We start from the raw sequence: 57671 nt of genomic DNA on the forward strand, positions 1-57671 counted from the left end.
ATCCACCTCTGAACTCCGTTAATCCACCTCTGAACTCCGTTAATCCACCTCTGAACTCCGTTAATCCACCTCGGAACTCCGTTAATCCACCTCAAATACTCATTAACGGAGTTCAAAGACTCATTCATCTAGCTCAAAGACTCAAAATCCCGATTCCCCACTCGCCAACTTATGCAAACAAAAGGTCGTTCTCGCCATTTTATCTACACAGACTGGATATTAATCGAAACCCAGTTTGACCCTGAGCAATTGCACTCCAAAGAAACCGTCTTTACAATCGGCAATGGATACCTGGGAACAAGAGGCAGTTTCGAGGAAGGTTATCCTCATGCATTGCCAGCTACTTTTATTCACGGTGTCTACGATGATGTGCCTGTAGTATACACCGAACTGGTAAATTGCCCTGACTGGCTACCCTTGATAGTAATTGTAAATGGCGATCGCTTCCGTCTCGATCGAGGTGAGATATTGCGCTACGAGCGCCAGCTTGATTTACGCCAAGGACTACTTTTGCGTGCCTTGCGTTGGCGCTCTCCCAGTGGGAACACCATAGACATCAGCTTTGAACGCTTTGCTAGTCTTGCAGATCCGCACGTGTTGGCGTTACGCTGCCATTTAACACCAATAGATTTTGAGGGGTTAATCGAAGTTCAAGCTAGCATCAATGGCTATCCAGAAAATCAGGGTTTCAATCACTGGGAAGAATTAGATCAGGGCAAGACTAACCAAGGAATCTGGTTGCAACGCCGCACGCGCAACTCTCGAATTGAACTCGGTATGGCAGCTAAGTTGACAATATTAGGCACTGAAGCATCTTTGCAAGTCAATACCGCACCTGGTTATCCTACCTTGAGTACAACCTTCTTGGCGAAAGCGCAGCAGACCGTAACGGTGGAAAAACTCGTGACCGTTTTTACCTCGCGGGAGATTGAAGCACCAGTTCCAGCAGCTCGAGAAAAACTCGCACAGCTGCCAGATTATGCAACATTACTAAAAGCTAATGAGCAGGCATGGAATGAGGTTTGGCAGCAAAGTGACATCCTGATTGAGGGGGATAGTACAGCTACTTTTGCTGTTCGCTACAATCTGTTTCAACTGCTGATTGCTGCCCCACGGGATGATGACAGGGTGAGCATTCCCGCTAAAACCCTTTCGGGGTTTGGCTATCGCGGTCATATTTTTTGGGATACAGAAATTTTTATGCAGCCTTTGTTTCTGTTTACCCAACCAGCGATCGCCCGCAACTTACTCAGTTACCGTTGGCACACCTTACCAGGAGCTAGACGCAAGGCAGGCCATTACAGTTATAAAGGGGCAATGTTTGCCTGGGAAAGTGCTGATACCGGAGATGAAGTGACACCACGTTGGGCTATTGGTAGTGATTTTTATGGGGAAGACGTGCGGATTTGGTGCCGCGATCGCGAAATTCATATCAATGCAGATATCCCCTACGCAGTCTGGAACTACTGGCAAGCCACTGGCGATGATGACTGGATGCAAAAGTGCGGCGCAGAGATTATTTTAGATGCCGCGCTCTTTTGGGGTAGTCGAGTCGAATTCAATTCTGAGCGATCGCGGTATGAAATTCAGGGAGTAATCGGAGCGGATGAATACCATGAATTAGTCCACAACAACGCCTTTACAAACCGGATGGCGCAATGGCATCTAGAGAAAGCGATCGCCGTCTATAATTGGTTGGCTGATAAATTCCCCGAACGAGCTATCGAACTAGAACAAAAATTAAAGCTGACCCCAGAGGAGCGATCGCACTGGCAAGATATCGTCACCAAAATATTGTTTTTCTATGACCCATCAACAGGACTAATCGAGCAGTGCGAGGGATTTTTCCAATTGGAAGATATCAACTTAGCAGATTATGAACCACGCGATCGCTCCATGCAACCGATCTTAGGTATTGATAAAACCAACAAATCTCAAGTACTCAAACAGCCAGACGTATTAATGCTCCTATATTTAATGCGGGAATCAGCAGATTTTCCCTATAACGAAAAAGCATTGCAGACAAACTGGGACTACTACGCACCCCGCACTGATATTACTTATGGTTCGTCCCTTGGCCCAGCAGTTCAAGCCATTTTAGCTTCCGATTTGGGCAAATCAACTGAAGCTTACGAACAATTTATGCGGGCGTTAATGGTGGATCTTGAAGATAACCGAGGTAATACCAACGACGGAATTCACGGTGCTAGTGCTGGTGGAATTTGGCAAGCTGTAATTTTTGGATTCGGCGGCATCCAATTAACTGAAAATGGCCCTGTAGCCAACCCCCACCTTCCCCCTGGCTGGACGCGCTTAAAGTTTAAACTGCACTGGCGCGGGAAATGGCACGACTTTGATTTGCATTGGGAATTGAGCATGGAGCATGGGGCATTGGGCATGGGGCATGGGGCATGGGGCATTGGGCATGAGGAGAAGGGAACAAGGAGACAAGGAAACAACGCAGATAACGCAGACAACCAATTCTCAATGCCCAATACTTCTCTGCGAGACGCTACGCGAACGACTTCGCTCAGTACAAGTGCCCAATCCCCAATGCCCAACATCCAAGGATTCATCTTCGATTTAGATGGTGTGCTAACAGATACAGCAGAACTTCACTATCTCGCTTGGCAAAAGCTAGCTGATGAAGAGGGTATACCGTTTAATCGAGAAGCTAACGAAGCTTTGCGGGGCGTATCCCGTCGTGCTTCTCTGATGGTGATTCTTGGGAATAGAGCGTATTCGGAAGCACAAATCGAGGAGATGATGGAGCGTAAAAATCGCTACTATGTGGAATTGATCCAAAACATGACATCCCACGATTTGTTACCAGGTGCGATCGCCTTGTTGGATGAACTGCGGCAAGCTGGTATTAAGATCGGTATTGGTTCAGCAAGCAAAAATGCCCAGACTGTGATTGAGCGATTGGGCATTGCTGATAAAGTAGATGCGATCGCTGATGGTTATAGCGTACAAGAACCCAAGCCAGCACCCGACCTCTTTCTGTACGCAGCCAAGCAGCTAGGAATCGAACCAGCGCAATCTGTGGTTGTAGAAGATGCCGCAGCCGGTGTTGAAGCCGCTCTCGCTGCTGGGATGTGGGCAATAGGACTTGGCCCTGTTGAGCGAGTTGGAGCCGCTCATATTGTTTTACCCAGTCTAGAAGGTATTAAATGGGCAGACCTTCGAGAGCAATTGAGTAATATTTCCAAACGAAAACATTAAATATAGCAAGGGACTGGGGACTGGGGACTGGATGAAAAGCCTTTTTGTGTCTAAGTTGTATCGTGTCTGTTGATGTCCTAACCACCAAGGCTTGTGCTATAAACGAGAGTTGCTTGATTACTTACAGCAGATTTCCAGGAAGATGAAATAGACAAAGATTCGTCTTAAAGCCAGGTATAAAGTATGTTTTACTCCTGAATTCTGCTGTATTCAGTCCTAATCAGCCCAAAGAACTAAAACTACCTAAAACTACATTGAAATTACTGATAGCTGCTAAACTCCAAAAGCTAATATCGTCTAAGTAGGGAATCTAAAACAAACTCCACTTTAGAAATTAGGAGCAAGAGCGTGAATTCGGACGATTTAGCTTTGCAGATAGAGAACATGCGTAAGCGCGTCGCCCTCTTGCAACGCCAGAACGAACAGCAAAAAGCACAAGCAGATATTCAACTCGTTACCGCAGTATTCAAAGAAGTTTACCTGGCTTTGGAAGAACTTCAACTAGTAAATGAAGATTTAAAGCAGCAGAATGAAGAATTATCCAAAACTCAACAGGCTTTGGTAGCAGAAAGTCAACGCTACCAAGAATTATTTGAGGAAGTCCCAGACGCTTATTTTGTGACTGATACAAAAGGGATAATTCAGGAAGCTAACTCAGCCGCTACCACTCTGCTTAACATTTCTAAAAGTTCATTGTTGGGCAAATCCATAGGGATTTTTGTGCTTGAGAAAGAAATAATTGCTTTTCATTTGAAACTAACTCATCTGCGCGATCGCGCTCAATTCCCAGACTGGAAAATGCAAGAATGGGAAGTAAACCTACGACCGCGTGACAAAACACCTATTATTGCTGCGGTTAAGGTGGTTGCTATCCGCGATCGACATAGTGAGTTAGTTAGTCTGCGCTGGATATTGCGGGATATTAGCGAAAGCAAGCGAACGCAAGCCAAGCTGCAATGGGCAGAACAGGCGATGCGACAAGCGCTTGCTAAAGAAAGGGAGTTTAGCGAACTGAAATCCCGCTTGCTCACCATCACTTCCCATGAGTTTCGCACCCCTTTGGCTACCATCCACTCTTCTGCGGAACTACTAGAACATTATCGCCACCTCTGGAGCGAACAGCGACAACAGACTCACCTGCGTCGCATTCAAAAATCAGTTATGCATATAACCCAGTTATTGGATGATGTATTAGTGGTGAGTCAGGATGAAACAAGCAAGTTAGAGTTTAATCCAACACCGATAAATTTAGTGGAATTTTGCCGCGATTTATTAGAAGAATTACAACAGAGCGATCGCTCACAACATGCGATCGTTTTTAGCAGTGAGTGCCAATGCACAGAAGCTAATTTAGACGCGAAACTACTGCGCCAAATCTTGAGTAATTTATTCTCAAATTGTCTAAAATACTCTCCCATTGGAAGTACAGTTAGGTTTTCTGTAACCACTAGCAACGAGCAAGCTATATTTCAGACTCAAGATTCTGGTATTGGCATTCCTGCTTCTGACATTGAACACATCTTTGAACCGTTCCATCGCGCTAGTAATACAGCCAATATCCCAGGAATGGGATTAGGGATGTCCATTGTCAAGCAGGCTGTAGATTTACACGGCGGCGAGATTACAGTTGAAAGTGCGATCGATGTGGGAACTACCTTTACAGTTATTCTGCCATTTTCAAGAAATTTCCATGTATAGCTAATCAATCACTTTTATTTATCGAATTTAAAAACAAAAGTAATTGCTTGTATGCTAGAAGGTCTTTAAAGTGGAGTAAGCCGGTCAACAATAGGTTGATTGTAAAGTTTTTCTTCGCAGTAGCTTAGGGAAACAAACTCAAAGACTTTGTATCTTTAAATATGAGCTTAAAATATTACGCCTGTGGTAATCTCTAACAAATCAGAATACGCACTTCTAGCCCTGTTAGAGTTAGCAACCTGCTACCCTAACGGTGAAGCCCTACAAATTCGAGAGATAGCGGCATTGCAAGACATCCCGAACCGCTATTTAGAACAACTCCTAGCGACATTAAGACGTGGAGGTTTAATTAAGAGTATACGCGGAGCCAAAGGTGGCTATGTTCTGGCACGAGATCCCGGAAAAATTACAGTGTTGGATGCTTTTAGCTGCATGGAAGGGTCAGATATTGTTGTCTCTCCTTCTGAGCCGACTCCTAATACAGTAGAAGGTGAGCTAATTCAGGAAGTTTGGCAAGAAGCACGTCAAGCTGCTAACTCTGTTTTAGCAAAATATACACTCCAAGACCTTTGTGAACGAAGATCGATCCGACAACAGAAGGAACTAATGTATTACATTTAGGAAGTATAATTACTAGTTCGTAATTCGTAATTCGTAATTCGTAATTAAAAGGGGAAGATGAAAGTAAGAACGAGCAATCTGTGACGCTGTTATATGCCTGAAGTCAATTTTCAACAGCCGATAAATAGTGCCGCTACTCTCGTGGAGAGTTATGCAGCAGGAAAACGGAACTTTAGTAAAGCAGAACTGGGTAATGCTGATTTGCAAGGCATTAACTTGAAAGGATCTGACCTAAGTTATGCTGACTTGAGTGAAGCTAACCTGAGTAACGCTAATTTGAGGGGAACTGATTTGAGCTTTGCCGATTTGAGTCAAGCTAATCTGAAGGATGCCGATCTTAGGGGAGCATTATTGATGTCAGCGAATCTCCGCCAAGCCGCTCTTAAAGGAGCGAACCTGGAAAATGGGTGCTGCGATCGCAGCACCCATTTTCCCCAAGATTTCGACCCAGTGAAAGCGGGTATGCAGATTAAATTTGAAGATTAATTAATTTAAGTTGAGCGATCGTACTGGCCTCAAGATAGAAGATATTTCTCTCAAAAGAGTTGTATTTTGGTAAAAAAGCCTATCTATGAGGTTGACAATGGAGGCAAAAAGTGAAACCCTCAACCGACGCGCACCACTAATAACTGCTGGAATTTTTCTTGGTGTGGGTCTTGGAGGGTTTATTGATGGAATTTTACTGCATCAAATCCTCCAGTGGCATCACATGCTCAGTAACATTAGGCCTCTGACAAATAGGGCGAATATAGATTTGAACATGGTGTGGGATGGATTATTTCATACCTTGGATTGGGTATTCACCGTGGCAGGACTTGTGTTACTATGGCGTGCCGGAAGACGTGATGATGTTCCTTGGTCATCACAAACCTTTATTGGATCGATACTGATTGGGACTGGGTTGTTCGACTTTATTGAAGGTTTAATTGACCACCAAATTCTCGGTGTCCATCATGTGAAACCAGGCCCAAATGAGTTAGCTTGGGATCTAGGATTTCTGGCATTCGGTGCGCTACTTGTTCTCATCGGCTGGCTAATGATAAAAAAAGAGTCAAGAGTCATTAGTCATTAGTCATTGGTCATTGGTCATTGGTCATTGGGTATTGGGCATTGGGCATTGGGCGTTAGAGTGCTGAGTTAGGAGTTAGGAGTTAAGAGTTAAGAGTTTTGTTTATCTCCTTGTCCCCTGCTCCTCTGCCCCCTGCCCCTCTGCTTCCCTGCTCCAACTCATTACTCATTACTCATCCGCTCCCCCACTCCCCACTCCCTCCTATGACAGATACTTTTGAAAAAACTAGCTGGAGTTGGCATTTGTCTCAATTCCAACAACAAGCGGGTGAATGGTGGGAATACCAGTTTTACCGCTTTGAACGGGCTTTACCAGAATTGCCTACTGGATGGTCAATTAGCCCAAGGCTTAGTGAATTGCTGAAATTCTTGTTTTGGCTGGTACTGGGATTATTTGTAGCGTGGGTGGGTTGGCGATTATGGCGAGAATTCAGTCCCTATATATATTCTTGGCTAAATAGAAGTGGCAATCTCACTGATTTTCGCGTCAAAACTCGCTCCAATGAGTCATCCATAGCCCTTTTGTTGGAGCGATCGCAAGAATTTTACCGTCAAGGTAACTACCGTGAGGCTTGCCGTTGTGTTTATTTAGCGATGTTGCAGCAGTTGGATAAAAATGCGATTGCACCCCACAAACTCAGCCGTACTGATGAAGAATATTTGCAATTGCTGCGATCTTCTGTGACTTCCATACAGCCTTATGAAACTTTAATTACTACTCACGAGCAATTATGTTTTGGTAATGCTGAGATTTTGCCAGACAATTATGAGCAGTGTCGGCAAGCTTATCGAGAAATTTCCCCAGAATGAAAAAGAGACGTTGCATTGCAACGTCTCTACACAAAACAAACAATATTTTATATGAAGAATTCAGAACTCAGGAGTCAGAATTCAGTATGAATTCTGTACGAGTGGGTGACGAATATTGGTTAAAAGCGAGTGGAATAGTGGGCGGAAAAAATTAAAATATTCTCGCCTTAAAACTCTATCTCTTTATGGGTTGAGTATTCACCAATTCTGAATTCTGTATTCTGACTCCTGTTTTATTTGGTGAGAATTGCGATCGCCTTGTCCACGGCTTGCAAGGCAGTATTGACTTCCGCCTCTGTAACAATTAACGGTGGCACAAACCGGACTACTTTTGGGCCGGCTGGTACCAACAATACACCCTCCTTGATGGCAGCATTAACGACATCGGCTGCGGTTATCTCGATGTCGGCTCGTAACTCCAAACCGTTGATTAAACCCCAACCCCGAACTTCGCCAATGTGCTGAGGATATTTCGCTGCGATCGCCTTCAATCCAGTTCGCAACTGTTCGCCCCTGTCTTGCACATTCTGCAAAATATTTTCCCGTTCCAATGTCTGGCAAACACTGAGTGCCACACCACACACAAAAGGATTTCCGCCAAAAGTGCTGGCGTGTTCCCCTGGTTGAAAAACATCGCAAAATTTCTTGCTCATCATTGCACCGATGGGGACACCTCCACCTAAGCCTTTGGCACTGGTGAAAATATCCGGTTCAACGCCGAGATGCTCGTAAGCCCATAATTTGCCGCTACGTCCCATACCAACTTGCACTTCGTCGAAAATCAACAAAACGCCAGTTTCATCGCAAATTTGCCGGAGCTTTTTGAAATAGGCAACGTCTCCTGGACGTACACCGCCTTCTCCCTGCAATGGCTCGATCAGAATTGCTGCTACCCGATAATCGCCTTCATCCAACTCGCTAATCGCTACTTCCACAGCGTTAATATCGTTGTAATTTACGTAGTGGAACCCAGGAACCAAGGGATCGAAGTATTTTTGATACTTCGGTTGTGCTGTAGCGGTAATGGTTGCCAAAGTCCGTCCGTGGAAACTGGCATTGGCGGTTAAAATAATCGGTTTTTCAATGTCTAATACTGTGTGAGCGTATTTCCGCGCCAGTTTAATTGCGGCTTCGTTAGCTTCAGCACCAGAGTTGCAGAAAAATACGCGATCGGCACAGGAACGATCGACAAGCCATTTTGCCAATTCACCTTGCTCAGGAATGTAATACAAATTAGAGACATGGTGCAGCTTTTGGATTTGGCGTGTTACCGCTTCTACCATCGCTGGGTGGGCATGTCCTAAAGTACAAGTAGCAATTCCCGCTACAAAGTCCAGATATTCCCGTCCCTGCGTATCCCAAACTTGGCATCCAGCACCCCGTTCTAGGGCTAAGGGAAACCGGGCGTAGGTAGACATGACAGCTTCATTAAAGCTATCTGTATCAAAGGGACTAGATGCTGACCCTGAATCTGGGGGGATGGTGGCTTGGTCAACGAGAGTTTGTAGGCTCACTACCGCTCCTCCTGAAAGTTTTTCATTATATAGTTATTTACTAGTTTCCTAGAAATCCCTAAAAAATACTTTTTATTTAGCACAACTCGTACTTCTTCTTAAACTAACGTTTATATGACCTCAAAGGCCTGGTGGTGGTGAAAAAAACTTTGTACTCAACACTTGAGCAATTTAAAGCCACAGATCCCCGACTTTTTAAAGAAGTCGGGGATCTTCTCGATCGCGATTGACCCAGTAGCCCAACAACCATTTCAAGGTGCATCTTAGCTTTGTGCAAATTCAGCTAGGTTCTCTTGGTCAAACCTATCGGGGTAAGCCATTCTCGTACCTTCCAAGGTTATTTTGATGAGTGCTGCTTGCTCATCTGTGGGTGAATTCATTTCATCTCATCCCTTCAAAAAATTGAATGGCGCTAAGTCCAGGAGATTTTAATCCCCTTCCTTCTCTTAGCTGCCCAAGTGCTAGCTGAGGGAATGCCATCAGAGAAGTAAGGTAGCTGACTTTGTATGCCGCACTGCCTGTAGGTTTAACACCGTATCGACGGCATAAGTCACGTAATTCTGGGATGGTTTTGATTTCTAACTCGGAACGCGTGAACATAAAATAGAGTTACCTCTTGTAAAAGTGGTATCGGTAGGTAACAACTTTTCCAGGGATGATACCTACCGATTTAAACTCTATTTCCTTGTATACATCAAATCAAGCCTTATTTATATCTCTCAACAATGCCTAACCCCAAGGGTAACCCTCAAAATTTTGAATCATCTCAACCAAGTAGAGAGTTAACCGATAATCTGAGTTTCCGGGTTACTAAGGAAATGAAGGAAGAGGTGAAAGCACAAGAAGACCCTCCAGAATTCTGTAGACGCGCTATCCAAGAAGCACTAGATAAGAAAAAAGGTAAGTAGTCCTGAGTTATTGGACTATTAGTATAGATAATTTTAAAGTTAGTAGAAAACTAGAAAAAGTAGGCTAAAAATACTATTTTTACCTCATTCTCAACACTTGAGCAAAAATATCAACGTATCCAAAAAGAGTTGATGGCTGGGGCGATCGCTCTTGGTGGTGTTTTCTTGATTGGCACTTTGTGGTACTGGTTAGTGGAGGGCTGGTCATGGGAAGATGCAGCTTACATGACAGTTATCACTTTGGCGACTGTGGGATACGGAGAGACGCAACCACTCGGTAGTCGAGGACGATTGTTTACAATTGCCCTGATTTTGTTAGGTGTAGTCAATATCGGTTACATTGTCAATAGATTTACAGAAGCGATTATTCAAGGGTACTTTCAAGAAGGAATTCGGCTACAACAACAGAGGCGGTTAATGGAATCCCTATCAGAACATTACATCATCTGTGGATTTAGTCGGACTGGTCGGCAAATTGCCAAGGAATTTCGGACAGAAGGTGTAGCTTTTGTAGTAATTGATTCGGAGACAGAATCAATCCAAAGGGCGCAAGCTGAAGGTTATACAGCATACCAAGGTGACGCTACATTAGATGACACACTCCTAAAAGTTGGTATTGAACGGGCGATGTGTATTGTTGCAGCCCTTCCCTCTGATGCTGAAAATTTATACATCGTCTTGTCAGCAAAAACGCTGAATTCAGGAATTCGGGTGATCGCACGGGCAAGTACAGAAGAAGCTTTGCAGAAGTTACGACGCGGTGGTGCAGATGAAGTGATATCCCCCTATATTACTGGCGGGAAACGCATGGCTGCTGCGGCTCTCAGGCCCCAAGTATTGGATTTTGTAGATGGGATTTTGACTGGTGCAGACCGCCAGTTGTATATGGAAGAATTTTTACTCGACCCTGCTTTTTGTCCTGTTGTGGGTCAAAGTTTGCAAAAGGCGAGATTGCGATCGCAAACTGGAGCATTGGTTCTGGCAATTCACCGTGTTGATGGAACTTTAATCGGTGGCCCCACTGGCGATACGATTTTAATGTCGGGAGACAGACTAATTGGTATGGGTACAGCAGAGCAATTGCGTAGCCTGAATCAAATTCTCGGCCCAATGAATTCCAAGAAACTGCGACGACCGAAAAATAGTTGATTTTATTTAATTACTTTTTTATCCCAATTAGGTATTGGTTGTATAGCACAAGCCTTCGTGGTTAGGACATTAACAGATGATAAAACTTAGACACAACAAGACTTTTCACCCAATCCCCAGCAATGCACTGAGCTTGTCGAAGTGTCACCAGTCCCCAGTCCCTTGCTATATAAATAAGTTGGCACAAGAAAACCAAACTATGTGAAGAAAGATAAACTAGACTAAAACCCTTTTTCCTCCTGCCTGATGCCAACGACAAATTTTTACGCCGACCTACTTAGTCTAATTGCGTAAACAGATTTAGACTTTCCCAAATCGCCGCTCCCGTTGCTGGTAGGCACACAAGGCACGATGAAATTCGGCACGGTCAAAATCGGGCCAGAGAGCATCGGTAATATAAATTTCTCCATAAGCCATTTGCCAGAGAAGAAAATTTGAGAGGCGGATTTCTCCACTGGTGCGAATTAACAAATCTGGGTCAGTAATTCCGGCTGTGTACAAGTGGCTCTCAAACACCTGTTCATTAATTTCATTGGGTTGTAGCACACCTTGCTGGACAAGCTTAGCGATCGCCTGACAAGCTTGTAAAATTTCTTGCCGTCCACCATAATTAGTTGCCACGGAAAACCGGATACCGCGATTATTCTTAGTTTCTTCCATTGAACGAGAAATTTCTTGTTGAAGCGATCGTGGCAGGTCTTGCAAATTCCCTACAAACTTAATTTGAACATTTTCTTCGACCATTTCCCGCAGTTCTTGGCGCAAAACTCTTTGAAATAGAGTCATCAAAAAATCTACTTCTTCCTGCGGTCTTTTCCAGTTCTCTGTTGAAAAAGCATAAGCTGTCAACGCCTGAATTCCCCAATCCTGACAACAGCGAAGTAAATCCTTGAGAGCATCTACTCCTCGCTTATGACCCATAATTCGGGGTAGACCCTGACGTTTAGCCCATCGACCATTACCATCCATAATCACCGCAACGTGCTGCGGCAATAATTCTCGTTTTAAATCGGTAGGTAAATCTTGCAGTTTAGTTTGTTGTAGTGTCATTTTTTATCTCGAGAAGCGGTCGATGGTAATCTGAGTAAACGTGAAACCAGTGCTAGTGTCTTCCCACCTATCCGACGAACAAAACTCAACAGACCAGGAGCAACAGCTTCCCTATCCACGGTTGGAGACAAAACAGCCTCTAATGACTCTTTCAGTTTCCTATTCGTCAGCGGTCTATTTAGGGTTCCCCGTTCCGCTAAGGAAATAGAACCCGTTTCTTCAGAGACAACGACACAAATGCAATTTTCGACCCGCTCAGTAATTCCCATTGCTGCCCGGTGGCGTGTTCCCAGCTGGCGCGAGGCTGTGCGTCCCGAAAGTGGTAAAATTATACCTGATGACACAATCCGTGAGCCACGAATCAATGTCGCTCCATCGTGTAACAAAGTTTTTGGCTGAAAAATTGTCTGGATTAGTTCTTTAGAAACTTCCGCATTTAGCTTTACTCCTGGCACAGAAAAATCTCGCTCATCAATTGGCCCTGTGGTTTCCACAATTAGTAAAGCTCCAATGCGGTTTTTTGACAATTCTTTAACAGCCTCAACAATTTCATCAATTACGCTATCAGATTTGGGGATTGCCAGACGGTCGGGTTGAAACAGCTGGCGGAATTCGCCACGCCCCAATTGCTCCAAAAACCGTCGAAACTCTGACTGTAGAGCAACTGCCATCGCCACAGCACAACCAATCACCAACTTTTCTAGTACAAAACTTAGCAGAGGTAGTCCGAATCTGCCACTGAGTGCTGAGGCTAGCATTAAGATAATGAATCCCCGCACCATCCATAGTGTCCGGCGCTCACTAATAATAACTAGTATCATGTACGTCAGCGCCAGCACTAAGACAATATCCAGAGTCCCAAGTAGCAAGGACTGTGACCACCCCAGGTTTGTCAGCCATTGCTTCCACCAATCTCTCATGACATCTGGATTAAACTTTTGCCTCTAATTTACAGTTGGTCATTTGTCATTTGTCCTTCGTCATTTGCAAATGACTAATGACTAATGACCAAAGACAAATGACTATTTCTTGAGTCTTTCTGGTAGGCGATCTTGTCGAATTAAATCTTCATAAGTTTCACGTTGCAAAATTAAATTTGCTTCGCCATTTGCCACTACGACAGCTGCCGGTCGAGGCAAGCGGTTGTAGTTAGATGCCATACTGTAATTGTACGCACCAGTTCCCATAACTACGAGAATATCCCCTGGTTCAGTCTTTGGGAGTAGAGCATTTTTAATCAGAATATCTCCTGATTCACAATGTTTACCAGCAATTGTGACTGTTTGGGTTAAAGGTGAAGACATTTTATTGGCAACTACTGCCCGATAAACTGATTGGTAAGTAATCGGTCGGGGATTATCAGACATTCCCCCATCGATCGCTACATAGGTACGAATTTCTGGGATAACTTTGGATGAACCAATAGTATAAGCAGTGACGCAAGCTGTGGCAATTAGCGATCGCCCCGGCTCGCTAAGTAATTTCGGCAAAGGCAGATTTTCGGCCGCACAAGCTGCTTGAATTACTTCACAAATTGCCTTCACCCACTCTTCAATGCTAGGGGGATCGTCTGATTCTATATATTTAATCCCTAAACCGCCACCAACATTTAACTCTGTAATATTTAAACCAAACTTAGCAGCATCTCGCAGCCATTGCACCATAACGGCGGCCAAATCTTGATGTGGTTGGCGCTCAAAAATTTGGGAACCAATATGAGCGTGTACCCCTACGCAATTAAGGATAGGTTGTTGACTGACAAAACCAAACACCTCATCTAAATCGTTGGGATCAAAACCGAATTTGCTATCTAAGTGTCCCGTGCGAATATATTCGTGAGTGTGGCACTCAATACCGGGAGTTAACCGTAGCATGATGCGGATTGGTTGAGCAGGTTGGGCTATTTCGACAAGGGTACGCAACTCATACCAATTATCCGCCACAATGGTGACATCAGACTCGATCGCTAAAATTAATTCTTCACGAGATTTATTATTTCCATGAAGGTAGATTTTATTGGGACTAACACCCGCTTGTAGGGCGGTGTAAAGTTCGCCTCCGGAAACTACATCAATTCCCAGTCCTTCAGATGCGGCGATCGCACAAACAGCTAAACAATTCCAAGCTTTTGAGGCGTACAATACTTGAGATTCGCCCTTGTAATATTGCTTGAAAGCATCTCGGTATTGCTGACAAGCCGAACGCAGGGTTTCTTCATCTAAAATATATAAAGGTGAACCAAACTGCTCAACTAGGGTTGTGACATCACACCCACCAATTTCCAAGAGGTCATGATGATGAACTCTGGCAGTCAAGGGTAAAAGTTCTTGATTAGGCGAAGGATTTGCACTGGTGTCGTGTCTTTGAGGTAAATATTGACTTCCAGAATGTTGAACCCCAGTGGGGTGAGTCGATACCATAACTATAAAAGTTTTCCTTGTTCAAATTACGGGCTTTGAGTTCGTCTCCCGATTCCCAGTTTACAAAGGGTTTGTAACGTTATTCAATAAATGTGATCGCATTAGACTTAGAAATTAAATTACTGACATTAGAAAATCTCAGTGCTATCCTGGAACTCGATCGAGCCTGTTTTGGCGGACTTTGGACTCTGGAGGGCTACAAACGAGAATTGGATAGTCCCAACAGCGATTTACTCGGTTTATTTTCTTCCTCCTCCAGCACAAGTTTGCTAGGAATGGGTTGCTTTTGGTCAATTTTAGATGAAGCGCACATTACAATTTTGGCGGTTCATCCTCAATATCACCGTCAAGGTTTGGGTGCGGCTTTATTATATTCACTCATTAAGACAGCTTGCGATCGCAAAATGGAGCGAGCTACCCTCGAAGTCCGAGCTTCCAACTTGGCGGCAATATCTTTATATCAAAAATTTGGCTTCAAAACAGCTGGGCGGCGGCGGCGTTACTACCAAGATAACGATGAGGATGCTTTAATCCTTTGGCTCCCAGATTTACAACACCGCAAATTTAAAGCAACTTTAGACCAATGGTATTCCATTGTCAGCGATCGCCTCGAAAAATCCTCTTGGCACTTGCTTTTTAAGTAAGTCCGCGAGAAGATTTATAACTATATTATTGCGTTCGCCCCTGGCGTTCCCGTTGGCTACGGAGCAAAGAAAAGTGAAGCAATTACATGGGTTTTGAAGGTTTTACATTTTGTTATATAGTTAGCTTTATTTCTGCCTACCTATTTAGTTGGGTATGAGTAATTTTGGATTATTAGGGCTTGCGATCGGCTTCAGCAAAAAAATGTAACTTTGTCGCACCTATTTTTATTTAAATATTTTATCTAAAACGTAAATTATATAAATAAATCGTATATTAATTATTTTTGCTTGATATTAAAAAATACATATGTTAAATATAAATGTTTGGGATTGAGTCAAAAAACCCTTAATTTAAACGGTCAACTATTTGTAATAAATCCCAATAAATCCCAAAAACGCTGGTAAAGTAAAGCTCCTCAGTACACTAGCAAGATAGAAGTAGTCAATAGTTAACAATTAGCCCATCAACCCAAGTCATAGGTTCAGGATGTCTATAATCTGTTATACAGGCATCCAAAAGCTTTGCCTGTGCTAAAATCAGCATACCGGCACGACCGCAGATGATGGGATAAAGCCATGTTTGAGCGCTTCACAGAAAAAGCCATTAAGGTAATCATGCTGGCCCAAGAAGAGGCCCGCCGTTTAGGTCACAACTTTGTCGGAACCGAGCAGATCCTCCTGGGTCTGATTGGCGAAGGCACTGGAGTGGCTGCTAAGGTGCTGAAATCAATGGGCGTCAATCTCAAAGATGCCCGAATTGAAGTTGAAAAAATTATAGGACGGGGATCGGGCTTTGTTGCCGTGGAAATTCCGTTTACGCCACGGGCGAAGCGAGTTTTAGAACTTTCCTTGGAAGAAGCACGCCAACTGGGGCATAACTACATTGGCACCGAGCATCTGCTGTTGGGCCTAATCCGCGAAGGGGAAGGCGTCGCAGCCAGGGTGCTAGAAAACCTCGGTGTGGATCTATCTAAGGTAAGAACCCAAGTTATTCGGATGTTGGGAGAAACTGCCGAAGTTTCACCAGGCGGTTCATCCGGGCGCACAAAAACCCCGACTCTGGATGAATTTGGCTCAAACCTGACCCAAATGGCAATAGACAATAAGCTCGATCCGGTGGTAGGACGCGCCAAGGAAATTGAGCGAGTGATCCAGATATTGGGTCGCCGAACCAAAAATAACCCAGTGCTGATTGGGGAACCAGGGGTTGGTAAGACTGCGATCGCTGAAGGTTTAGCTTCACGCATTGCCACCAAAGATGTCCCTGACATCCTCGAAGATAAACGCGTCGTCACCTTAGATATTGGTTTGCTCGTAGCAGGAACCAAGTATCGAGGTGAATTTGAAGAACGCTTGAAAAAAATCATGGATGAAATCCGCTCGGCGGGTAATGTCATTCTCGTGATTGATGAGGTACACACCTTAATTGGTGCGGGTGCAGCAGAAGGTGCTATAGACGCAGCAAATATCCTCAAGCCAGCTTTGGCCAGAGGTGAGTTGCAGTGCATCGGTGCTACAACCTTGGATGAATACCGGAAGCACATCGAGCGAGATGCAGCGCTAGAGCGACGTTTCCAACCAGTAATGGTTGGCGAACCTACAGTTGATGAAACAATTGAAATTTTATATGGTTTGCGCGAACGCTACGAGCAACACCACAAACTGAAAATCTCCGACGAAGCATTGGTAGCGGCGGCGAAATTGTCAGACCGTTACATTAGCGATCGCTACCTCCCAGATAAAGCCATCGACTTAGTTGATGAAGCTGGTTCTAGGGTGCGCTTGATTAACTCCCAACTGCCACCCGCAGCCAAAGAGTTAGATAAAGAACTGCGTCAGATATTAAAAGAAAAAGATGATGCAGTGCGCTCCCAAGACTTCGATAAAGCTGGAGAACTGCGCGATCGCGAAATGGAAATCAAAGCCGAAATCCGGGCGATCGCTCAAAGCAAGACCAATGCAACTGGCACAGAACATGAAGAACCTGTAGTTACAGAAGAAGACATTGCTCACATTGTCGCTTCCTGGACTGGAGTACCGGTGAACAAACTCACCGAATCTGAATCTGAAAAGCTGTTGCACATGGAAGATACCTTGCATCAGCGTTTAATCGGTCAGGATGAAGCTGTCAAAGCAGTTTCACGAGCAATTCGTCGCGCTCGTGTCGGTTTGAAGAATCCCAATCGACCCATAGCTAGCTTTGTCTTCTCTGGACCTACTGGTGTAGGTAAAACCGAGTTGGCGAAGTCCTTAGCTGCTTACTTCTTCGGTTCCGAAGAAGCGATGATCCGCTTAGATATGTCCGAATACATGGAGCGTCACACCGTCAGCAAGCTGATTGGTTCCCCTCCAGGTTATGTTGGTTATAACGAAGGTGGTCAGCTGACCGAAGCCGTGCGGCGGCGTCCTTACACCGTGGTGTTGTTCGACGAAATCGAAAAAGCGCACCCCGATGTATTCAACATGCTGCTGCAAATTTTGGAAGACGGTCGGTTAACTGATGCCAAAGGTCGCACGGTGGACTTCAAAAACACCTTGCTGATTTTAACTTCCAATATTGGTTCTAAGGTAATTGAAAAAGGCGGTAGCGGTATCGGCTTTGAATTCTCCGAAGATGCCAGCGAGTCAACTTACAACCGGATTCGCTCTTTGGTGAACGAAGAACTCAAGCAGTACTTCCGTCCAGAGTTCCTCAACCGACTCGATGAAATTATCGTCTTCCGTCAGTTGAGCAAGCCAGAAGTGACCCAAATCGCCGAAATTATGCTCAAGGAAGTATTTGGTCGTCTCACTGAAAAGGGTATCACCTTAGAAGTTAGCGATCGCTTCAAGGATCGGTTGATCCAAGAAGGTTACAGTCCCAGCTACGGCGCGAGGCCATTACGTCGGGCAATTATGCGCCTGTTAGAAGATAGCCTAGCAGAAGAAATTCTGTCTGGTCGTATCAAGGATGGCGATACAGCCCTTGTTGATGTGGATGAAAATGGCGTTGTGCAAGTTAGTTCTCAACAGCGTCGGGAATTGTTACCCCAAGGCGTTGAGTAAGATTTAGGGTTTAGGATTTTTTAGATTAGATCCCAAATTAAAAAACGGTAGAGTATTAATTGCTCTACCGTTTTTTGTTTGAATATGTCTAATGCAGACGAAGAATACCGCGTTATTCCCCCACAAGATCCAATGAAGAATAAGTGGGAATTTATGGAAGTATGGATAGATGCAAGTCATTCCCTTCCATATGTTCTTTTATTGCTTTGCGACAGTGAAGATAACTGTCAGATTTATGATCCGGCACAGGGTTATAAAGTTGTATTTTCTACTAATAACTATGATGAAGCCAAGTTATATTTACTAGAAGATGAGTTTGAATCAGTTCAAGGTAGGATGTTAGCTGCGGAATTATAGCGGTTCTTAGTTGGGTGCAATACGCTTGATTATTGGGGAGTCCGAAACCATAATTCAGGAAAACTTTATATTCTGACTCCTGACTCTAAGCTGTGTTAGGTATATTTTGGTTCTTGGCAACTTTTGGCGATCTAGGTTGGGGTAAGGCAGAAGGCAGAGGGCAGAAGGCAGAAGTCGGAAGGGTAGAAGTAATAAATTCAAGCTTTGAGTTTGTTTAAGCTAGCAACTAATATACTTTGCATTTCCTCGACCTCATTCAATAGGGGAGTGAAGTTGTAGTTGCCGCTATTCCAGCGACTGAGGAGGTAATCTTGATAAGAGTTGAGAAGGCTCAGACCTTGGTCGATATTTGAGAGAAGCGATCGTAACGGGACAACTCCCCCCTGCTTTAAAAGCGTATTATCAGCAGCATTTGCACAAGATGATTCCCCCCCAACTCGCCAAGTCTTAAGAGGGAATTAAAATCATCTGTATTGAAGAAGTTAGCACAAGTTTCATCAGTCGTATCAGCAGAAAGCATTGCTAGTACAATTGATGCTGATGAATACGATGTTGAAGAAATTCTAGAAAATTGCCGTGAGTTTTTAACACTCCAGGAAATTGATGGAGAAATCCACTACAGTCTTTATCATTCCAACTTCCGCGATTTTTTAAGCAAGCAAGTAAATTTTGGTTAGACTCTATAATGCTTCGGTATTGAGTCAAATAAAGACCTAACCCCCAACCCCTTCCCTTATAGGGAAGGGGAGTAAGATTCAAAGCCTCTCTCCTAAGAGGCGAGAGGTTTGGAGAGAGGTCAAATTCTACAGCATACAAAGGAGCGATCGCAATCACCAAGCATCTGCCATAGACGAAACATTCGTGAGAGAGTTGACCTGGGGAACATCCTAGCGTCAAGATAAAAGGGTTGGATATCTTGTCAAAGTACTAAGCACATCCGATATCGCCTGATTTTCTTTCATTTCCCTGCTTTTGGGTTAAAGAGAAAGGCTATGGGCGATACTTATTAACGTGGCAAAAAACAGAAAAAAGTACGCGCGGATTGCTAAGACGTGCCTGGACGCAGAGGGTTAAGCCGTTGCACCCCGATGAAGCGTCAAGAAATAGCTGATTAAATCAAATTCTAAGCGATTTAATCATATATTTTGTAGCAGATACTTGTGGAAAAGAAAATGCTAGGTGTAAATGTTGTTATGAAAGTTGGCGATCGCGTCCGCGTTAAAGATTCGGTAGTGGTGTATCATCATCCTGAACATCGGAATCAGCCTTTTGACATCAAAGGTACAGAAGGCGAAGTTACAGCTATTGCCACCCAATGGCGAGACAGACCAGTAAGCGCTAATCTACCGATTGTAGTCCAGTTTAGTAAAAAGTTTAAAGCCCATTTACGTGAAAACGAATTAGAAGTCATCTAAATCACTTATCGGCGGCGAAACCACTGGAAAATATTCAGTTCGCCGCGCATTCTTTTAAGTTCTTGGCGGTTTTGTTCTGCTGTTGTATAATACCAATCACAATAACGCTGAAACTCCGATCGCGACCGAACTTCATGGTAGAACTCATGGGTTGTTTGGTAAGAGGCAAAAGCTTCTTCAACTTGAGGTTGAGCAACTGGAATAATATAAGGTAAATTTTTTGACATAAAATTAAGAGTCGTAGAGACGCGATCGCGTCTGTTTTGAATTGAGATAATTACCGCACTTCTTAATTAATAACTCATAATTCCTGTACAGAGGCGATTAATCGCGTCTCTCCTAACTCCTAACTTTAATTAAAGCCAACCGCGTAAGCGATAAACTAAAGAACCAATATACTCTTTTAAAGCGATGGTAAATTGGTGTAAGTTATCAGTATCAGGTAATAAATTTAGTATGGCGGCTTTGGGAGTACTACCGAGTTCTTGCAACTCACCCTCACTAACTAGAAAGTCAGTAGGTGCAGGAATAGCATTGATTCCTTGACGCTGGAAAATCTGAAGCGATCGCGGCATATGCATTGCCGAAGTAACTAATAATACCTGACGAATGCCACGAGATGACAAAATTTTTTGGACATTTACAGCATTTTGATAAGTATTGAGAGAGTCCGGTTCTTGGACAATCGCCTCAGATGGAATACCAATAGATGTAAGTATTGTTGCCATATCTGCCGACTCTGGCGAACCACTTCCACGCCAATCAATGCGACCGCCGCTCAGAATGATTATAGGCGCTTTTTTCTGACGATACAGTTGTGCGGCGTAGATGACGCGATCGCCTGCTTCACTTAAATCGACAGTAGGTCTTGGGAAAAAAGCTGATTTAGTTGCGCCACCCAAAACCACAATTGCTTCTGCATTAGGTATTTGGGCGGGTGGAAGATTTTGCCATTCTAGCGATCGCACTAATGATTTAGCGATCCAAGCATTGCTAGAAAATAGCAATAAAATTAGGGAAAAAGCAATTGCGATCGCCGCAGTCCGGGGTCGTTTCCACAAAGTCACTAATGCTACTACCAAGCTTACGCAGGCTAATCCTAGTGGATAAAAAAATAGTGGCAGTAATTTGGATAGATATAAAAACATATTATTAGGGCATGGGGCATGGGGAATAGGGCATGGGGCATGGGGAATAGGAGATGAGGAAGTGATGAAGAAAAACTATTGATTATCGATCAATGCCCAATGCCCAATGCCCAATCCCCAATCCCCAATCCCCAATCCCCAAATTATTACCTTTCCCAAAACTTGTAATTGAAACTACTTCCAGGAGTGCGACGGTAACGGCGACCGGCTCTTCTGATTTGCCGTTTGTTGATCCTTTCATTCGTTGGTTCAACTTCAACCTCTTCTGATTCTTCAACTTGCAACTGAGTTCTAGTTTCTTCCTTACTTCCCCACCAAGCAGTAATCCAGCCTCCACCTAAAGCACCTAATCCACCAAGCAAGATACTCATAGGTGCTGGATAGCCTAAATATACAAAACCTAGCATGAAAAATAACCAGTATTTCAATCCTGCATCAACACCATCAGAGGAGGCTACATTTGGTGCTTGGGGGCTATTATCAGTTACATTAGCGATCCAGCTTAAGATGAAACCGCCCATGATTCCTAAGAAGATGCTTAGGGCTGGTGCGGAGCCAGTCATTATTAATATAAATGTTAAAAATGCCCCAAATAATAGTTGAGAAAAGAAGCTGGGAGAAATACTGAATAAGTCGTTCTTTTTGTCTGCCATAAAATAAAAAACTTATTTAACAAATTACTAATGACGCTCGATAGCAAAGCCTTAGCGACGTAGGAGCGTCTGACTCTAACGTAATTCCTAATTTTCGATTCAATTACGAATTACGAATTACGAATTACAAATTATTTTAATTGTGCCTGTTGTGGTTCAGTTGTATCCCAAATCTTTACATAAGGTTGTTCCTCTTCAGTGAAAGGTTCAGCTTGTTTGATTTGTGAAGCTAATAAATCGGCGGTGGCATCAGCAATATCACCAGTGCGATTGTTCAAACGCTCTTTTAGAACTTCAAGTGGTGCTGTGCATTGGATAATCTGAAGGGGAAGTTGATGTTTTGTAGCTTGGGCGATCGCTTCTTGGCGTAACTGCTGTTTATCATACTTGGCATCCAAAATTACCGAAAAACCTTGTTTAGCCAGGATAATTCCCAATTCTAACAGCCGTGTGTAAGTTTTCTCGGTCATCTCTGGTGTATATAAATCGTTGCCACCCCGTTCCCACAACGGAATTCCCCCTAGATGCTTCCGCACCGCATCAGAACGCAGGTGAATCGCTTTCTGTTGAAGGGCTAAATGTCTTGCTGTGGTACTTTTACCAGAACCCGACAACCCCGACATCAAAATTAGTTGTCCCTGCTTGGGTTTAGTGTATTCCCAAGCTTGTTTGTAATAATCAGTGGCGGTTTTTGTCGCTTCTTCCTTCACCGTTGCGGGTACACTCGGATCGTCTAGTAAAAATGATGTCACCTTCGCCCGGACATAAGCCTGACGGCTTAAATACAAGGGCAACACCTCTAAGCCTTCCCAGTCTCCAGTTTGCTCTATATAAACATTCAAAAACGCATTACCCAAGTCTTGACGCTGGCCAGCTTCCAAATCCATCACAGTGAACGCCACATCGTACATCACATCGACAAAGCGAAACGATTCATTAAATTCAATGCAATCGAACAACAAGATTTTATCGTGCCACTGGGCAATATTTCTCAGGTGTAAATCCCCATGACATTCACGAATATAACCGTTGTGAATTCTGCTAGCAAATAATTCTGGACGTTCGGCAAAAAATTTATCTGTATATTGCTTTGTTTCTGTAAATTGCGCCTGAGTCTGGGGGCCACCAATATACTTCTCAGTTTGCTGATAATTCTCATCAAAGGCAGCCCGGATATTTGGCACTTCGCCAAAAGTGCGAATGTAATCATTCGTCTGTGCTTGGGCATGATATTGAGCAACCACTCGTCCCAACTCATTTAGAAGTGTCTCACTTAACTTACCTTCTTCAAAAAGGATACTTAGTAGCGACTCTTGAGGAAACTGACGCATCTTCAGCGCATATTCTACAGCTTTGCTCGTTCCCCCTAACTGGTATTGCTCCCCTACTAAAGTTATGGGCAAAACTTCTAAATATAATTCACCAGCACCGCGTTGATTTAACCGTAACTCTTCCTGACAAAAATGCTGCCGCTTATCTAAGGTAGAAAAATCTAAAAAGCCAAAATTCACAGGTTTTTTCAGTTTATAGGCGTAATCCCCAGTTAACAGCACATAAGAAGCGTGGGTTTGAACTAGTTGAATAGGTTCTGTTACCTTATGGGGATAAAATCCCGGCTGCAACATTTGCTCGATAAAAGCTGGAAGAGTCGCTTCTGTCATCTCTTTGCTCTGCGGGTTCAAATACAAAAAAACCAGGAGTTTCCCCCTGGCTATCATCAAAAATTATTACACAGTTTACCAATTGAGTGCTGATAAGCTAATGCGCTATTTTCTGTGAAGACTGTCATTAGTCATCGGTCATTGGTCAATTGAGAATGGTGCAAGATATCAGCATATCAAGGAGAACTCGTTTTAGAAGCTTCTGGACTGCGAATGATGATATGTCCCTTCTCACTTTCTTGAATAGCTAACACAGATGGAATCTCGCCAGATTTTGCGTTTGAGGGTAATGCTCGAAACAAATAAATCCAGCCGCCACGTTCTAGGAGTAAGCGCCAGACTCGCGGCTGCTGTGGATTGCTGATGTCATTATCTTCTCTGCCTCGCAAGTCGTCGAATAGACCGCGATCGCCAATAATGCGATAACCTTTCAAAGATGGATCTGCAAATATATCATCAAGTTTGCGTCCCACAGCAAACTTTTCTTCAGGTGTAATTAAAGCTACAACAGGTAAGGTGGAGTTTTGACCAGCGTCTCGTCGTGCATCTGCGATGCCTTGCCAACGAGCTAACCAAAATATCACAATTAATACCCAGGATACTATGACTATCTCATTGACTAGCGATCGCAGAAATTCCACTGAGCGCAGTTGTCCAGAACTAAATTCAGCCAGAGATTTTAGCCGTTTAGCTGTCCATGAGCGTTTGTGTTGGGTTGCAGAGATGATGCGACTCAATAGTAGTTGGCTTGCAGAGACTACAGTCTCACTAACGATTTTAATTAACCATAAAGTTGCCTGAATAGCGATCGCAGCGACAAAAAAAGCGATCGCACTTTTGCAGATTGTCCAACCATCTCCGAGAAATATTTGCAGGGGAACTATCAAAAAAGACTGTGCGGGTAAGTCGAGGGTATTGACTTCTAGCTGAAAAAAGTAGAAATATGACCAACGGTAAATCCAGCCTGCAAAGAAAAGCGCCGCACCCAGTAAGCCAAGTACACTTGTGAATTTACCTAAAATATTGGTTTCCTGGTTAGGGGTTTGGGTCATACGAAAAATAGGGGAGATGAGAGAAACAATATAGCGTTTCTCATTTGTGTGCAAATACACTCTGACCTCTCTCCAAACCTCTCTCCTCTTAGGAGAGAGGCTTTGAATTTTACTTCCCAACGCTAGTAGGGAAGCGGGGTGGTTTCATACAAGCAGAGAAAAACTAAAACTGGGTTTCAAAGCCTCTCCCCCCGTGGGGGCTTCTGTGTACACACATCTTGGTAATGAAGCGCAAACCTCGGATTTACCCCCCTTAATCCCCCGATGCATTGGGGGGAGATTAAAGATCCGGTTCCCTCCCCTTTGCAAGGGGAGGGTTAGGGTGGGGTAAAAGTGACGCAAAAACCCAGATGAGTAAGCTATTTCAGACTTGTGTGTACACTGTAGCCCGATGCCTTGGGGGAAATATCCGGTTCCCGGTTCTCCCCCAAGGCATCGGGGAGTTAGAGGGGGTGAGAAGGACTTGTGTATACACGGTAGCCGTGGGGGAGAGGAATAGAAGTGAGGGAAAAAGCCTGGACACTAAACGAGAAATCAAGACTTATGTATTTTTCTTTTTTCGTATGAAACCACCCTGCCCAACGCTAGTAGGGAAGGGGTTAGGGGTTAGGTCTATATTGCACAACTACAAACTGTTACAGGTAAATAATCAGTTTGTTTTAGTGATTTTACGGAAATTTAATATACGCCTCTGAAGTTTAATGAGAAAGTTAAATCTAGTCAAATACACTGTTAAAGCCATGAAAGCTTTTTTCCAAAGATCGGTTGTGGCAATCTTAGTAATGGCAGCAGCACTAGCAGGGAACATCCAAACTGTAATTAGCAAGGATGTCACAACGGAAAATTTCTTTTTAGCACAGACACCAGTCAAAGCAGATGAATTAGAACTTCCAGTGGCCTTACCAGAGTTAGCAGAAGTCATCCTAAAAGCAGGTGGGTCAAACAGTGGTCGAGTAATCGGAATTGATGCACAGACAGAAGCACTATCAATTCAGCGTAGTGGCAAAACTGCCACAATTCCCCTGAGCAAAATTCAAAAAGTAGTCTTCAAGAATGGGGCGTTAGCTTACAGAAGCAATGGGCGGCAAATTATCCGGGGTGAGCGAGACCGTCCCACAGGTCAGCTTGTAACTTGGAATGGTATACCCCTAAATACTTTTACCGTAAAAAATCCTACTCAGGGTCAAGCGGTGGTGAAACTTAAACCACCTGTAGTTTCCACAGCACAGTTGCTGGGTATTCAGTCAGTGGCTAGAAATCGACAATATGTGGTGAATGAAATCCAGTTCAATTCGCAACAAAGAACGATTAACATTCTGGCAAACCCTTATTGATTCGTGAATTATTTTAGCTGTACGCTTCTATAGCATATTTGTGTCTACTCAACGTAAATCCCTAATTTAGGCTTTTGCTGATGTTGATAACAAAAACTTCGATGCTAGCAACAAATGTTTGAACATTTATTGCAAATGCTTTGGTGCTGGCAACAAATGTTCAAGCAGTTGCAACAACTATTCAAATGCTTGCAACAAATGTTCAAGTAGTTGTAACAAGTATTCAAACATCTCTAACAAATGTTCAAGTAGTTGTAACAAGTATTCAAATATCTATAACAAAGGTTCAAGTAGTTGCAACAAATATTCAAGCGTTTGCAACAAACGTTCAAACATTTCCAACAAATGCTTAAACATTTGCAAGAAATGTCCGAACGTTTATAACAAATGCTCCGATGTCGGCAATAAATGTTTCAACCTTTATAGGACTTACGCAAAGTTAAGGTATTTTTGTTCTTGCGATCGCTCCGCTTGCTCTTAGCGTTCCTGTAAAGTAACAATCCCAGACTTGACCAAATACTTTTGATGTTACTAACGACAACTTTTGCTAACACCCAATTAAAAACAGCTACCTCTGCGCTATTCTATGAAAAAAATTCTCACCAGTTTTTTGGCTGTGGGCTTTTATCTAACGCCTTTAACAGTGATGCTGATGGCTCAACCCACCTGGGGACAGACTCAAAACTCGCGATCGCAAGAAGCAGAAAGACTGCTAGAGCAAGCAGCACAACTGACACAGCAACAGGAATATCAACGGGCAATACAAATATTTCAGCAGGGTTTAACCATTGCACGAGAACTGAAAGACCAAAAACGTGAAGCAACTGCACTGGTAGGGCTTGGGTTTAACTACTCCGCTTTAGGAGAAAATCAGAAAGCACTGGAACTTTATAACCAAGCTTTGCCCCTTAGGCGGGCTGTGGGCGATCGCTCTGGTGAAGCCACTACACTCAATAACATCGGTGGAGTCTATGGCGATTTAGGAGAAAAGCAGAAAGCACTGGAATTTTACAACCAAGCTTTGCCCCTTATTCGGGCTGTGGGCGATCGCACTGGTGAAGCTGCTACTCTCAATAACATCGGTGCAGTCTACTCCGCTTTAGGAGAAAATCAGAAAGCACTGGAACTTTATAACCAAGCTTTGCCCCTTAGGCGGGCTGTGGGCGATCGCTCTGGTGAAGCCACTACACTCAATAACATCGGTGGAGTCTATGGCGATTTAGGAGAAAAGCAGAAAGCACTGGAATTTTACAACCAAGCTTTGCCCCTTATTCGGGCTGTGGGCGATCGCACTGGTGAAGCTACTACTCTCTATAACATCGGTCTAGTCTACGGCGATTTTGGAGAAAAGCAGAAAGCACTGGAATTTTACAACCAAGCTTTGCCCCTTATTCGGGCTGTGGGCGATCGCACTGGTGAAGCTGCTACTCTCAATAACATCGGTGCAGTCTACTCCGCTTTAGGAGAAAATCAGAAAGCACTGGAACTTTACAACCAAGCTTTGCCCCTTAGGCGGGCTGTGGGCGATCGCACTGGTGAAGCTACTACTCTCAATGGCATCGGTCTAGTCTACTCCGCTTTAGGAGAAAATCAGAAAGCACTGGAATTTTACAACCAAGCTTTGCCCCTTAAGCGGGCTGTGAGCGATCGCACTGGTGAAGCTACTACTCTCAATAACATCGGTGGAGTCTACTTTGCTTTAGGAGAAAAGCAGAAAGCACTGGAATTTTACAACCAAGCTTTGCCCCTTAAGCGGGCTGTGGGCGATCGCGCAGGTGAAGCTACTATTCTCAGCAACATCGGTGGAGTCTACTCCGCTTTAGGAGAAAATCAGAAAGCACTGGAACTTTACAACCAAGCTTTGCCCCTTAGGCGGGCTGTGGGCGATCGCACTGGTGAAGCTACTACTCTCAATAACATCGGTCTAGTCTACTACGCTTTAGGAGAAAAGCAGAAAGCACTGGAATTTTACAACCAAGCTTTGCCCCTTTGGCGGGCTGTGAGCGATCGCGCTGGTGAAGCTATCACCTTGGGTAATATTGGTAAACTCTTCCAAAGTACAAATCGACCAACTGAAGCCATTACTAATTTAGAGCAATCTCTCCAAATCAGCTTAGAAATGCGCCGGGGTTTACAACGGGAAAATCGCCAAAAGTTTTTACAGCAGAACGGTGGAAGTGCAATTGCTACTGTTTTAGTCGATGTCCTCATTAATCAAAAAAAATACGCTCAAGCTTTTGAATGGGTTAACCTATTCACCACAGCCGACCTTGCTGATTATACTCGCCTCATTAATGCCAAGGTTGCCAACCCAGAAGCACAGAAAGCTCTTGATAACTGGAGTAAAAAAAATCAACAATTGGAATCCTTGCGACAAAAACTGCAAAGCGATCTCTCCCAAAGTCTCCCCGAACAAATTAGGCAATTAGAAGCACAAGTTTACTCAGAAGCCGAAAATATCTCTCGCCGTTTTCCTGAAGTAGCAGAACTATTTGAAACTACACCCGCAGATATTAAAAACCTGACATCCTCCATACCCGCAGGAACGGTTGTAGTTCAACCTGTCTTGTTGACTAATGTCACAGATATGCCTAATAACGTCGCAATTTTTATTTTCACAAAAGGCGAGTTGAGCGTTATAAAAAAATCTATTGACCCTACTGAATTTAATAAACTTCTCACCCAATACTTGAAAGAAATACAAGATGAAAGTAATTCTAACTACCGTGAAACTGGCGGCAAACTTTATGATATTCTTATTCGTCCTATAGAAGACAAAATTAAAGCTTTATCCCCCAAAGAACTAAGTATTATCGCTACTGGTCAACTGCGCCATCTACCTTTTGAAACTCTTTCCGACAGTAAAACCAACCAATTTCTAATCGAGAAATATCCTGTCAACTATCTGACTCGCATTTCCAATAATTCCCTAAAATCTCCAGGTGTGCAAAATGCCGTACCCCCCAAACTACAAGCTGTTTTAGCATTTGGTAATCCAGTACCCAGTGACCCACAAAATCTCCCAGGTGCAGAGGCAGAAGTCAGAAGTATTAAGGAAATACTGCCAGACAGTGAAGTTTATATCCACAATGAAGCTACCCTAGAAAAGTTTAGATCCCAAGCATTGCGCTTTGACTTTTTGCATTTAGCAACTCATGGCTGTTTCAAAACCGAAGATTGCAAAAAAGTCAAGTTAAAAAATAATACATTACTATTTGCTGACAAACCCTTAGACATTGCCAATGCTGCTCTTTTAGGGCTACAAGGCACACAACTGATTACTCTTAGTGCCTGTCAAACTGCTGTAGACACTAATTTGAATGATGCTAGCACAGGACTTGCAGGAGTTGCTTATATATTTGAGCGTGCTGGTGCTAAAGCTGTGATGGCAAGTTTATGGGCGGTTGATGATGAAGCGACTCAGCAATTGATGATTCAATTTTATCAAAACCTCAAGCAAGGTATGACCAAAGGAGAAGCTTTGCAACAAGCTAAGTTGAAGCTAATTAAAGACCATCCTTATTATTGGTCGCCATTTGTCTTGATTGGTGATGCACGTTAAAGTAATTCGTAATTAAGTGCGTTAGAGGATGTTTGAAAAGTTTTCTTCTCGGTAACAAAACCTTCTAGATCCCCCTAAATCCCCCGATAAATTGGGGGACTTTGATTCCGGTTCCCCCCTTAAAAAGGGGGGCTAGGGGGGATCGGTTAGTGCCTAAAATCACAGCCAACCACTTTTCAAACAACCTCTTAGGCTAAAGCCATAAACTGCGTAGATTGGGTTGAATGTTGAATTGGTATTATAGCCGTAGTCACATAGGTTAACGTGAATTCGACGGATCTAAAAAACCCCACTTCCAAACCTCTCCCCTGCAGGGAGAGAGGCTTTGAAACCATAATTTTCTCGTTGTCAACTAAGAATATTTCTGCCCCTTTCCGCGCCGGAGAGGGGTTGGGGAGAGGTTCATCGAACTGACGTTAGGTTAGGACATAATGACAAGCGTGAATGCTAGGAATAATAATAGTTCTACCTCCTGCCTCCAGCAAGACTGCCTTCTGCCTGCTGCTATACTTCTGTCATATCATGTCGTCGAATCGACCATAATAAAAACACCCCACCCCCAACCCCTCCCCGCAAGCCTACGGTGTACACACAAGTCACATTACCCCCCTTAATCCCCCCTTGTAAAGGGGGGAAACAGGAGAATCTAGTTCCCTCCCCTTTACAAGGGGAGGGTTAGGGTGGGGTAAAACCTTGAGTTTTTCAGCTATTTCAGACTTGTGTGTACACCGTAGCCCCGCAAGCGGGGAGGGGAGACAAAGCGTAGCGTTGGCGGGGTGGGGTTCCGAGGGAATTAAGGGTAATTTAGCGGAGATGATATCATCTCTTTGCTCTGCGGGTTCAAATACAAAAAAACCAGGAGTTTCCCCCTGGCTATCATCAAAAATTATTACACACTTACGTAGCTTCAGAGGTTGTTTCACTCCCTGCCTCAGCTTCATCCTCAGCAGCAGCGCTGATTTGCGGCTGCGAGACGCTAACTACAACTCGCTCCGTATCGCCAAGAACTGTAACACCTTGAGGCAAGACTAGCTCATGAATACGCAAGCTGTCTCCGATTTGCAGGTTAGAGACATCAATTTCAATTATTTCCGGGATGTTTTCTGGCGCACAGCTGACTTGCAATTCAGTGATAACAGTGTCTAAAAAACCACCTTCTTGTTTAACACCAACAGCAGTTCCCACAAAACGCAGCGGTACTTCAACAGTGGTGTCGCCGTGACCGGCAACTGCAAAGAAGCTGAGGTGGTAAGGCGTACCTTTTGCGGGGTGAATTTGAAGTTCCCGCAGCAAGGTTTTGCCACGCCAAGGTGCATCAGCAACATTCAACTCAATCAAGGTATTGTTGACGGAAGCTCTTTTGAGCAAACGCTCAACAGTTTTGGCCTCAATGGTCAAAGAAATAGATTCTGTGCCCTTATGACCATACAAATTGGCAGGTATCAATCCAGCGCGGCGCAAAGCTCTTGGCTTGCTGCCTTCTGGACGTTTTTGAGATTCGACTGTAATAGCCATAGAAGTTGTCCTTTGTCAGTTGTCAGTTGTCAGTTGTCCTTTGTCCTTTGTCATTAGTCATTTGCTAATGAACCTTCGGTTTCGCCAGTTGCTCATGGGGGAAACCCCCTTGGCGCTAGCCTCTCCCTTTGGGAGAAGACCGCACTGGCTCACCAATAACAAATGACTAATGACTAAATTTACGCACTAAGTAGGGTAGCAGGTGTACCGTCGGGGTGCAATAAAGCGCGTTTGGGCCCGTGGATCGGGTCTTCTACGATTATGGTTTGATCGCGGCTGGCTCCTAATGAGACGATCGCGATCGGAACTTCCATCAATTCGGCTAAGAATTTCAGATAATCCAATGCTGCTTGTGGTAAGTCTTCTAGGGTGCGGCAGTGAGTTGTTGACACTTTCCACCCCGGTAAGGTTTTGTAGATGGGGCGACATCTAGCAAATTGACGAGAACTGGTGGGGAAGTGTTCGCTGCGTTGGCCATCTATGTCATAAGCGACACAAACTTGGATCTCCTCTAATTCATCGAGCACATCTAGTTTGGTCAGCGCCATACAATCCATACCGTTAATCCGCACGGCATAGCGACCGATAACGGCATCAAACCAGCCACAGCGCCGTTTGCGTCCGGTGGTTGTACCAAATTCGGCACCGCGATCGCACAACAATTCTCCCAATTCTCCATCTAATTCAGTGGGAAATGGCCCCTCTCCGACACGGGTTGTATAGGCTTTTGACACCCCAATTACCCGGTCAATCATTGTCGGCCCTACCCCAGTACCAACGCAAGCCCCACCCGCCACTGGGTTAGAGGAGGTGACATAAGGATAAGTTCCGTGATCTAAGTCTAGGAGCGTACCTTGTGCGCCTTCAAACAAAATATTGCGTCGTCGCCAAATTGCATCGGATATTTTCAACGATGTATCAACAACGTGAGGTCGCAAGCGTTCTGCATACCCCAAATACTGCTCAATTACCTCTTGTGGATCTAGAGGCGGCAAGTTGTAAAGCTTTTCTAAAATGACGTTTTTATAATTAATCGTCCACTCCAGCTGCTCGCGTAGCCCATCCGGGTCCATTAAGTCTAAAACCCGAATCCCTGTACGTTCAGATTTGTCAGCATAAGTCGGCCCAATGCCCCGACCTGTTGTGCCGATCTTATGGCTTCCCCGTCGTTCTTCAGATGCCTGGTCAATCAATCGATGATAAGGCATCGTTACGTGGGCTGTCTCAGATATCAGCAGGTGGTCAGTGGAAATATTTAACTCTTTTAGTTGGTCGAGTTCTGCGATCAAAATCTGTGGATCGATCACTGTTCCACAGCCGATAATGCAATCGGTATTTGGATACAAAATCCCAGAGGGAATCAAATGCAGTTTAAAGGTCTGACCTTTAACTACAATCGTGTGTCCAGCATTGACACCCCCTTGGTAACGCACCACAACATCTGCGGAACGGCTGAGTAAGTCAGTTATTTTACCTTTTCCTTCATCGCCCCATTGGGCACCTATGACAATGACGTTAGCCAAGAGCTTAAATTAAGAAGTAAAGTTTCCACAAACTATTATTATTAACATATTGCGTGAATCATGTCAACCAAAATCTATTTTGAGCGCGAATACTGAGATTACACAACAGAAACAACTAGAAGCTCAACTTCTGCGATCGCAACACTGTTTAAACATTATTTAAGCTGTTCCACACTTTTTAAATCATATATGGTCGTGTTGGCTGTTGAGTGTTAACTCTTGACTGTTAACTGTCAGCAGTCAAAAAACCTCACTCCTTCACTATGCAAGAAATATGTGTTTTAGCTTATCAAAAACGAGAAAGTGATTTTTTCCTTACTTATGGGCATTAGTCGGTAAGCTGGGAAAATCTACACCCCCGAAAGCTTTAGGTAATCCCTACTTTGGAGAAAATAACTACTCAGACTAATTTTAGGAAAAGCAAATGGGCGTTAGCACGCTAGCAAAATCAGCACATAATACAATAGCTAGCGTCCCCCAAAAGTCACTCATGCCGCAAAATAGTCAAACCGCCATCGAATTCCGCGATGTTACTTTTAGCCGCAATCATCGCCCATTGGTGTCAAATCTCAATTTCACTATTCGCCAAGGAGAAGCACTGGTATTACTTGGGCGCAGTGGTAGCGGCAAAACCACGACAATGAAGTTAATTAATCGCCTATTTACACCTACACAAGGCGAAGTTTTATTTGATGGCATTCCCACAACTCAATGGGATGAAATTAAACTGCGGCGAAAAATTGGTTACGTTATTCAAGAAATTGGTTTATTTCCCCATTTCACTGTCGAACGCAATGTTGGTTTAGTCCCATCTTTAGAAGGGTGGCAACCAAAACAAATTAAAATGCGAGTTTATGAACTGTTGCAATTGGTAGGCTTAGAACCAGCACAATTCGCCACACGTTACCCGCACGAACTTTCGGGAGGACAAAGGCAAAGAGTTGGTGTAGCCAGGTCTTTAGCAGCAGATCCGCCAGTGTTGTTGATGGATGAACCCTTTGGCGCACTCGATCCGATTACGCGCCTCGAACTGCAACAAGAGTTTCGGCATTTGCAGCAAGAGTTAGGTAAAACAGTTGTTTTCGTCACCCATGATATTCAAGAAGCCTTTGTGTTGGCATCGAGAATTGGTTTAATGTATGGCGGAGAATTGATAGTATTGGGGACGAAAGATGAATTTATGCGATCGCAACACCCAGAAAGCCTCGCCTTTCTGCAATGTCTGCGTTCCCTGCAAGATACTTTATGAAAAATTTCTTCCTGGTTAAGTATGCCCCAGAAATTCTTCAGCATACTCTAGAACACCTATTTTTAGTAGGCATCGCCATTGGAATTGCCATCATTGTAGGCATTCCATTAGGTATTTTAATTACACGTAAAACCTTTCTTCGTCAACCAATTCTCGGCATAGCAAATATTTTCCAAACTATTCCCAGTTTGGCACTGTTTGGTTTACTCATTCCTGTTCCCATAATTGGCGGCATTGGTGCAGTACCAGCAATTGTTGCCCTGACTGTATATTCCTTGCTGCCGATAATTCGTAACACTTACACAGGTATTACTGGCGTAGATCCAGCGATTCGAGAAGCTGGGAGAGGTATGGGAATGACGGATAGACAATTATTGTTGCAAGTTGAGATTCCTTTAGCACTGGGAGTCATTTTAGCAGGAGTGCGAGTCGCAACAGTTATTGCCATTGGTATTGCAACTATTGCAGCGGCTATTGGTGCAGGTGGTTTAGGAGTATTTATTTTTCGCGGCATATCAGTAGTGAATAATCAGTTAATTTTAGCTGGTGCAGTTCCAGCGGCGGCAATTGCATTACTAGCTGACTTCGCAATTGGTTTGATGGAGAATAAATTGAAAATTAAAAGTTAAGTAATGAAAAGATTTTTGGCATTGTGCTTTTTAACTTTTGCTTTGTTACTGGTAATCGCTGGCTGCACGGGAAATATCAATAGTAATAACGATGCTAATATAGTTGTTGCTTCCAAAGATTTTACCGAACAAGATATTTTAGGTGAATTGTTAGCGCAGCAAATCGAGGCAACAACTAAGTTAAAAGTAGCTCGTCGTCCCCGTTTAGGTGGTTCATTTGTTTGTCATAACGCTATTAAGGCTGGCATAATTGATGCTTATATTGAGTATACAGGCACAGCTCTGACTGCAATTTTAAAGCAAAAACCAGTTAATAACTCCAAAGAAGTTTACGAAATAATCAAACAAATATACGCCCAGCAATTCAATCTGGAAGTGATGCCTAGCTTGGGTTTTGAAAATACTTTTGCGATGATTATTCGGGCTGAAGATGCTAAACTCAACAATATTCAAACTCTCTCCCAAGCTACTCAATATACACCACAGTGGCGTGGCGGTTTCGGTTACGAATTTTTAGAAAGAGAAGATGGTTTTCCAGGATTAGCAAAAACTTACGATTTACGTTTTGCTAAACCACCCCAAATTATGGACTTGGGTTTAATATATCGTGCTTTGATTCAAAAACAAGTGGATATGGTGGCAGGAAATTCCACTGATGGGCAAATTTCTCGCTTGGGTTTATTTGTACTCAAGGATGATAAACATTATTTTCCACCTTACGAAACTGTGCCAATTGTCCGACAAGAAACCTTAAAAAAATATCCACAATTAAGAACAGCGATCGCACAACTAGCTGGAAAGATTTCAGCAGATGAAATGCGGCAATTAAACTATTTAGTTGAAGGGGAATTACGTGATGTTAAAGATGTTGTCCAGGAGTTTCGGAAATCGAAGGGGTTAAATAATTCGTAATTCGTAATTAAGGATAGGCTTTACCCCACCCTAACCCTCCCCTTATAAAGGGGAGCCACTGCGTTGGACGGGTTTCCCGGCTTGAAGCAAGTGGCGTGAGGGAACTAGATTTCCTCTGGGTGAGGAGCAAGTTTTGGGCAGTGAGTGAAGCCACTATACTAACTTATTTACCTAAATCGACAAGATTGGTTTACAGTCGGAGTCTCTTCAAATTGCACCATTATTAAAACAGCTGGCGCATCGCCTACTGTTCCAGATAAGTGACCTTTATGACCTTGCGCGTCTGTTTTCGTACCTCGATCTTCTCCAAAGGAAATTTCGCCTTCCCCCATCTCGACTCGCTGACCGTCCATAGTCTCCACAAACCAGCGTCCTGACAAAGGTATAATCCACTGGGGTTTTGGGTTTTCATGCCAGTTACCAACCCATCCCACAGGTAGCACAGTAAAGCTGATTGTAGCACCGGACTGCTTCAAATTAGAAAGCCACTGCGGTGAGGTATCCGGGGCTATGCCTTTTTCCATAAAGTCTTCAATTTGACAACGGGATTGATGACTTATACCGTCGTTATCAGTCCAGACGTGCCAGTATTCAATTGTTGGTTTGGATGATGAGTTATTCTGCATAATAATGGCTCTTTTCGATCCGAAATGTATTGAAAGGCAAATTAGAAATTAGGAATTACGAAATTCTAACCGTATAATTGTGTCCTTCCCATTTGCTGCTTTCAATCCAGAAAAAGGTAAAGTTAATTGATTGTTGCTGATTATCAGAAATAGAAATATCTACAAAATTCACTCCTAACTTTGTAGAAGTAGAAAGCATATCTTGTGTAGTTTGCCAATCATCATCTGACCAGTGCAATTGAAAAGATGCTAAAGCGTCAATTCGCAATGTCTGACCTTTTTTTACTTGGCTGATTTGTCGGTTAAACTTCCAAATTTCCAATGATTTACACTGCTTTCTTTCGCCTAGATAGCGATTTGCCACTTCTGGAATAAAATCAAACACCTGTCCGTCATCAGTTGACCGTAGCAGCTTGATATACTCTGCGTGTGCCCACATTAAAGGCATCGCTGAACCTGTTGGTTTTCCTAAAAACATATAGATATCAGGGATATCTGCTTCATCCCAAACCTGTTCTGGTAGCAAACAAGTATCTGAAGCAAATCCTTCCATCGCCTTAATATATGTTTTGACATCCCCACCAGCAGCTAGTTCATAATGTCCTCGTTCTCCTGCCAAGAGAGGCCAAGCGCGTCCCTTACCCCAACTAGTATAAGGACTTCCGTCTTCTTGCTGGCCGTAGCCGTCGTGGTTGTAACGATGCCAACAAGGGCCAACGGGTGTATCTACTTTTAAAACTGCATCAATTACTTTGACAGAATCAACAATAATCGGGTCATCAGGTTTGCGAATTCCATAACGTACTAATTGGAGAAATCCGCCATCAACAATTTCCTTGGCGGGAAATTCTGCTGGTTCACCAGGTGGCTGACTGCTGATGAAAACAGTTCCTTGGTTAGGATTTTCTTCGGCTTGAGAATTATTAATATCTGAAGGAGTAATTCGGATATAATGCCGTTTGATCCCAGGAACTAAAGTTCCTTCAGTAGTAACTGTCCAAGCTTCAATGTGACATTCTAAAAAATCTGCGTATTCTTCTATAAACTTTGCTGTTGCTTCATCTCCACGTTGACGAACAAATTGAGCAGCACAAATTAAGGCGGCAATATTGGATGCTAGTGTTGATGGTGAATAACCGCTATTTTCTTCCCAGCGTTCTTGTTGAGTAACCGGGCCGTTACGAATTAAATAACCCGCCGCCCGCAGAACCATTGGATAAATATCGAATTTTAAACAAGTCTTCTGCTGGTGCAATAGCCATGCTAGAAGAATCGGAAATGCCACTTCATCTAGTTGAATACCTTTCCAGTAAGGTTCGCCATCAACCCAGAAATTTTGAGCAAAACCGCCATCTTCCTGCTGGCTGGTTGCAAGATAAATTAGCGATCGCACTGCTGTTTCTGTTTCACCAGCAGCCACTAAACCTGATACACTGCTAACCATATCCCGCGTCCAGACAAGGTGATATCCTCCTTGGTCTTGGTCGTTTTTGGCTTCACCCCAAGGGATAGCCAGGGATGCAATCAACGCACCGGGATAAATTTTATCTTCATGTGCTAACAACAAACTAATGCTGTTGTGATACAACTTTCCATCATTGCATGAAACATATTCTAGCGGTCGGATATTGCGGCGCGATCGCTTCCACTGTTCGTTGTATTGCTGCTTCTGCTGTTCAAAAGAAATATTGAGCGACTGAAATAGTGTAGAAATTGCATTATGCAAGTTTGTACCAAACGCCAGTCCTAAAGTAAATTCTTTAGTACTATCTAAATTTAGTTTTCCAGTCAAAGCCAGATTGCCATCTACAGCATTATCAAACTCCCAATCCATCTGGAAATTATCAGCTAAATCTGTCCAACCATCACTTTCACCAACGTAACCACAAGAAAGGCGGCTAAAGGGAACTGTTGCACCCAGCGCTAGCCATGTTCCTTGTTTCTCGGCGATCAAAATCCGATGTCCAGCAACCTCTACAGCGTAACCATTATTACCCATACCTTCAACATCCAGATGCGGCGCACACAAAGCATATAAATGGAGTTGGGAAATAAAATCGCTCTCTCCTGTTAGTGTAGTGTGCTGTAAGATGCAGGGGAAATGTGGGTCGGCAATCACTTCTTTGATTACGGCATAACGTCCTTGGGGATCGGAATTAGTAATGCGGTATCCTAAACCATGAGTCCACATCGGTTCCACTTTGGATTCGAGATGGCGTTTCTCTTCGTGGAAAAAGCTTTTCCCATCAGAAATTAGATACTGCAAATCCCGAATTTGAGGTTTGTCTACTGTGGGATGGTAGATTTCAGTGACAATACCGTTCCAAAGAGTAAACCAAATGTTACTAGAGGTAGAGTAGGCTGTTCCGACTCCATCTTTATTAGCATGAGTCCATCGAGGCTCAATACCTGGTGAGCCAAAAGCTTTTGCTCGATCAATAATCTTTACCATACTGCATTGTTGTGCCAATAAGCTTTGAGTACATTGAGAAAATACTGTGTTTGATATTTATGCGATTAAAAATTTATTGAGAAGTTGGCGAAAATTTACGAGCGGCAGTTAAGGATTTTGCTTCAATAAAAATTTGTTTGATTTCAGGATGCTTTTGGCGAATTTTTACTTCTAAATTTTCTACAGTTAAAGCTATTTCCTCACCTGTAAGATTTTTAGAAAATTGGATTTCTAAGTTCAGTAATACTTCTTTGGGAGCAAGCTGCATTGTTAGCACCCGGATAACTTCTTGCACTCCTGGTTCTGTTTTGGATAAAGACCGGATATTGGCTATAGTTTGAGGGTCGGCACTTTCACCAACTAATAATCCTTTGCTTTCTCTCGCTAATACCACTGCTACTATAGCTAAGATAATGCCAATAATAATCGAAGCAATGCCATCCAAATAAACATTATTAAATAAATGTCCTAAGAAGATTCCGATTAAGGCCACGAATAAGCCTAAAATTGCCGCCGAATCCTCAAATAAGACTGTAAATACTGTGGGATCTTTACTGTTTTTGATTGCTTGCCAGAAATTTTGTTTACCCTTAGTCGGCAAAAATTCTTTTAAAGCTACAGTCCAAGAAAACCCCTCCAATAATATTGCAATACCTAATACAATATAATTCCACATTGGGTTTTCTAAAGGGCTGGGATGAATTAAATGAGTGATTCCTTCATAAATTGACATCCCGCCGCCAAGGGCAAAGATGAGGATAGCAACGATAAAAGTCCAAAAATAAAGTTCTAGACCGTAACCAAAGGGATGGCGATCGTCTGCTGGCTTTTGGCTTCTGCGAATTCCCAGCAAAAGTACTAGTTGATCGCCAGTATCTACCACCGAATGAATCCCTTCAGATATCATGGCGGAACTGCCAGTAATGGAGGCGGCGATAAATTTAGTAATAGCGATCGCTAAGTTAGCGCCCATCGCTGCAAATATAGTTTTATGAGATGAATCAGATGCCATGAGAGTCAATAATAATTATGCAGAAACTTCTAATTCACCATTGGGTTTGTTCGACATTGTGCCAAAACGTCTCCTACAGCCAAATTTAATTCCTTGATTGCGATCAAACCAGGGTTAACACTAACTTTTGTAGGCATTATCAATTAACCATTGTCTGCAAAACCTGGATACAAGGTCATACCACCGTCTACAAATAGAGTTGTACCATAGACATAATCTGAGTCATCCGAAGCTAACCAAACCGCTGCTTTAGCGATATCTTCTACATCACCCACACGTTTTGCTGGAATCAGTTTTAATAATTTTGCTTCTGCTTCTGGAGTATCCCAAGCTGATTTATTAATGGGGGTTTTGATTGCACCAGGCGCAATACTATTAACGCGAATTTTATGGGGTGCAAGTTCTTGAGCAATACTTTGCATCATCATATTTATACCGCCCTTACTCGCAGCATAATTAACATGACCCGCCCAAGGAATTACTTGATGTACTGAACTTATACAAATAATCTTACCTGCGGCAGATGAAATATCGGGCTGTATACCTCGGCGTAAGAATTCTTTTGCAGCTTCCCTAGCACATAAGAATTGTCCTGTCAGATTCACCTCAATAACTCTATTCCATTGATCGAGGGTCATATCTACAAACGGTGAATCTTTTTGAAGACCTGCATTGTTTATCAAAATGTCAATAGTGCCGAATCGCTCGATTGTTTGGCTAAACATCGCCTTTATTTCGTCTTCTTTGCTAACATCAGCTTGAATAGCAAATGCTTCACCATTAGCCCCTTTGATGTCATCAACAAGTTTTTGGGCTGATTCAGCTTCCGAACGATAATTGACGACTACTGCTGCACCCGATAAAGCTAAATAGCGAGCGATCGCTTGACCAATACCAGAACTAGCACCCGTCACAAGTGCTTTTTGACCTTTGAGCAGGTAAGGGGAATAACTCATAATGCTTTCGATATTTTTAAGACTTGTATTCGTTGTGAATATCTCAATATTTGCAAGACCTTCATGATATTTTTGCTTTTTGCGCGTAGTATTACCCTGACAATTTTAATTTTTAAGTCAGAAAATTATGGATTAAAAAAGTTTTGCTTTTTTAATGATTTTAAAAACCTTTAGTATTTTTCTAATCTATCTAGAGAAAGATAAACAGCATATTTTTTACTAAAAAATATTGAAATCCTTTGTCATTTCTGTGACAATAGTATGTTTTTATTTTTAAGATTTGTAAAAATGTGATTTTCAAGCTTATATCAATCTCAATAAAGATTTATGGTATATTCAAAGCAAGTTTGATTATTGATTAAAGTAAATTTTTTAGTTAATCAGAGAACTATATAAGACATTAAATATTTTTCTTTACGCGCCTCTCAAGGGTCTGATTAGATTGGCTATTAGCAATCCCATCTAATCAAAAAGAAAATTTTTGTTTTTTGGAAATACTAATCAAGATATGATATCAATCAGAAATGTAGTTGTTTTAGTGAGTTTTTACCTTTGGAGAAAATAATTACTGAAAAAGAGTAATTATGTATTTTTATTTCAAAAGCTACTTGAAAAATTATTGCAGTGTATCGGAAATTCTCAATGTTTTTTAATTGGTCGATCTGTGACGTTAGCACAGTATTCTGGAAAATATGAATGGTACGTTAAGCGGATGGCAATTCCATGCAACGCATATATATATATTTGACCTATGAAGGAGAAAGCGATGCCTGCTCTGTCTCTGAATAACCAAAATTTACCATACCCTGACCCTCTACATCCGATCGTTGTTCACTTCGTAATTGCGATGGTGCTTTTTTCTTTCGTGTGCGATCTGCTGGGTTATTTTACCCGTAACGTGCGGTTGTTTGAGGTGAGTTTCTGGAATATGTTTGTGGCCTCAGCAGCTATCTTTATAGCGGTGATTCTTGGTCAGTTTGAAGCAGGTCTGGCGAACATCTACCCAGCAGTGCAACCAACACTGAATTTTCATACGGTGATGGGTTGGTCGCTGGCGGCTATTGTTGTTGGCATTACAGCTTGGCGTTTCGTGATTCGCAAACGTACTCCACGGAAAGTACCGCCAGCTTACCTTGGTGTAGCAACGTTTTTAGTCTGCCTAGTGTGCTTGCAAGTCTATCTAGGAAGCAAGCTAGTTTGGGTGTATGGGTTACATATCGAGCCAGTCGTGCAAGGGATGAAGCAGGGAGTTGTGCCATGAACTGGCAATTGATTGACCAGTTGAGATTGAGGCTGAATGCTAACGGATTACCTTATGAGATTCCCATACATCCGCAATTTGTGCATCTAACATTGGGTTTATTCATTCTTGCGATTATTTTTGATATTGCGGGAGCGCTTTTTGCTTTAGAAAAACCAATATTCAAATTTTTGGGTTTGCCTACCCTCCGTTCTGGTTTTTTTGATGTCGGCTGGTATAACCTCATTGGAGCAGCTTTTATCACTTTTTTCACTGTTGCAGCTGGTTTTTTCGAGCTATTGCTAGCAAATCCACCAGTCGATCAAAAGAGCGTTTGGGGGTTAACTGCTGGTTGGACGATGCTTTTGCATGGTTTGGGTGGCATTTCATTGTTGGGGATCGTTGTTGCCATGACTGTATGGAGAGGTTTACAACGCTATCGCTGGCGCAAGGATGCTTCTAGGCAGGTGCAGTGGAGTTACTTATTAGCAGGTATTGCAATATTGGGCATCTTGTTTGTTCACGGAACTTTGGGGGCGCAATTGGGAGAAGAGTTTGGAATACACGTTACTGCTGCGAGGTTACTCCAAGAAGGTAGAAGCCCAAACTTACTACCCAAATAATCAAGCGGGAAGTACTCTTAGATGAAATTATTATGTTTAGTTCCTGGGAATATGTACTAATAGCGTTTTATGTCGCAGGACTGCTGATTGTCAGTCGGTGGATTGGACAACAGGCATTTTCTTGGATGCCTCCCCAGGCGACAGCAGAAGCACAACGGGTAGATGATTTATTTAGCTTTTTAGTCTCAATTGGAGCATTTATTTTGCTGGGGCTAGTTGGTGTTATCGTGTATGCGATCGCCTTTCATCGCGCCCGCCCAGAAGACTACAGCGAAGGACACCCTTCTAGAGGTAATGGGAAGTTAGAAATATTGTGGACAGCGACCCCAACTTTATTAGTAATATGGATTGCCTTCCAAAGCTTCAATATTTATCAGCAATTAAATATTCTGGGGTTAAACCAAATTGTGCATTTGCATACGCCCCTAGAATCTGCACCCGCCTATGCTGCAAAAGTTAGCGATGTCCCCAAACCTGCGTCTGAAACAATTGATGTTTTCGTTAGGCAATGGGATTGGTCTTTCCACTATCCAAATAATCTTATCAGTAAGGAATTGCACTTGCCGAGCGATCGCAGCACTCGCTTAAATATGCAAGCAGAGAAAGTAATCCACGGTTTCTACGTTCCTGAGTTTCGCTTAAAACAAGATATTGTTCCAGGGCGGAACATTGACATTGTGCTAACACCCATTCGCCCAGGTAAATATCGGCTGAAAGATTCTCAATTCAGTGGTACTTATTTTGCCTTGATGGAAGCAGATGTATACGTTGAATCCCTCGATCAGTATAATCAGTGGCTCGCGCAAACAGTCTCTAGCGAAAGTGGAAATGTTCCAAATCAGGCAGTTGCCGAAAATATTCAACCGCCAAAGACATTATTCAAAAGCGGCTGGTACACAGTCGCACCTGCTCAACCTGCTGTAGCCAATCAAAGGAAGATAAATAATGACACATGATTTGAGTGAAGCTATAGCCAACAATAGAGAACCTGAGAATAACTGGCGGGAATATTTCAGCTTCAGTACTGACCATAAGGTAATCGGTGTTCAGTACATGGTGATGACCTTCATTTTCTTTCTACTTGGCGGGCTGTTGGCGATGATTATCCGAGCTGAATTGCTCACCCCGGAAGCAAATTTAGTTGACCGCCCCCTGTACAATGGTTTATTCACCATGCACGGGACAATCATGATTTTCCTGTGGATTATTCCCTTCAATGCAGGTCTTGCTAACTTCCTAGTACCGCTGATGATTGGAGCGCGGGATATGGCTTTTCCCTTGCTCAACGCCATCTCTTTTTGGATTTTGCCACCAGCCGGTCTTTTACTACTGTCTAGCTTCTTACTACCAAGCGGGACTGCACAAGCTGGTTGGTGGTCTTATCCACCAGTTAGTCTGCAAGTTCCAGCCGGTCAGTTGATTAACGGTCAATTGATTTGGATAGTTAGCCTAGTATTAATCGGCATCTCTTCAATTATGGGGGCTGTCAATTTTGTTACCACTATCTTTTGGATGCGATCGCCAGGGATGACATTTTTTCGGATGCCGGTCTTTGTGTGGTCAGTTTTTAGCGCCCAGTTGTTGCAGCTGATTAATTTGCCTTCCTTGACGGGTGCATTGATACTGCTGTTGCTTGACCTCTCCTTCGGTACACAATTCTTTAAACCGGAAGGAAGTGGCGATCCGATCATTTACCAACATTTATTTTGGTTCTACTCTCATCCCGCAGTGTATATCATGGCGCTCCCAGCCTTCGGTATTATTGCGGAAGTTCTCCCAGCCTTTTCTCGCAATCCTTTATTTGGCTATCGGTCAGTTGCTCTTGCTTCTTTAGGTATTGCTGTAGTCAGCATCTTCGTTTGGGTGCATCACATGTTCACCAGTGCAACCCCTGGCTGGATGCGGATGACCTTCATGGCCACCTCGATGTTAGTTGCCATACCCACTGGTGTTAAAGCATTCGCTTGGACTGCCACAATCTGGAGAAGCAAGTTGCACCTAGAGACACCAATGCTGTTTGCGATGGGAGGTGCAGCGATGTTTATTTTTGGCGGTGTCACTGGTGTGATGCTTGCCGCTACGCCATTTGATATCCACGTCAATAATACTTACTTTGTCGTCGGTCACTTCCACTACATCGTTTTTAATACTATTACAATGGCAATCTTTGCCGGAATTTACTTCTGGTTTCCCAAAATAACTGGCAGGATGTACGCCGAAGGTTGGGGTAAACTGCATTTCTGGTTAACCTTTATTCCTGCCAATATCACCTTTTTCTCGATGCATCCGTTAGGTTTGCAAGGAATGCTACGCCGAATTTCCTCCTACGATCCTCAGTATCAGGGATGGAATGTTATTGCTAGCCTGGGATCGTTCTTACTGGGAGTATCTACGCTGCCCTTTATTGCTAACATTGTCGGTTCTTGGCTATATGGAGTCAGAGCAGTTAATAATCCCTGGCACGCTACGGGATTGGAATGGACAACTTCTTCACCACCTCCGCGAGATAACTTTGCAGAGATTCCTGTTGTCAACAGACCTCCTTACGACTATGGCGATCCAAAATATTCATTCGTGGAAAATTCTGATAATGGTGAGTAATTGCGTTTCTTTATAAAGCTGCGCTAAATTTTAGCTTTTTTTTTAACGCAAAGGTACGCAAAGGTTAGCGCAAAGGGACGCGGAGGTTTTTTAAAGATAATTCGCTATGTCCGAAAAATCAGATGGAACCTGAATTTATTAATTACGAATTACGAATTACGAATTACGAATTATGCAACAGCGCAGCATCCATATAGATGAAAGTCCGATCCGTTTCGATCAGTGGCGGCGACGCTTACCGAATTGGTTACAGCGCTTTCTGCCAAGTGGTGGCGGAAGTCATGAAGATCATCATGGCAAAGGAATGTTTGGGTTTACTGTATTCCTGTTGTCGGAAAGTATCATTTTTTTGAGTTTTATCTTTACTTATGTTGCTTTACGACTGAATACTAATAACTGGCTACCACCTGGTGTTTCTGGGCCAGAATTGTCTAAACTCGTGATTATTAATACAGTCGTTTTACTTTCTAGTAGCTTTATGATTCAACCAGCAGAAAATGCCCTCAAGCGTAATCAATTGGGTAAATTTCGCTGGCTCTGGCTAATAACGATCGCAATGGGAATCTACTTTTTAATTGGTCTATTAATTGAGTGGAAAAATCTCGATTTCAAGCTCACTACGGGATTAGTTGGTTCCACATTCTATTTACTGACAGGTTTCCACGGTTTACACGTTCTGGCTGGTGTTGTGCTTCAGATAATTATGCTGATTCGCTCATTCATTCCAGGCAATTATAATAAAACTCACTTCGGTACAAGTGCGACAACTCTATTTTGGCACTTTGTTGATGTAGTTTGGGTCTTCCTTTTCTCGCTTCTCTACCTTTGGCGGGCATAAAAATTTTCAGTTTAGCAAGTATTTCAGGAGTAATTTTATGAATTTATTCATCCAAGAACTACCAGCATCAGAACTCGCACCAAAAGCAGTTCAAGAAACTCCCGCACCAGGTAAAGATCCACTGATTGCACAAGGTTTACAAAAAGAGCAATATATTGGCATTATTGGGCTAGCGATCGCTCTAATTGCTGCGGTGGGATTTTTTAGTCGCAGAGTCGAATACGCTATTGCTTTCGCTTTATTCCTCAGCGTCTTTTTAATTGCGTTATTTTTATTCGTATAGCAAATTTGTCATTTGTAAATACAAATAACTAATAGAGATATTGGGTGAAAAGAAATCAGGACTTACGCAAACAATAGCTGAAACCCTTATTTTTAGGTAGGGGCAATTCATGAATTGCCCCTACCGCGTGTAGTTTTGCGTAAGTCCTATAAATTCGCAGCGAAGCACGACTAAAGAAACGTCGCCCCAAAGCTTACCCCTTAATAACGAAATCTCGGCATGAATTACAAAAGCAATTGCAAACTGTTTAAACCACAAGCCTTTGGGCTTTTATTAGTGCCATTCGTTTAAATGGTACGCTAAGGCTAAAACGAAGATGGGTAAGCTTTATAGCAATTATATATTCAGCTACAACAGTACTTATTTTGTCAAGTAGGAAAAGTAGGAAAAGTAGGATGTTTTGTAGGAAACCTTGATTATCCTGTTGATAAGCTTTAAATTAGTGCGTAATACATAGTCAAATCAAAATATTGGCAGATAATAAAGCTTCCTTAATTAACAAAGAACTTGTGACAACCATCTTTACTACTTCCCCGTGTCTTGCGTTTATACCCGATCCAAGAGGAATTATCTCTTATTTGATAATTCATGCAAGAGAGCCATAGCACACTTAAGCACAGAGATTGAAAACAACCAAAAAGAGTAAAATAAAATGTTAAAAATCTTTTCAACCAAGAAACAAGCAACAAAAGAAGTACCTACACTCCATCAAGAAGAACTAGAATTGTTTGAAGAACTAGATGACGCTGATTTATTGAGTGTATTTGGCGGAGATTCAAGTGCAGAAGGTGCTGCTGTTGGTAGTCCTGGAGTTCTTTCGGGGAACCTTGCTCAAGTACCCGTTCATGTACCCGTTAACGTTTGTGTTAATAGTGTCAATGTAATTGGTCTACTTAACCCAGCTTTCGGAAATACTTGTGTAAATGATTAACGATTTGCACTCTATTGAATATTACGATTAAATAGCGATCGCAAGCATTATGTATTGAATTTATCTGAGAGTTTTTGATGTCTGCTATCAAAGACACTTAGGAGAATTATGACTAACAACAAAAAAGTCTAGAAACGTCCTCAACTGGAGCAAGCAAAGCAAATGCAAGTAGACAAATTCCAAATCAATGAAATCGATGATTTGAAGGAACTTTCTGATGATGAGCTAATGGCTATAGTAGGAGGAGCAAAAACGGCGTTGGCAGAGGGAATAAAGCAATTGGAAGGGCATTTAGTGGATTTGGAAGCACAATTAGAAAAATTGAATCCACAAACAGAAGTGGGGAAAGCGTTGTTGAAATCGTTAGAAACTTTAGTTTAAGGGAGCCTAAACCTAGTTAGAAGAAGAGATAAGCTAATTATCTGGAGGTTAGACTAAATAATGAAAAATAGGGTGTGTGATTGAACACAAGTTTCCTATTAGCAGAAGCATCAGAGTTGAATCACCAACTCTCGTCTGGCAATATGAAAAGTACCAAAATATAATCAATGTAATTTCAATTAATGAACAAAGGAAGTTATGACAAACAACAAAATTGCCGACTTGGAAACTAGCTTTTTTGAAGAATTGAGTAATGCAGAATCAATGCTAGTAGTAGGAGGAATTGGTAATGATAATGGTATAAACACTGTGAACGGTAATGGATCTCTTCAGATATACGCAAATCAAGTTAATGTCGGCGACTCATCTCCTCAGCAGGGATTGATTCAAGGAGGTTTCACCCTCAACAGACAAGAACCGAAAGGAGATGAACCCCTGTCACGTGTATTAGATAACATACCAATTTTGTCTGGAAATGCTTCTGTCGGTAGCTGAAACGTAGATGGAATATAGCTAAATAAGAAATAATTTTTTTATCTATAGAGAAAGTGGTCGCCATAGTCGATCGCTTTTTCTATTGGTAAAAGTTTAGACTTTTTTAAGTTTTATCTTAACAAAAGGAGTAATTATATAAAAGTGAGTTATGAATTTGGTAAAAGAGATATTTTATGAGTAACCCAGTTTATCAAACTGTGATTCTTGGTGGTGGCTTCACTGGCTTATTTACAGCCTTACACCTGGCTCACGAACATTATCCTCGCTCTGTAATTTTGATCGATCGAAATGAAAGCTTTTGCTTTAAGCCATTACTCTACGAATATTTCAGTGGCGAGATGGATGCTTTTCAAGTAGTACCGCGTTTTACAGAATTGCTTAAAGGTAGTGGTGTAATTTTTGTTCAAGATGCAGTGGAATCGATCGACTTGCACCAACAACAAGTCAAATTAGCTTCGGGAAACTCATACAACTACAGTAACTTAGTCTTAGCTTTGGGTAGTGTTACTAGTTATCATCATCTTGAAGGTGCTAAAGAATACGCTTTTCCTTTTTGGACAGAAGCAGATGCGATCGCTCTCGATCGGCATTTAGGTGATTGTTTGCAAAAAGCAATCAAAACTGAAGATCCAGAACAACGTCGTCAACTGCTAACAGTAGTTATAGTTGGTGGTGGTGCAAGTGGTGTAGAAATGGCAGCTACTTTAGCTGATTTACTGCCACATTGGTATAACGCTATGGGAGGAAATTCTAGTGAAATCCGGGTGGTATTGCTCAATCACGGACAAGAAATTCTCAATGGTGATATTAACAATCCTCTGCGCCCAATTGCTGAGAAAGAATTACAAAAACGCACGATCCCAATTGAAATACTTACGGGAGCAGAAGCCACTACTATTCATGCCAATGCCATTGAATATAAACGCAATGAGCAAATTGAAACATTGCCAACATACACCGCAATCTGGACAGCTGGCACTTCTATTCACCCACTAATTAAAGATTTACCAATTTCTCAAGAACATCGCGATCGCCACAACCGCCTCCTAGTGAATTCTACAATGCAACTACTCGACTTTCCAGAAGTATTTGCAGGTGGGGATTGTGTAGCAGTCCAAGATAATTCACTACCGCCAACAGCCCAAGTTGCTTATCAGCAAGGAGCCAATATTGCCCAAAATTTAAAAGCATTAGCTTTAGGCGAAGCCCTCAAATCAGTAAAGGTAAATATACGCGGAACTCTCTTAAAATTAGGGTTAAATGATGCTGCCGCTAACTTATTCAATATTTTTGAAGTTGCAGGAGAATCCGGGCATTTAATTCGTCAAGGAACTTATTTAACGCTATTACCAACACCAATTCATGACTTTAAAGCAACAACTGAATGGGTGGATGAAGAGATTTTTCATCACCATCTCGATCCTCATGATGTAGGCAAAAAAGTTGTCCAAGCAGTGGAAGTGGTTGGCGCAGGAGTTATGGGTGTTTTAGCTGCCAGAAAATTATTGAAAATGTTGGGTTCGGAAGATAAAAGAGATTAGTACAGTACGGCGTAAATAAACCACGCATTCAAAACCGAATGGCACGCTTGTAAAGCCCAAACACTTATTGTATCCTCGTTCCCAGCCTCCAGGTTGGGAACCAGTTGGGGCAAGGGCTGTATCTTAACAAGCGTGCCATTCCATTCAAAACCAATGAAATGCTTACGCTGTATTAATTTTTAATTTTTAATTTTTAATTCCGCCTTGCGGTACTAGCGCAATTTCGTGCGACATAAATTTTAATACATTTAGTCATGGTTTTGTCACAATTTCGCAATAGCTTTGTCAATACGACGTGTGATGCTATAGCTCTGGCTTTGGAAATAGTCTCAGACTAAATCCACACACCAGAATCTACAGAGGAGAATCACTTAAGGCACAGTAGCTTATGAAGATGACTCTTCAGATAGAAATTGCAAAATCTCATACAGTTGTAAGGAACAAGAAAATGAATTGGAAAGTACTTGCTTTGCTCCCTGCTTTGACTCTAGCTACTGCTGTACCTGCTTACTCTTTAACTAATAATAAAAACCAAAATTCGGCTACTGCTACCCACATTGCCCAAAGTACTCAGCAAGGCAACACCATGAAAAAGCCTAATGCTGTACCAAAGCTTAGTGCCAAGCACAAGTCTAATCATCTGGCAAAGCGTAGTACTGGTACTGTACTAACAGTAGGCAGCAAAGGAGAGACAGTGAAAACTGTTCAGAATTCTTTAAAACAGCAAGGATTCTATACAGGAAGTGTGAATGGTGTGTTTGATAACAAGACTCGTGCCGCTGCGATCAAATTTCAGAAGTCTAAGGGATTAAGAGCAGACGGAATAATTGGACGCAGAACTTTAGCAGCTCTTAAATAAAATTGTTTCCTAATATAGGAATCCGGTTTGATTCGGAGAATTTACTTGCGCGTGGGCAGGGAACAGGGAATAGAGAATAGGGAACAGGAAAGAAGGCATAGATCCGTACTGAGTCTTGTTTAAAAATAAAATAGGAGTCCTATATCCTCATTCCTAAAATGCTTTAAAGACAAAAGGCTAGGAAAAAAATTCTAGCCTTAAAATACTAACCCAACTTTTTCTATTTTTCTATCTGTATAGGTCGGGGAGGCACTGCATTGTGGAGCTAGCGCGGTCTTTTCTACTTGTTCGCTTTTAGCGTTCTTGTTCAAGATGCTTCAAAAATTCCTTTAGTAATTGATAGCAATTGTTCGTAATCCTTTGGTGTATCAATATCTATATCCCCTAATGGAAACGGAATAGAAAACACTTCATTAAGGTTATGATTAATAACTTTTTTCGCTCCTGAAGTTTCCTTTAAAGCGGCAAGTTCTGAAAAAAATGTCTGACTGAATAGAGCAGGTACACCTAATGTATCTCCATATTCACAAGCAATAATCGGTTTTTTTGTCGAATAATATGCATCAACAAGTTGATTGAGAATTTGGGGAGAAACAAATGGCTGGTCGCAAAGTGTAATAACTACTGCTTCTATTTTTTGCGGAAGATTATTTAACAATTCAATACCACTCTTGATTGAGGTACTCATTCCACAAGCCCAATCTAAGTTTTTAACTACTTTAACGGGAAGTTGTTTAATTTGGGGATGAATCTGTTCTGCGTTGGCTCCAAGTACTACTACCACAGGTTGACAAACTGAAGCGATCGCTATTTCTGTAATATATTGTAAAAAACTACGCCCTTGGTAAAGCAATAGTTGTTTCGGTGTACCCATCCTAGTAGATGCACCAGCAGCAAGAATCATAACGGCTATGGTTGATTTCTCGTTGTCTATAGCAGTCATAAAAACTATGAGGTAAGTAGCAAGTTTGAGTTGCTTTCATAACATTGGTGAATCGGTTGATTGCGATTTTTTAAAAAACTACCATTGCGGTTTGTTAGCACTGCTTGAATTTCTGCAATAATCGCGATCGCTATTCCTTCAGGTGTATCTGCTCCGATATCAATCCCAATCGGGCCATGCAATCTAGTTAATTGTTCCGTAGTATAAACTATTTCTTGCGAACGTAAATCTTCAAGCAATCTTTCAGTACGTGCTTTTGGGCCTAAAACCCCTATGTAGCGTGCGGGAGATGGCAGCAATGTTTTCAAAATTTCCAGGTCATCAAGATAATTATGCGTCATCACTACGGCAACTGTCTTGACATCTATAAATATTTGTTTTTGGACAATTTCTCGCTGAGTCAGAATCACGTCACAAGCTGTCGGAAATCGCGCTTTAGTTGCCTCATTAGCCCGACAATCGACTACAGTAACGTCCCAACCTAATGCTTGAGCAAACTGTGCTACGGGTACAGCATCATAACCAGCACCAAATATTACTAAAGGCGTGGGTGGTTGGATGACTTCAATAAAAACTTCTGCACTGCCTAAAGGTAACTGATAGTTTTTTACACTAGACTTTTGATTAATAAAAGCTGCTTGAGTATCTACTTGCAGAGATTGAATTAAATTTGGATCTTTGATGTCAGCGATAATTTTACCATCAGGATACAGCAGTAAACGCGACCCAAGTTTCACATCTACCTCGCCTTCAAAAGCAAAGACTGTAGCAATAATACCCAAATGTTTTCGCTCGAAGCACTCCTGCATAAAAGCGATCGCATTTGGTGAACTTTCTTTTTCCAGACGTTCGATCAGAACTTGCACTGTTCCATTGCACCCCAAACCAAAGCCCCAAAGAATATCTTCCGAGGCGGTGTTATCGTAAGTAACAACAATTGGTTCGCCGTCCGACATTCGTTGTTGAGTATGCTCAAATACATCATTTTCTAAGCAACCAGCGCTGATTGTTCCGATCGTCCGACCTGTATCTGTCATCAACATTTTGGCACCCGGTCGGCGATAGGTTGAACCTTGAGTTTTGACTACAGTAGCAAGAAAAGTAATTTCACCATTTTTTTGACTTAACTCGAAGCCTTCTAAAATTGCTTGTAATTCGTTCATTTGATTGTTTATTTTTCTGTTTCTAGCAGTTTGTCAGCTTGAGCAAGCAGTCCCAATGAAAACAATGTGATGACTGTGCCCATCCTGTGCGATTGTGCATCGCTGCTAGTGTCAAACACAAGTCTCTTTGCCGCCCATTAACGATGCAGTATATGCATTAGACTGAGGTGCGTTGTTAACCGCCGCAAGCATCGCAGTATCGTACTACTCAAGATAAGCGAAAATACCCCTGAAATCATGCCCCACAAGATAGTTGTCAACTTGAGCATTTATCTATCGCTTAGAATTAGCACGGAATACTGATTTTCTGTAACTTACAGTAAATACTCTCAACCACCCGCAAGATTAGAGAATTTTATGTTGTGCGATCGATAACAAACTATGTGTTGTTTTAGACAAGGAATGCAATCACCATTGAGATGAACACTGAGACGCCGTTGCTTGGGCAAGTTAACTCAGTTTCATCTTTTTTTAGTATCTTGTGGTTCATAACACGTTAACATACAGCAGTTAACCACAAACAAGTAAAGCAAGATTATGGCACTAATTATAGGCACTGATGGAGACGACATTTTAGTTGGAACTGATGGAAATGACACATTTATCGCCAGTGCAGGTAACGATACCATTACTGGTGGAAAAGGTAACGATATCATTGATTACAGTGGCTTAGAACAACCGGTAATAGTCCAGCCAGTGGTTATCCAAAAAGGTGCAGTTGGAAATGACACGTTTAAAGATTTCTTTGAAACTGCGATCGGTGCTACAGGACAGACTAACATTATTAATGCGACTTCTGACAGCACAAATGTATCAATAATAGCTGACTTATCTAAAGAAAGATTAGAGATCAGAGTTGTAGGTTCGCCATCAATAGCAGTCAATGTGAAGAATTTTGTAAATGTAATTGGTACAAATCAAAATGACGTAATTACTGGTGATGTTAGGGATAATGAATTATCTGGCAGTGGCGGCAATGACATTATTAGAGGCAGCGCAGGCAACGATACCTTAAATGGTGGAGATGGTATTGATACAGCTGATTACAGCAAATTGGGTCAAAGCTCTACCATATTCATTGATGGAACTCTTAAAAAAGGTGGTGGACTAGGTACAGATTTACTTGGTAATTTTGAAAATCTTATTGGTGATGCTAGTGCTGTAAATAACACTATAGACGCCTCAATGGCTCCTTCAATACCCTTTTCATTTTTATCCGATCTATCAGTCAACGCCAACCTGGAAACTCAAAGTTTCGTAGTGAATAATCTTCCTGGCGGAAACACAGCTAAATTTACATTTATAAACTTTGATAATATCAAAGGTACAAATCAAAGTGACACCATTGTTGGAGATGGGCAAAATAATCTCTTATTTGGTAATGGTGGTGACGATACACTTTCTGCCAAAAATGGCAATGACATACTCACTGGTGGAAATGGTAACGATATTCTCACTGGTGGAGTAGGTGCAGATAAATTTGTTTTTAACAACGTATTAGATGGTGTTGACATTATTAAAGACTTCAAGGCTGTTGAAGGTGACAAAATCCAGGTTTCTCAAACCGGGTTTGGTGCTATTTCAATCAATGATTTCAGTTATGATGCCCTAACTGGTTCTTTGTTCTTCCAAGAATCTAGATTTGCCATTGTTGAAAATAAACCTATTGGTTTTCAAGCCAATCTGGACATTCAACTTGTTTAAGAATATCCTATTTTCAGTCTTTTCTAAGCTCGTGCTTCTTGGGATTAGCGAGCATAAATCATGTGAGAAATAACTGGGGGTTCATCGCCTTGATGAAAGGCAAAAACCCTTTCACGAATCTCTCGATCTGCCACCGTAAACCGCTCATATTGACGTAAATGATCTACCCAAGACTCGACGATAAACGTCTCTAAGTAGCGATGTGGCACAGATGTATCGTGAAAGATGCCCCAACGAACCGCACCATCTCGTAGCCGCACCACGCGCAGGGCATGAATTGCTGTAATGAATTCCTTTGCTTGAACTGGGTCAATACAATATTCAAGTGTAACTAAAACTGGTCCTTGTTCTGGTTGCAATTCAATTACTACCAGCGGTTCTGCCCGCCGTAATGCTGGGCCTAAATCCAGTTTTCCTGATATCAAGCGGTAACGCCGCGCTGTAAAGGTTCCCCCTACTAAGCCGATCGCAGCAATGAATAAGGCAATCCGCATACCCCAATGCTCTGCCGCTGCACCCCAAACAATACTACCAATTGCTGAACCTCCTTGAAATACCATCTGATAAGTTCCTAGCGCCCGCGCCTGCACCCAAGCGGGAACCGCAAGCTGCACTGTAATATTTAAGCTGGATGTCATACTTGTCCAGGCAATTCCCGCCGCCAGCAAAGCCAGCAACACCAAAGGTACGTTGTGAATAAACGCCAGAATTAATGTCGCAACCGCAAACACCAGAGTTCCAGCAATCACAACTCCATCGGCTGTGAGACGTTGGCGCACTCGTGGCATCAAAATTGCACCGAAAATCGCTCCCAATCCAAAGCAACCGAGTAGTAAACCATACCCACCTGCTCCTTGTCGCAAATCTTGTTGTGCTACCAAAGGCAGCAAGGCTAACAAAGCACTCGTGCAACTAGTTAAAACAGCGGCTCGAATTAACACGGCTTGCAGGGTGGGAGAAAAACGGACATAGCGAATACCAGCCCGCATAGAACCTAATACTCGCTCTGCGGGCAGGGCGCTTTCATAAAGCGGTTGGCGCTGCCAACGATAGAGGATGTAAATCACCCCGATAAAAGAAAGGCCATCAATCAAAAAGACGACTCCCGCATTTGCCGCCACCAAAATCAAGCCTGCGATCGCTGGCCCAACTGCTCTGGCAATGTTAAACCCAGCACTATTTAAAGCAATGGCAGCCATGAGTTCCGATCGCGGTACTAATTCTGGTACAATTGCTTGCCAAGCTGGGCCATTCATTGCCGCTCCCAAGTTGAGCAAAAACGTCAGCGCCAGTAGCGACCACGGTGTAATCGTACCTGCAAAAATCAATCCACTCAAGATCAGTGCAGCAACCAGCATCCAGACTTGCCAAAACAGTAGTAACCGACGGCGATCGAAAATATCTGCTGTTGCTCCGGCTGGTAGTCCTAACAGCAGCACTGGCAAAGTTGCTGCTGTTTGCATCAGTGCCACCAACAGGGGAGAAGTGGTGAGAGAAGTCATTAACCAAGCTCCCGCTGTGTCCTCCATCCAACCGCCAATGTTGGAGACAATCGAGGCAATCCAGCGATCGCGAAACAAAGATTTACGGAGCGGACTCCAAGCAGAGGTTGTCATAACTGCGGTATGCACGTATTTACTTCAGCATTCTAGGAGCGGGGCCACGAGTGGTATCTAATCCTGACACACGAGGTAAGGTAATCGTCTTGCCTGTTCGTGCCGCTTCGTAAATCAACGCTATAAGTTTTTGGTCTTGCAAACCTTCTTCACCAGGTGTATGAGGTTGTTTATTTTGAATCACACAATCCGCCATGTGATCGATTTCTAAAGCGAACTGATTCTTCTCACCTATCCGCACTTCGCTAATATTTTCTGCCATGCTGTTGGTTGGGGATTTGCGCGAAGTCATCATTCGCAAACCATTGTAGGAGAACGCCGGATCGAGTTGTCCCCAAGCATCAGAGCCGAAAACGCGAAACCGCCGCCCTTCATGAAAGCCGTAGCTAGTGGAGCAAATCCCTAGTATTCCACTGGGAAACCGCAGCTGGAAGGTGACATTTTCTTCTACTTCTTTGAAGCGCGGATCGCCGGGAGTACTAAAGATTTGGGCGCTAATTGCGATCGGTTCCTCTCCCGTTAAATAGCGAGTTGCATTCAAGCAATAAATTCCTACATCCGGTAAAGAGCCACCTCCAGCTAAGGCGCGTTTCAATCGCCACTGATTTAAGTCACCTCCCTGATTTTGTCCGTTATCTGCCTGAATCACCTTCACAGTTCCCAATTCTTTGCTACGGATCATCGCAATCATGGCGCGATGGTGTGGCTCATATTGGCAGCGATAAGCAATCATCAGCTTGCGATCGGCTTGTTTGCACGCGTCGATCATTTGTTGAGCATCTTCGACTGTGGTTGCCATTGGCTTTTCACACAGAATATGCTTTCCAGCTTTCGCACCACGCACCGTATATTCCCGGTGCATACTGTTAGGCAGTACAATATAAATTACATCAACGTCTGGATTGTTGCGGAGATTGTCGTAATTCTGATAGTTGTAAACGTTCTGCGGTTTAATGCCATACTGCTGGGCAACAAGATTTGCTTTGGCAGCATCACCACTAACTAATGCAGTTGGCTTTGCTAGTTTACATTCTGCAAAGGCAGGCATGATTTCTTCTAATGTCAGTCTGCCAAGTCCAACGATCGCAAATCCCAAACGTCGCTCTGGAGGTAATGCAGTTGGTGGCCCACCCGTATCAACCTCAGTTTTTTCTGAGATGGGCGCAAACTCAATCTGAGGCGGCAACGGGCCTCCGCGAGGAGTGGCTTGTCCCGTTGGTTGTTGGGCAGTAACCTCTTCGCCCATACTACCAATTGCGGCGGCTGAAACGGCTCCTAACCCAGCTGTAGTTAGAATTTGACGACGAGAAATTTTTCCTTTAAACAATTTAGACATCGTGGTTCCTTAAAATTCTCTTTAATGATGAAATTTTCGGCTTCCAGCAGAAATCATGTATTTGAACCACATCTGTCGTAGGGACACATGATTGCTCATTGTTGTCAACTTAAGCTCAAACGTTTGTCCCACATACGCTTTACCCCACCCCAAAGCATCGGCTTGTAATACACAAGTCAAATTACCCCCCTTAATCCACCCGATATATTGGGGGGAAACAAGATTTCTTGTTCCCTCCCCTTTATAAGGGGAGGGTTAGGGTGGGGTAAAACCTTGGTTACTCAGCTATTTTAGAAAGGTTACTGGGTTTGGGAAAATTCCTATACCTTTACCCCTTACCCTTTTCCCTACAATGCCAAGAAATTTAATCATTGCTGTACCCCTACCACCTTCTGTACAAAAGGCTACGCGTAGCTTGCTTGCAAGAGTACGCGCAGCAGATACAAAGGGAAAGAAGAAATGCTTAACTGAACTTTATTGCCTTACGGGGTAGTGGTTGGAGTTGGGGTGCTAGTTGGAGTTGAGGTGCTAGTTGGAGTTGAGGTGCTAGTTGGAGTTGGGGTGCTAGTTGAACTTCCAGGATTAACAAGAGAACTAACCTCTTGCAAATGTTGTTGGAGGGTTGGTAGCGTTTGAGCCGCAAATGCTTTCACGTCTGCATCTTGTCCTTGTTCAGCTTCAGTTTGGAATGCAGCGACATCCTTTTGATGAGCTTGAAGCATCTGGTTCAGATATTGACGATCGAAGTTAGCACCAGAAAGTTTGGATAAACGTTGCTTTACTTGCTGATTTTTGGCGCCAATAGTAGTTGGCAGCGTCACACCTTTTTGAGCCGCCAGCTGTTTAAGTTGATTGTTTGCTTGCGTATGATCTTCAACCATATGCTGTCCAAACTGTTTTACCACATTG

Annotated in this window: 53 protein-coding genes (1 of these 53 running past the window's edge); 32 read left to right on the forward strand and 21 right to left on the reverse strand. The window is 42.8% G+C overall.

The genetic code is table 11. The features are described from left to right. From RMZ42_RS11510 to RMZ42_RS11540, 7 genes are all read left to right on the forward strand, one after another. Window positions 1-239: hypothetical protein (locus tag RMZ42_RS11510; protein ID WP_322671562.1), on the forward strand; the 239-nt coding region annotated here is incomplete at its 5' end. After that, entirely contained in the window at window positions 172-3225 is a 3054-nt protein-coding gene (pgmB, locus tag RMZ42_RS11515; protein ID WP_322671563.1) for a beta-phosphoglucomutase, read from the forward strand. The genes RMZ42_RS11510 and pgmB, both read left to right, overlap by 68 nt. Before the next feature lie 348 nt (window positions 3226-3573). After that, window positions 3574-4923 (forward strand): ATP-binding protein, encoded by a 1350-nt coding sequence (locus RMZ42_RS11520; protein ID WP_322671564.1) that lies wholly within the window; start codon window positions 3574-3576, stop codon window positions 4921-4923. 183 nt (window positions 4924-5106) lie between these two features. Beyond that, the gene (locus RMZ42_RS11525) at window positions 5107-5544 is read left to right on the forward strand and encodes an Rrf2 family transcriptional regulator (protein WP_322671565.1); all 438 of its coding nucleotides are present in this window, start codon (window positions 5107-5109) and stop codon (window positions 5542-5544) included. A gap of 93 nt (window positions 5545-5637) precedes the next feature. Then, window positions 5638-6030 carry a pentapeptide repeat-containing protein gene (locus RMZ42_RS11530; protein WP_322671566.1) on the forward strand — a complete coding sequence of 131 codons (393 nt, stop codon included), beginning with the start codon at window positions 5638-5640 and terminating at the stop codon, window positions 6028-6030. Between the two features lie 97 nt (window positions 6031-6127). Then, window positions 6128-6616: a DUF2243 domain-containing protein gene (locus RMZ42_RS11535; protein WP_322671567.1), complete on the forward strand. Its 489-nt coding sequence runs from the start codon at window positions 6128-6130 to the stop codon at window positions 6614-6616. Window positions 6617-6816: 200 nt separating this feature from the next. Further along, a complete protein-coding gene (locus RMZ42_RS11540) occupies window positions 6817-7422 on the forward strand; it encodes a DUF4129 domain-containing protein (protein WP_322671568.1) in 606 nt (201 codons plus the stop codon). A 233-nt stretch (window positions 7423-7655) separates the two neighbouring features. On the opposite strand, the gene RMZ42_RS11545 is transcribed toward RMZ42_RS11540, so the two are convergent. Together RMZ42_RS11545 and RMZ42_RS11550 are read right to left on the reverse strand one after the other, a co-directional pair. Continuing rightward, window positions 7656-8936: an aspartate aminotransferase family protein gene (locus tag RMZ42_RS11545; protein ID WP_322671569.1), complete on the reverse strand. Its 1281-nt coding sequence runs from the start codon at window positions 8934-8936 to the stop codon at window positions 7656-7658. A gap of 381 nt (window positions 8937-9317) precedes the next feature. Next, the gene (locus RMZ42_RS11550) at window positions 9318-9536 is read right to left on the reverse strand and encodes a hypothetical protein (protein ID WP_322671570.1); all 219 of its coding nucleotides are present in this window, start codon (window positions 9534-9536) and stop codon (window positions 9318-9320) included. A gap of 125 nt (window positions 9537-9661) precedes the next feature. Between RMZ42_RS11550 and RMZ42_RS11555 the strand changes: the two genes are divergently transcribed. Further along, on the forward strand, window positions 9662-9844 hold the full coding sequence (locus tag RMZ42_RS11555) for a hypothetical protein (protein WP_229458098.1): 183 nt from the start codon (window positions 9662-9664) through the stop codon (window positions 9842-9844). A gap of 132 nt (window positions 9845-9976) precedes the next feature. Beyond that, window positions 9977-10993, forward strand: coding sequence for a potassium channel family protein (locus RMZ42_RS11560; protein ID WP_322671571.1), 1017 nt, complete (start codon window positions 9977-9979; stop codon window positions 10991-10993). A 300-nt stretch (window positions 10994-11293) separates the two neighbouring features. Here the strand turns inward: RMZ42_RS11560 and RMZ42_RS11565 are convergent, their stop codons facing one another. From RMZ42_RS11565 to lysA, 3 genes are all read right to left on the reverse strand, one after another. Then, window positions 11294-12043, reverse strand: coding sequence for an isoprenyl transferase (locus tag RMZ42_RS11565; protein WP_322671572.1), 750 nt, complete (start codon window positions 12041-12043; stop codon window positions 11294-11296). Then, entirely contained in the window at window positions 12040-12963 is a 924-nt protein-coding gene (cdaA, locus tag RMZ42_RS11570; protein ID WP_322671573.1) for a diadenylate cyclase CdaA, read from the reverse strand. Before cdaA ends, RMZ42_RS11565 begins: the two co-directional genes overlap by 4 nt. Before the next feature lie 102 nt (window positions 12964-13065). Next, on the reverse strand, window positions 13066-14463 hold the full coding sequence (gene lysA, locus RMZ42_RS11575; RefSeq protein WP_322671574.1) for a diaminopimelate decarboxylase: 1398 nt from the start codon (window positions 14461-14463) through the stop codon (window positions 13066-13068). Window positions 14464-14555: 92 nt separating this feature from the next. Here lysA and rimI point away from each other — a divergent pair, with 92 nt between their 5' ends. From rimI to RMZ42_RS11600, 5 genes are all read left to right on the forward strand, one after another. Then, entirely contained in the window at window positions 14556-15107 is a 552-nt protein-coding gene (rimI, locus tag RMZ42_RS11580) for a ribosomal protein S18-alanine N-acetyltransferase (protein WP_322671575.1), read from the forward strand. Window positions 15108-15683: 576 nt separating this feature from the next. Next, on the forward strand, window positions 15684-18152 hold the full coding sequence (locus tag RMZ42_RS11585; protein WP_322648268.1) for an ATP-dependent Clp protease ATP-binding subunit: 2469 nt from the start codon (window positions 15684-15686) through the stop codon (window positions 18150-18152). A gap of 84 nt (window positions 18153-18236) precedes the next feature. Further along, window positions 18237-18509 carry a hypothetical protein gene (locus RMZ42_RS11590; RefSeq protein WP_322671576.1) on the forward strand — a complete coding sequence of 91 codons (273 nt, stop codon included), beginning with the start codon at window positions 18237-18239 and terminating at the stop codon, window positions 18507-18509. A 473-nt stretch (window positions 18510-18982) separates the two neighbouring features. Beyond that, the gene (locus RMZ42_RS11595) at window positions 18983-19186 is read left to right on the forward strand and encodes a hypothetical protein (protein WP_322671577.1); all 204 of its coding nucleotides are present in this window, start codon (window positions 18983-18985) and stop codon (window positions 19184-19186) included. 516 nt (window positions 19187-19702) lie between these two features. Then, entirely contained in the window at window positions 19703-19924 is a 222-nt protein-coding gene (locus RMZ42_RS11600) for a ferredoxin-thioredoxin reductase variable chain (protein WP_409882227.1), read from the forward strand. Between the two features lie 5 nt (window positions 19925-19929). Here the strand turns inward: RMZ42_RS11600 and RMZ42_RS11605 are convergent, their stop codons facing one another. The 5 genes from RMZ42_RS11605 to RMZ42_RS11625 form a co-directional block, all read right to left on the reverse strand. Then, window positions 19930-20151, reverse strand: a complete 222-nt coding sequence (locus RMZ42_RS11605) for a hypothetical protein (protein WP_322671578.1) — start codon at window positions 20149-20151, stop codon at window positions 19930-19932. Window positions 20152-20280: 129 nt separating this feature from the next. Beyond that, window positions 20281-21072 carry a YdcF family protein gene (locus RMZ42_RS11610; RefSeq protein ID WP_322671579.1) on the reverse strand — a complete coding sequence of 264 codons (792 nt, stop codon included), beginning with the start codon at window positions 21070-21072 and terminating at the stop codon, window positions 20281-20283. Window positions 21073-21218: 146 nt separating this feature from the next. Then, on the reverse strand, window positions 21219-21725 hold the full coding sequence (locus tag RMZ42_RS11615) for a hypothetical protein (protein ID WP_322671580.1): 507 nt from the start codon (window positions 21723-21725) through the stop codon (window positions 21219-21221). Window positions 21726-21856: 131 nt separating this feature from the next. After that, window positions 21857-23386: an AAA family ATPase gene (locus tag RMZ42_RS11620; RefSeq protein ID WP_322671581.1), complete on the reverse strand. Its 1530-nt coding sequence runs from the start codon at window positions 23384-23386 to the stop codon at window positions 21857-21859. Window positions 23387-23562: 176 nt separating this feature from the next. Further along, window positions 23563-24438 carry a hypothetical protein gene (locus RMZ42_RS11625; RefSeq protein ID WP_322671582.1) on the reverse strand — a complete coding sequence of 292 codons (876 nt, stop codon included), beginning with the start codon at window positions 24436-24438 and terminating at the stop codon, window positions 23563-23565. A 767-nt stretch (window positions 24439-25205) separates the two neighbouring features. On the opposite strand from RMZ42_RS11625, the gene RMZ42_RS11630 reads away from it, so the two are divergent. The 3 genes from RMZ42_RS11630 (at window position 25206) to RMZ42_RS11640 (ending at window position 29334) form a co-directional block, all read left to right on the forward strand. Further along, window positions 25206-25772, forward strand: coding sequence for a hypothetical protein (locus RMZ42_RS11630; RefSeq protein WP_322671583.1), 567 nt, complete (start codon window positions 25206-25208; stop codon window positions 25770-25772). 143 nt (window positions 25773-25915) lie between these two features. After that, window positions 25916-26125, forward strand: coding sequence for a hypothetical protein (locus RMZ42_RS11635; RefSeq protein ID WP_322671584.1), 210 nt, complete (start codon window positions 25916-25918; stop codon window positions 26123-26125). 233 nt (window positions 26126-26358) lie between these two features. Next, window positions 26359-29334 (forward strand): CHAT domain-containing tetratricopeptide repeat protein, encoded by a 2976-nt coding sequence (locus RMZ42_RS11640; RefSeq protein WP_322671585.1) that lies wholly within the window; start codon window positions 26359-26361, stop codon window positions 29332-29334. 897 nt (window positions 29335-30231) lie between these two features. Here the strand turns inward: RMZ42_RS11640 and RMZ42_RS11645 are convergent. Together RMZ42_RS11645 and RMZ42_RS11650 are read right to left on the reverse strand one after the other, a co-directional pair. Beyond that, window positions 30232-30849, reverse strand: a complete 618-nt coding sequence (locus RMZ42_RS11645; protein ID WP_322671586.1) for a 50S ribosomal protein L25/general stress protein Ctc — start codon at window positions 30847-30849, stop codon at window positions 30232-30234. Window positions 30850-31028: 179 nt separating this feature from the next. Beyond that, window positions 31029-32372 carry an adenylosuccinate synthase gene (locus RMZ42_RS11650; protein ID WP_322671587.1) on the reverse strand — a complete coding sequence of 448 codons (1344 nt, stop codon included), beginning with the start codon at window positions 32370-32372 and terminating at the stop codon, window positions 31029-31031. Window positions 32373-32862: 490 nt separating this feature from the next. On the opposite strand from RMZ42_RS11650, the gene RMZ42_RS11655 reads away from it, so the two are divergent. The 3 genes from RMZ42_RS11655 to RMZ42_RS11665 are packed head-to-tail and all read left to right on the forward strand — an operon-like array spanning window position 32863 to window position 35162. Continuing rightward, the gene (locus RMZ42_RS11655; protein WP_322671704.1) at window positions 32863-33621 is read left to right on the forward strand and encodes an ATP-binding cassette domain-containing protein; all 759 of its coding nucleotides are present in this window, start codon (window positions 32863-32865) and stop codon (window positions 33619-33621) included. Beyond that, on the forward strand, window positions 33618-34250 hold the full coding sequence (locus tag RMZ42_RS11660; protein WP_322671588.1) for an ABC transporter permease: 633 nt from the start codon (window positions 33618-33620) through the stop codon (window positions 34248-34250). The genes RMZ42_RS11655 and RMZ42_RS11660 overlap by 4 nt, the downstream gene beginning before the upstream one ends. Window positions 34251-34253: 3 nt before the next feature. Continuing rightward, a complete protein-coding gene (locus tag RMZ42_RS11665; RefSeq protein ID WP_322671589.1) occupies window positions 34254-35162 on the forward strand; it encodes a glycine betaine ABC transporter substrate-binding protein in 909 nt (302 codons plus the stop codon). Window positions 35163-35329: 167 nt separating this feature from the next. Here RMZ42_RS11665 and RMZ42_RS11670 read toward each other — a convergent pair whose 3' ends face one another. The 4 genes from RMZ42_RS11670 to RMZ42_RS11685 all read right to left on the reverse strand — a co-directional run bounded on the left by RMZ42_RS11670 (window position 35330) and on the right by RMZ42_RS11685 (window position 40208). Next, window positions 35330-35788 carry a cupin domain-containing protein gene (locus tag RMZ42_RS11670; protein WP_322671590.1) on the reverse strand — a complete coding sequence of 153 codons (459 nt, stop codon included), beginning with the start codon at window positions 35786-35788 and terminating at the stop codon, window positions 35330-35332. A 55-nt stretch (window positions 35789-35843) separates the two neighbouring features. Continuing rightward, window positions 35844-38240 carry a glycoside hydrolase family 15 protein gene (locus RMZ42_RS11675; protein ID WP_322671591.1) on the reverse strand — a complete coding sequence of 799 codons (2397 nt, stop codon included), beginning with the start codon at window positions 38238-38240 and terminating at the stop codon, window positions 35844-35846. Between the two features lie 73 nt (window positions 38241-38313). Further along, on the reverse strand, window positions 38314-39252 hold the full coding sequence (locus RMZ42_RS11680; RefSeq protein ID WP_322671592.1) for a cation diffusion facilitator family transporter: 939 nt from the start codon (window positions 39250-39252) through the stop codon (window positions 38314-38316). 143 nt (window positions 39253-39395) lie between these two features. Continuing rightward, window positions 39396-40208 (reverse strand): SDR family oxidoreductase, encoded by an 813-nt coding sequence (locus tag RMZ42_RS11685; RefSeq protein ID WP_322671593.1) that lies wholly within the window; start codon window positions 40206-40208, stop codon window positions 39396-39398. A gap of 766 nt (window positions 40209-40974) precedes the next feature. On the opposite strand from RMZ42_RS11685, the gene RMZ42_RS11690 reads away from it, so the two are divergent. The 11 genes from RMZ42_RS11690 (at window position 40975) to RMZ42_RS11740 (ending at window position 50000) form a co-directional block, all read left to right on the forward strand. Next, on the forward strand, window positions 40975-41469 hold the full coding sequence (locus RMZ42_RS11690) for a DUF2231 domain-containing protein (RefSeq protein WP_322671594.1): 495 nt from the start codon (window positions 40975-40977) through the stop codon (window positions 41467-41469). Then, window positions 41466-42071: a DUF2231 domain-containing protein gene (locus RMZ42_RS11695; protein WP_322671595.1), complete on the forward strand. Its 606-nt coding sequence runs from the start codon at window positions 41466-41468 to the stop codon at window positions 42069-42071. The genes RMZ42_RS11690 and RMZ42_RS11695 overlap by 4 nt, the downstream gene beginning before the upstream one ends. Before the next feature lie 32 nt (window positions 42072-42103). Continuing rightward, window positions 42104-43027: a cytochrome c oxidase subunit II gene (locus RMZ42_RS11700; RefSeq protein WP_322671596.1), complete on the forward strand. Its 924-nt coding sequence runs from the start codon at window positions 42104-42106 to the stop codon at window positions 43025-43027. Next, complete coding sequence (locus RMZ42_RS11705) at window positions 43017-44672, forward strand: cytochrome c oxidase subunit I (protein ID WP_322671597.1); 1656 nt, start codon at window positions 43017-43019, stop codon at window positions 44670-44672. Before RMZ42_RS11700 ends, RMZ42_RS11705 begins: the two co-directional genes overlap by 11 nt. A gap of 172 nt (window positions 44673-44844) precedes the next feature. Further along, complete coding sequence (locus tag RMZ42_RS11710; RefSeq protein WP_322671598.1) at window positions 44845-45510, forward strand: heme-copper oxidase subunit III; 666 nt, start codon at window positions 44845-44847, stop codon at window positions 45508-45510. Window positions 45511-45547: 37 nt separating this feature from the next. Next, window positions 45548-45793 carry a hypothetical protein gene (locus RMZ42_RS11715; protein ID WP_322671599.1) on the forward strand — a complete coding sequence of 82 codons (246 nt, stop codon included), beginning with the start codon at window positions 45548-45550 and terminating at the stop codon, window positions 45791-45793. A gap of 652 nt (window positions 45794-46445) precedes the next feature. Next, window positions 46446-46724, forward strand: coding sequence for a chaplin (locus tag RMZ42_RS11720; RefSeq protein ID WP_322671600.1), 279 nt, complete (start codon window positions 46446-46448; stop codon window positions 46722-46724). Between the two features lie 162 nt (window positions 46725-46886). Further along, window positions 46887-47105, forward strand: coding sequence for a bacteriocin (locus RMZ42_RS11725; protein ID WP_322671601.1), 219 nt, complete (start codon window positions 46887-46889; stop codon window positions 47103-47105). 198 nt (window positions 47106-47303) lie between these two features. Further along, window positions 47304-47600 (forward strand): hypothetical protein, encoded by a 297-nt coding sequence (locus tag RMZ42_RS11730; protein WP_322671602.1) that lies wholly within the window; start codon window positions 47304-47306, stop codon window positions 47598-47600. Window positions 47601-47773: 173 nt separating this feature from the next. Then, window positions 47774-49141, forward strand: coding sequence for an NAD(P)/FAD-dependent oxidoreductase (locus RMZ42_RS11735; RefSeq protein ID WP_322671603.1), 1368 nt, complete (start codon window positions 47774-47776; stop codon window positions 49139-49141). Between the two features lie 448 nt (window positions 49142-49589). After that, complete coding sequence (locus tag RMZ42_RS11740; RefSeq protein WP_322671604.1) at window positions 49590-50000, forward strand: peptidoglycan-binding domain-containing protein; 411 nt, start codon at window positions 49590-49592, stop codon at window positions 49998-50000. Between the two features lie 307 nt (window positions 50001-50307). Here the strand turns inward: RMZ42_RS11740 and RMZ42_RS11745 are convergent, their stop codons facing one another. Both RMZ42_RS11745 and RMZ42_RS11750 read right to left on the reverse strand, forming a co-directional pair. Continuing rightward, the gene (locus RMZ42_RS11745) at window positions 50308-50943 is read right to left on the reverse strand and encodes a nucleotidyltransferase family protein (RefSeq protein WP_322671605.1); all 636 of its coding nucleotides are present in this window, start codon (window positions 50941-50943) and stop codon (window positions 50308-50310) included. A gap of 5 nt (window positions 50944-50948) precedes the next feature. Next, window positions 50949-52106 carry an XdhC family protein gene (locus RMZ42_RS11750; RefSeq protein WP_322671606.1) on the reverse strand — a complete coding sequence of 386 codons (1158 nt, stop codon included), beginning with the start codon at window positions 52104-52106 and terminating at the stop codon, window positions 50949-50951. A gap of 537 nt (window positions 52107-52643) precedes the next feature. Here RMZ42_RS11750 and RMZ42_RS11755 point away from each other — a divergent pair. Then, window positions 52644-53810 carry a calcium-binding protein gene (locus tag RMZ42_RS11755; protein WP_322671607.1) on the forward strand — a complete coding sequence of 389 codons (1167 nt, stop codon included), beginning with the start codon at window positions 52644-52646 and terminating at the stop codon, window positions 53808-53810. A gap of 44 nt (window positions 53811-53854) precedes the next feature. Here RMZ42_RS11755 and RMZ42_RS11760 read toward each other — a convergent pair whose 3' ends face one another. The 3 genes from RMZ42_RS11760 to RMZ42_RS11770 form a co-directional block, all read right to left on the reverse strand. Then, window positions 53855-55426, reverse strand: coding sequence for an MFS transporter (locus RMZ42_RS11760; RefSeq protein WP_322671608.1), 1572 nt, complete (start codon window positions 55424-55426; stop codon window positions 53855-53857). A 19-nt stretch (window positions 55427-55445) separates the two neighbouring features. After that, window positions 55446-56762: a Gfo/Idh/MocA family oxidoreductase gene (locus RMZ42_RS11765; protein ID WP_322671609.1), complete on the reverse strand. Its 1317-nt coding sequence runs from the start codon at window positions 56760-56762 to the stop codon at window positions 55446-55448. A 482-nt stretch (window positions 56763-57244) separates the two neighbouring features. After that, a protein-coding gene (locus RMZ42_RS11770) for a DUF4142 domain-containing protein (RefSeq protein WP_322671610.1) crosses the window boundary here: on the reverse strand, window positions 57245-57671 show its 3' portion. The gene runs 287 nt beyond the window's last position; only the last 427 of its 714 coding nucleotides appear in the window; the start codon falls outside the window, past its right edge — the gene reads right to left on this strand; it ends in the stop codon at window positions 57245-57247.

This window comes from Nostoc sp. DedQUE05, assembly GCF_034530955.1.
Lineage (GTDB): Bacteria > Cyanobacteriota > Cyanobacteriia > Cyanobacteriales > Nostocaceae > Nostoc.

Excerpts from the sequence above, each read along its gene's own strand:
- pgmB (WP_322671563.1), top strand. The coding sequence starts at position 172 with ATGCAAACAAAAGGTCGTTCTCGCCATTTTATCTACACAGACTGGATA.
- RMZ42_RS11530 (WP_322671566.1), top strand. The coding sequence starts at position 5,638 with ATGCCTGAAGTCAATTTTCAACAGCCGATAAATAGTGCCGCTACTCTC.
- RMZ42_RS11535 (WP_322671567.1), top strand. The coding sequence starts at position 6,128 with ATGGAGGCAAAAAGTGAAACCCTCAACCGACGCGCACCACTAATAACT.
- RMZ42_RS11540 (WP_322671568.1), top strand. The coding sequence starts at position 6,817 with ATGACAGATACTTTTGAAAAAACTAGCTGGAGTTGGCATTTGTCTCAA.
- RMZ42_RS11550 (WP_322671570.1), bottom strand. The coding sequence starts at position 9,536 with ATGTTCACGCGTTCCGAGTTAGAAATCAAAACCATCCCAGAATTACGT.
- RMZ42_RS11555 (WP_229458098.1), top strand. The coding sequence starts at position 9,662 with ATGCCTAACCCCAAGGGTAACCCTCAAAATTTTGAATCATCTCAACCA.
- RMZ42_RS11560 (WP_322671571.1), top strand. The coding sequence starts at position 9,977 with ATGGCTGGGGCGATCGCTCTTGGTGGTGTTTTCTTGATTGGCACTTTG.
- RMZ42_RS11565 (WP_322671572.1), bottom strand. The coding sequence starts at position 12,043 with ATGACACTACAACAAACTAAACTGCAAGATTTACCTACCGATTTAAAA.
- cdaA (WP_322671573.1), bottom strand. The coding sequence starts at position 12,963 with ATGAGAGATTGGTGGAAGCAATGGCTGACAAACCTGGGGTGGTCACAG.
- lysA (WP_322671574.1), bottom strand. The coding sequence starts at position 14,463 with ATGGTATCGACTCACCCCACTGGGGTTCAACATTCTGGAAGTCAATAT.
- RMZ42_RS11585 (WP_322648268.1), top strand. The coding sequence starts at position 15,684 with ATGTTTGAGCGCTTCACAGAAAAAGCCATTAAGGTAATCATGCTGGCC.
- RMZ42_RS11590 (WP_322671576.1), top strand. The coding sequence starts at position 18,237 with ATGTCTAATGCAGACGAAGAATACCGCGTTATTCCCCCACAAGATCCA.
- RMZ42_RS11600 (WP_409882227.1), top strand. The coding sequence starts at position 19,703 with ATGAAAGTTGGCGATCGCGTCCGCGTTAAAGATTCGGTAGTGGTGTAT.
- RMZ42_RS11605 (WP_322671578.1), bottom strand. The coding sequence starts at position 20,151 with ATGTCAAAAAATTTACCTTATATTATTCCAGTTGCTCAACCTCAAGTT.
- RMZ42_RS11610 (WP_322671579.1), bottom strand. The coding sequence starts at position 21,072 with ATGTTTTTATATCTATCCAAATTACTGCCACTATTTTTTTATCCACTA.
- RMZ42_RS11615 (WP_322671580.1), bottom strand. The coding sequence starts at position 21,725 with ATGGCAGACAAAAAGAACGACTTATTCAGTATTTCTCCCAGCTTCTTT.
- RMZ42_RS11620 (WP_322671581.1), bottom strand. The coding sequence starts at position 23,386 with ATGACAGAAGCGACTCTTCCAGCTTTTATCGAGCAAATGTTGCAGCCG.
- RMZ42_RS11625 (WP_322671582.1), bottom strand. The coding sequence starts at position 24,438 with ATGACCCAAACCCCTAACCAGGAAACCAATATTTTAGGTAAATTCACA.
- RMZ42_RS11640 (WP_322671585.1), top strand. The coding sequence starts at position 26,359 with ATGAAAAAAATTCTCACCAGTTTTTTGGCTGTGGGCTTTTATCTAACG.
- RMZ42_RS11645 (WP_322671586.1), bottom strand. The coding sequence starts at position 30,849 with ATGGCTATTACAGTCGAATCTCAAAAACGTCCAGAAGGCAGCAAGCCA.
- RMZ42_RS11655 (WP_322671704.1), top strand. The coding sequence starts at position 32,863 with ATGCCGCAAAATAGTCAAACCGCCATCGAATTCCGCGATGTTACTTTT.
- RMZ42_RS11660 (WP_322671588.1), top strand. The coding sequence starts at position 33,618 with ATGAAAAATTTCTTCCTGGTTAAGTATGCCCCAGAAATTCTTCAGCAT.
- RMZ42_RS11665 (WP_322671589.1), top strand. The coding sequence starts at position 34,254 with ATGAAAAGATTTTTGGCATTGTGCTTTTTAACTTTTGCTTTGTTACTG.
- RMZ42_RS11670 (WP_322671590.1), bottom strand. The coding sequence starts at position 35,788 with ATGCAGAATAACTCATCATCCAAACCAACAATTGAATACTGGCACGTC.
- RMZ42_RS11675 (WP_322671591.1), bottom strand. The coding sequence starts at position 38,240 with ATGGTAAAGATTATTGATCGAGCAAAAGCTTTTGGCTCACCAGGTATT.
- RMZ42_RS11680 (WP_322671592.1), bottom strand. The coding sequence starts at position 39,252 with ATGGCATCTGATTCATCTCATAAAACTATATTTGCAGCGATGGGCGCT.
- RMZ42_RS11685 (WP_322671593.1), bottom strand. The coding sequence starts at position 40,208 with ATGAGTTATTCCCCTTACCTGCTCAAAGGTCAAAAAGCACTTGTGACG.
- RMZ42_RS11690 (WP_322671594.1), top strand. The coding sequence starts at position 40,975 with ATGCCTGCTCTGTCTCTGAATAACCAAAATTTACCATACCCTGACCCT.
- RMZ42_RS11695 (WP_322671595.1), top strand. The coding sequence starts at position 41,466 with ATGAACTGGCAATTGATTGACCAGTTGAGATTGAGGCTGAATGCTAAC.
- RMZ42_RS11700 (WP_322671596.1), top strand. The coding sequence starts at position 42,104 with ATGTTTAGTTCCTGGGAATATGTACTAATAGCGTTTTATGTCGCAGGA.
- RMZ42_RS11705 (WP_322671597.1), top strand. The coding sequence starts at position 43,017 with ATGACACATGATTTGAGTGAAGCTATAGCCAACAATAGAGAACCTGAG.
- RMZ42_RS11710 (WP_322671598.1), top strand. The coding sequence starts at position 44,845 with ATGCAACAGCGCAGCATCCATATAGATGAAAGTCCGATCCGTTTCGAT.
- RMZ42_RS11715 (WP_322671599.1), top strand. The coding sequence starts at position 45,548 with ATGAATTTATTCATCCAAGAACTACCAGCATCAGAACTCGCACCAAAA.
- RMZ42_RS11720 (WP_322671600.1), top strand. The coding sequence starts at position 46,446 with ATGTTAAAAATCTTTTCAACCAAGAAACAAGCAACAAAAGAAGTACCT.
- RMZ42_RS11725 (WP_322671601.1), top strand. The coding sequence starts at position 46,887 with ATGCAAGTAGACAAATTCCAAATCAATGAAATCGATGATTTGAAGGAA.
- RMZ42_RS11730 (WP_322671602.1), top strand. The coding sequence starts at position 47,304 with ATGACAAACAACAAAATTGCCGACTTGGAAACTAGCTTTTTTGAAGAA.
- RMZ42_RS11735 (WP_322671603.1), top strand. The coding sequence starts at position 47,774 with ATGAGTAACCCAGTTTATCAAACTGTGATTCTTGGTGGTGGCTTCACT.
- RMZ42_RS11740 (WP_322671604.1), top strand. The coding sequence starts at position 49,590 with ATGAATTGGAAAGTACTTGCTTTGCTCCCTGCTTTGACTCTAGCTACT.
- RMZ42_RS11745 (WP_322671605.1), bottom strand. The coding sequence starts at position 50,943 with ATGACTGCTATAGACAACGAGAAATCAACCATAGCCGTTATGATTCTT.
- RMZ42_RS11750 (WP_322671606.1), bottom strand. The coding sequence starts at position 52,106 with ATGAACGAATTACAAGCAATTTTAGAAGGCTTCGAGTTAAGTCAAAAA.
- RMZ42_RS11755 (WP_322671607.1), top strand. The coding sequence starts at position 52,644 with ATGGCACTAATTATAGGCACTGATGGAGACGACATTTTAGTTGGAACT.
- RMZ42_RS11760 (WP_322671608.1), bottom strand. The coding sequence starts at position 55,426 with ATGACAACCTCTGCTTGGAGTCCGCTCCGTAAATCTTTGTTTCGCGAT.
- RMZ42_RS11765 (WP_322671609.1), bottom strand. The coding sequence starts at position 56,762 with ATGTCTAAATTGTTTAAAGGAAAAATTTCTCGTCGTCAAATTCTAACT.